Genomic DNA, 54,394 nt, shown 5'->3' on the forward strand with positions numbered 1-54,394 from the left:
CGCCGAACAGGGCGACATCGACGAAGCCGCCATCCGCGCGGTTCTGGGGGCCTGAGATGCACGTCGTCTTCCGCGAGAGTCACGGGCTGGAGGAGACGGCCACGCCGTTCGATCCGGGTCAGGACCCTGCGGATCTGATCGTGCTGTCCTTCTCGGACAGTGATCTGGGCGCCTTTGCCGCCGGCTGGGGCCGTGCGATGGGCAAATTGCCCCAACTGCGCCTGTGCAATCTGGTGGCTTTGCGGCATCCGGTCTCGGTCGACACCTATATCGAGCGGACGGCTGCGGGCGCCAAGGCCATTCTGGTGCGGCTGATCGGGGGCGAGGCCTATTGGGCCTATGGCCTGGCCTCTTTGGGGGATCTCGCGCGGCGCAAGGGGATTGCCCTGGCCGTCCTGCCCGCCGATGGCCGCGAGGATGCACGGCTGGACGAGATTTCGACCCTGCCAGTCTCGACCCTGCGGCGGTTGCAGGCGCTCTGCGATGCGGGCGGCGCCGTGGCGGCCCAGGCGGCGCTGGCGCAGCTGTCGCTGGCAGCGGGGCTTTATGCCGGGCCGGTCCTGGGTGACAAGCGGGTGCCGGATTGCGGATTTTACGAGCCGGGGCAGGGGGTTAGCGCGCAATCCTCACCCGGTGGCGTGGCCGTGGTCTTCTACCGGTCTTACCTGACCGCCGCCGATACCGCGCCGATCGACGCGCTGATCCTCGCCTTGCGCGCGGCGGGTCTGCCGGCCTTCGGCGTTTTTGCGCCCTCGCTGAAAGGCGAAGCGGCACATTGGGTGCGGCAGGCCTTGCAGGCGGCGGCGCCGGTTGCGGTGATCAATGCCACCGCCTTTTCGGCCAAGGGGCCGGATGGCACCTCGCCGCTCGACCTTGGCTGCCCGGTGTTCCAGGTGGCGCTTTCGACGGCACGGCGGCGCGACTGGGCGGGTTCGGCGCGCGGGCTTTCGCCCTCGGACCTTGCGATGCATGTGGTTCTGCCCGAGGTCGATGGCCGCCTGCTCGCCGGGGTGATCAGCTTCAAAAGCCCTGGCAAGCGCGACCCCGACCTGCAATTCTCGCGCTTCGCCCATCGCGCCGATGCCGAGCGGATCGCCGCCGTGGTCGCCCGGGTCAAGGCCTGGGTCACCCTCGCCCGGACCGCGAAGGCGGAGGTGAAGCTGGCCCTCATCCTCTCCACCTATCCCGGCCGCGCCCATCAGATGGCCCACGCCGTGGGCCTCGATGCCCTGGCCTCGGCCGAGGCGCTGCTCGCCGACCTGGGCGAAGCGGGCTATGACATCCCGCAGGGCACCCTCGCAGCCGAGGGGATTGCGCACGAGGCCGCCTTCTGGCCCCTTGCAGATTATCGGAACGCTCTCCGTGCCTTGCCCGAGGATCTTCAACAAGCGTTGAGCCTCTGGGGCAGCCCCGAAGCCGACCCGCTGTTCCAGGATGGCGGCTTCCGCTTCCCCTGTCTGCAGCGCGGCAAGGCTCTGATCGCCCTGCAGCCCGAACGCGGTCGCAGCACCCTGCGCGATGCCGAATATCACGACCTTTCCGCCACGCCGCGGCATTCCTACGTCGCCTTTTACCTCTGGCTGCGGGCGCAGGGCATCGACGCGCTGATCCATATGGGCGCGCATGGCACGCTGGAATGGCTGCCCGGCAAATCGGTCGCCCTCTCCGCCACCTGTTGGCCCGAGGCGTTGATCGGTGCGACCCCGGTGATCTATCCTTTCATCGTCAACGATCCCGGCGAGGCCGCCCAGGCCAAGCGCCGCATCGGCGCCGTCACCATCGGCCATATGCCGCCGCCCCTGGCCGAGGCGGGCGTGCCGCAGAATCTGCAATCTTTGGAACGGCTTCTGGACGAATATTCCACCGCCGACGGCATCGACCCCTCGCGCCGCGACCGCCTGATCCAGGCGATCCGCGACGAGGCGCAGGTTCAGGGCGTCGAGGCCGACCTCGACCTGCCCGCCGATGCCTCGCCTGCCGAGGCGATCACCCGGATCGACCGTTTCGTCTGCGACATCAAGGAAAGCCAGTACGGCGACGGGCTGCACATCTTTGGCCGCGGCCCGCAGGGCAACGCCGAGCGTGACGGCGTGCTGGCCGCCCTGGCCGGCCAAAGGGTCGAGGCCGGTCCCGCAGGCTCGCCCAACCGGGGCAGGCTGGATGTGCTGCCGACCGGGCGCAACCTTTATGCCGTCGATCCCCGCGCCGTGCCCTCGCGCGCCGCCCATGCCCAGGGCATCAAACTGGCCGAGGAGCTGATCCGCCGCCACCTGCAGGACCATGGCGATTATCCGCGCGGGCTGGTCGTCGACCTCTGGGGCTCGGCCACGATGCGGACCGCGGGCGAGGATTTCGCCATGGCGCTGCATCTGGCGGGTCTGGCGCCGCTCTGGGACGAAAACGCCGCACGGGTCTCCGGGGTAGAGGTGATCCCGTTGGCCTTGCTGGGCCGGCCGCGGATTGATGTGACACTCAGGGTCTCGGGCCTGTTCCGCGATATTTTCCCGGGCCTTGCGCAGCTTTTCGAAACCGGCGCCGCAGCTTTGGCCGCACGGGACGAAGCACCCGAAGACAACCCTTATCTTATGCCAACCCCCCGCGTCTTTGCGCCCGAGCCAGGGCGTTATGGCCTTGGCATGGGGCAGGACGATTTCTCGCCCGAGGCGCGGGCGGCGGCGGGTGAGGCCTGGCTTGCGGCCTCTTCCTGGGCGATCGGGGCTGACGGCGAATCGCGCCCCGAACGTGCGGCACTGGAGGCGCAGCTGCGCCGGGCCGACAGTTTCATCCATGCCCAGGACCTGCCTGAAACCGATGTGCTTCTGGCCCAGGACTATGCCGCCCACGAGGCCGGCTTTGCCGCCGCGATGGCGCGGCTCGGGGCGGCCAAGCCGACGCTTTACCACCTTGACGCCACAAGGCCCGACGCCCCGCAAGCCCGCACCCTGCCTGAAGAAATCGCCCGCGTCGTGCGCGCCCGTGCCACCAACCCGGCCTGGGCCGAGGGGATGATGCGCCACGGCTTCCGCGGCGCCGCCGAGATTGCCGCCACGCTGGACCATATGGCCGCCTTCGCCCATCTCGCCCAGGTCGTGCCCGCCCATCTTTTCGACCTCTACCACCGCGCCACGCTTGGCCGCGACGATCTGCGCGCTTTCCTTGCGGCGGAGAATCCGGCAGCACTGGCCGCGATGCAGGATTGCTTCCTGCGCCTGCGCGAGGCCGGTCTCTGGCAGACGCGCCACAACTCCATCGCGATGGAAGTGGAGCGGGTAAATGGTTGATTTCACGGTCAAAGGCTGGTGCCCGGGCGCGCTGCAGCCGATGGAATCCGGCGATGGTCTGGTGGTGCGGATCAGGCCGCGTATGGCCGAGCTGTCGCAGGACCAGATGCGCGGCATCGCGGTGGCGGCGCTGCGGCATGGCAATGGCGTGATCGAGCTGACCGCGCGCGCCAATCTGCAGCTGCGCGGCGTGACCCAGAGCAGCCACAAGGGCCTGATCGCCGACCTCGACGCGCTGGGTCTGATCGACCCCGATGCCGACAGCGAACGCCACCGCAACGTGGTGATCTCGCCCTTCTGGCAGGGCGAGGAGGTGCGGCAACTGGCGCAAGACCTCTACAAGGCCCTGCAACAAGCCCCTGATCTGCCAAACAAATTCGGCTTTGCGCTGGATCTGGGCGCGGAGCGCGTCCTGGCCGGCACCTCGGCCGATATCCGCATCGAACGCGGTGCCTCGGGCGGGCTGATCCTGCGCGCGGATGGTGCTTTGGGCGGTCAGGCGGTCGGTTATGACACCGCCGTGCCTGAGGCCATGCGCCTGGCTGAGTGGTTTGTGGCCTCGGGCGGTGTGCGGGATGGCCGGGGCCGGATGGCCGCGCATCTGGGCGATTTGCCGTTCGACACGAGCGCCCTTCCGGCCCCCAAGGCTGCGGCCGCCACGCCGGGCGAGACTGCCATGGGTGCGATGATCGGCTTTGAATTCGGGATCTTGCGGGCCGAAGTTCTTACTGATCTGGCCGAACGGTGCCGGGCCATGCGCGTGACGCCCTGGCGGATGGCCCTGCTGCTGGATGGCTCTGCCACTGGGCCGGGGCTGATCACCGAGGCCCATGATCCCCGCTTGCGCGTTCTGGCCTGCACCGGCGCGCCGGGCTGCCCGCAAGCCCTGCAACCGACGCGGAGCCTCGCGCGGCGCCTCGCCGCGGCGGTGCCCGAGGGCAAGATCCTGCATGTGTCGGGCTGCGGCAAGGGCTGCGCCCATCCGGGGCCCGCCGATCTGACGCTGTCGGCGACCCGGCAGGGCTTTGCCGTGCTGCCACAGGCCAGGGCGGGCGGGATTGCGTCCTCGCTTCCCGCCGAGGAGATCACTTTGGAAACCATCCGCAAGGCACTGTCATGAAACACATTTACGAAACCGACGGCGCTGCGATCTACCTGCAAAGCTTTGCGATGATCCGGGCCGAGGCCGACCTTGCGCGCTTTACCCCCGAGGAGGAGGTGGTGGCCGTCCGGATGATCCATGCCGCCGGGATGGTCGGGCTGGAGGCGCATGTCCGTTTCACCCCCGGCATGGCGATTGCGGCGCGGGCGGCGCTCGAGGCGGGGGCGCCGATCCTTTGCGATGTGCGGATGGTGTCGGAAGGCATCACCCGGACGCGGCTGCCGGCGAAGAACGAGGTGATCTGCACCCTGCAGGACCCGCGTGTTCCCGAACTGGCGCGCGCCATGTCCAACACCCGCAGCGCCGCGGCGCTGGAGCTGTGGCGGCCGCATCTGGCGGGCGCGGTGGTGGCTATCGGCAATGCGCCGACGGCTTTGTTTCACCTTCTCAACATGTTGCAAGACGAATCTTGCCCGCGTCCGGCGGCGATCATCGGCTGTCCGGTGGGCTTTGTGGGGGCTGCGGAATCGAAAGAGGCGCTGATGCAGGCGCCGCCGTGCCCCGCGATGGTGGTGGCCGGACGGCTCGGCGGCTCGGCGATCACGGTGGCAGCGGTCAACGCTTTGGCCAGCCGGAAGGAATAGAATGGGCAAGATCATCTGCACGGGCCTCGGCCCCGGCGACCCGGATCTGATGAGCCTGCGGGCGCATCGGGCGGTGGCTCAGGCGCGCCAGGTCGCCTATTTCCGCAAGGCCGGGCGGGCGGGCCAGGCGCGGCGCATCGTGAACGGATTGCTGCCGGAAGATGCCGTCGAACATGCGATGGAATACCCCGTGACAACCGAACTGCCCTTTGACAGCCCGGAGTATAACGAGGCCCTGGCGCGGTTTTATGACGACTGGGCGGCGCGGCTGAAAGGCTTGTCAGAGGCCTCGGATGTCGTGGTGCTTTGCGAGGGCGACCCGTTCTTCTACGGTTCTTTCATGCATCTTTACAGCCGCTTGTCCGGCGTTGTTGAGATGGAGATCATCCCCGGAATCACCGGCATGTCGGGCTGCTGGACGGCGACCGGCATGCCGATCACCTGGGGCGATGATGTGATGACGGTGCTGATGGGCACCTTGCCCGAGCCGGATCTGACCCGGCTGATGGGCCAGGCCGATGCGCTGGTGGTGATGAAGACCGGACGCAACCTGCCAAAGATCCGCCGGGCCTTGGAGGCTTCGGGCCGGCTCGACTCCGCCTGGCTGGTCGAGGCCGGGACCATGCCCAACCAGCGCATCCAGCGCCTGGTCGAGGCCGATGCCAGCCAATGCCCCTATTTCGCGATCGTCCTCGTCCACGGCCAAGGCCGCCGGCCGGAGATGGCGGAATGAGCGGTCGGCTGGACATCGTGGGCCTTGGCCCGGGCGCCAAGACGATGGTGACGCCCGAGGTCTCTGCCGCTTTGGCGCAGGCCACGGATATCGTCGGCTACATCCCCTATGTCGCGCGGATTGCGCCAAGGCCCGGGCTGACGCTGCACCCGTCCGACAACCGGGTGGAGCTGGATCGCGCGCGCCATGCTTTGGAAATGGCGCTGCAGGGTCAAAGGGTTGTGGTGGTTTCTTCAGGCGATCCGGGGGTCTTTGCCATGGCCTCGGCGGTCTTCGAGGCGCTGGAACTGATGCCCGAGGCGCAGGCTCTGCCCATCGCGGTTCTGCCTGGCATCACGGCGATGCTGGCGGCGGCGGCGGCGCTTGGCGCGCCTCTGGGGCATGATTTCTGCTGCATCAACCTTTCGGACAACCTCAAGCCCTGGGCCTTGATCGAGCGACGTCTGCGGCTGGCGGCAGAGGCGGATCTGGCGATGGCCTTTTATAACCCGCGCTCGGCCAGTCGGCCGGAGGGCTTTTCCAAGGCGCTGGAGGTTTTGCGTGCAAGTTGCGGGCCAGACAGGCTTATTTCCTTTGCGCGCGCCGTCTCTACGCCCGAGCAGAGCCTGCGCACCGTGGCCCTCGGCGCGGCCTTGCCCGAGATGGCGGATATGCGGACCGTGGTCATCCTCGGCAATTCGGCCACCCGAAGGGTCGGCGATTTCGTCTATACCCCAAGGTTCGCCGGATGAGACAGCCAGCGCAGCACCTCGGCCACCGTCTCGACCCGGGGTCGGTCCGGCACGGGCGGGCGGTCGATCATGATCACCGGCAGGCCAAGCGCGCGCGCGGCGTCGAGTTTCGCGCGGGCGCCGATGCCGCCGGCGTTCTTGGCGACGACATGGCTGACCCGATGCTCGCGCATCAGCGCCAGATCACCCTCAAGGGTAAAGGGCCCGCGCGCAATGATCGGGGTGCAGATCGGCAAAGGCAAAAGGCCGAGGGGTGGGTCGACCAGGCGCAAAATGTAATGATGCTGGGGACTTGCGGCGAAATCCTCAAGGTGTTGCCGTCCAATCGCGAGAAACACCCGGGCGAGGTCCTGTGGCAGGGCATCGACCGCGGCGGCGATGTCGGGAACCAGGGTCCAGCGATCCTCGGCCGTGGCGCGCCAGGGATCACGCCCCAGCGCGAGGAGGGGCAGGCCGGTTTCGGCTGCGGCCTCCACCGCGTGGCGGCTCATCTGGGCGGCGAAGGGATGGGTCGCATCGACGATATGGGTGATCGCCTCGGTCCGCAGGTACTCCACCAGCCCGCTGACGCCGCCAAAGCCGCCGATGCGGGCCGGCAGGGGCTGCACCTTGGGCGCATCGGTGCGCCCGGCGTAAGAGAAGATGGCCGGAACCCCTTGATCGGCCAAGGCTTTCGCCAAGTCAGAGGCTTCGGTGGTGCCGCCAAGCAAGAGGACACGGGTCATGGCTGAGCCTTGGGTTTCGATCATCGGTGTCAACGAGGATGGACCTTCTGGCCTGACCTCTGCAAGCCGTCAGGCGCTGGAACATGCGGAAATCGTCTTCGGCGCGCCGCGGCATCTGGCGCTTCTGGGGATCGAGGGGCAGGTCTGGCCGGTGCCCTTTTCGGTCGCGCCGGTTCTGGCGGCGCGGGGCAAGCGGGTGGCTGTGCTCGCTTCGGGCGATCCGTTCTGGTACGGGGCGGGCGGCTCGCTGGTCGGGCATCTGCGGGCCGATGAATGGGTCAGCTATCCTGCCTCTTCCACCTTTCAACTGGCCGCCAATGCGCTTGGCTGGCGGATGGAGGAGGTGCTTTGCCTTGGCCTTCACGCCGCACCGCTGACCCGGCTGCGCCCGGTCCTGGCGCGGGGGCAGCGGGTGATCTGCCTGTTGCGCGATGGGGCTGCGGTGGCGGAACTGGGGGCCTATCTTGGCGCGCAGGGTTTTGGCGCCTCGACACTTTGGGTCCTGGAATCCTTGGGCGGCGCGCGGCAGCGCATCGTCAAGATCGCGGCGCAAGAGGCGGGCGCGCAAGAGTTTTTCGCGCCGGTTGCCGTGGCGATCGACTGTGTGGGGCAGGGGCTGCCCCGCGCCTCCGGCCTGCCGGATACGCTCTTTGCCCATGACGGGCAGATCACCAAAAGGCCGGTGCGGGCGCTGACCCTTTCGGCCCTGGCCCCGCGTGGGGGTGAGGTTCTGTGGGATCTGGGCACGGGCTCGGGCAGTGTTTCGATCGAGTTTCTGCTGGCGGCGCCGGGCAGCACCGCCCATGCGGTCGAGGTTGACCCGACCCGTGGTGCGCGTGCGGAGGAAAACGCCGCCGCCTTCGGTCTGGCGCATCGCTGGACGCTGTACCTCGGCTCCGCGCCCGAGGTTTTGTCTGGTCTGCCGACGCCGGATGTGGTCTTCGTGGGGGGCGGCGCCTCTGCGGCGCTGGTCAAGGCGCTCTGGGCCTTGCTGCCCGCGGGCGCCCGGCTGGTGATGAACGCGGTGACGCTGGAGACCGAGGCGCTGCTTTACGCCTGGCATGGCGAAAAGGGCGGCGATCTGATGCGGATCGATGTGGCCGAGGCCGGCGCCTTGGGGTCAAAGCGGGGCTGGGAGCTGTCGCGCCCGGTGGTGCAATGGAGTGTGGTCAGATGAGGGTGGCAGGCTTGGGCTTTCGGCGCGGCGCTTCGGCGGAAAGCTTGCGGGCGGCGCTGGCCCTGGTGGGCAAGTTCGACGTTCTGGCGACGGCCGAGGACAAGCTGCGCGAACCGGGATTGGTGAGGCTGGCGCAGGAGTTGGGCGTGAAAGTTCACGGGGTTTCGCGGGCTGATCTGGCCGCGCAGGGCATCGAGGGTTCCGCCAAGGTGATGGCGGAATATGGCACGGGCTCGGTTTCCGAGGCCTCGGCCCTGGCGGTGGCGGGGCCGGGGGCGCAGCTCGTCTCGACCCGGCGGACCGGGCCGGACGGGATGGCGGTGGCCGCAGTGGCAGAGGGTCGGGCATGACGGTGCATTTCATCGGCGCGGGGCCGGGGGCGGCCGATCTGCTGACCCTGCGCGGGCGCGATCTGATCGCCTCCTCGCCGGTCTGCCTTTATGCCGGGTCCTTGGTGCCCGAGGGGGTTCTGGCGCATTGTCCGGCGGGCTGCCGGATCGTCAACACGGCGGCGATGTCGCTGGATGCGATCGTGGCCGAGATTGCCGCGGCCGATGCGGCGGGTCTGGATGTGGCGCGGCTGCATTCGGGCGATCTGTCGGTCTGGTCGGCGATGGGCGAGCAGTTGCGCCGGCTGCGCGCTTTGGGGATCGCTTATGATGTGACGCCGGGGGTGCCTTCCTTTGCGGCCTCGGCTGCGGCTTTGGGGGTGGAGCTGACGCTGCCGGGCCTCGCACAGAGCGTGATCCTGACCCGCACCTCGGGCCGGGCTTCGGCGATGCCGGAGGGTGAGACCTTGGCCGCCTTTGCCGCGACGGGGGCGACGCTGGCCATTCACCTTTCGGTCCATGCCCTGGGGCAGGTTGTGGCGGAGCTTACACCGTACTATGGCGGCGATTGCCCGGTGGCGGTGGTCTGGCGCGCGACCTGGCCGGACCAGCGGATCGTGCGGGGGAACTTGTCGAGCATCGAGGCCGATGTCGGGCCGGAGATCGACCGCACCGCCCTCATTCTGGTCGGCAAGGCCTTGGCGGCAGAGGGTTTTGACGAAAGTCGCCTCTATGCCGACGACTACGACCGCCGCTATCGCCCGCGCGGCACTGCGCCCCGGTTTCCGGAATGACCGGCGGGGTGATCATCTCGGCCCCGGCTTCGGGCAGCGGCAAGACCTTGCTGACGCTGGGCCTCGCGCGGGCCTTCACGGCGCGTGGGCTGAAGGTGCAATGTTTCAAATCCGGGCCGGATTACATCGACCCGGCCTTTCACCGGGCGGCGACGGGGCGCGAGTCCTTCAACCTTGATTCCTGGGCCATGACGGCGCCGATGGTGGCGGGGCTGCTCGGCAAGGGCGCGGGTGCCGATCTGGTGATTGCCGAAGGCTCGATGGGGCTGCATGACGGCGTGGCCTTGCCGGGCGAATGGGGGCGGGGGGCGAGTGCCGATCTGGCCTTGCACCTCGATTGGCCGGTGGTTCTGGTGATCGACGCTTCCGGTCAGGCGCAGACGGCGGGGGCGGTGGCGCTGGGGCTTTTGGCCTATCGGCCGGGCTTGCGGCTGGCAGGGGTGGTGCTGAACAAGGTCGCCTCGCCACGGCATGAGAAACTGCTCCGCGCCGGGATCGAGGCGGCGGGCATTCGCGTTCTGGGGGCCTTGCCGCGTCTGGCCTCGGTCGAACTGCCGGAGCGGCATCTGGGGCTGGTCCAGGCCGAGGAGCTGCCGGAGCTGGATCATCTGCTGGACGAGGCGGCCAAACTGGTGGCGGCGCATGTCGATCTGGCGGCGGTTCTGGCGGCGGCAGGCGTGATGCCGGAGGCTTCCGCCCCCCTGCGCCTGACGCCGCCGGGGCAGCGGATTGCCTTGGCGCGGGATGAGGCGTTTTCCTTTATCTATCCGCATCTTGTCGATGGTTGGCGCCGAGCCGGGGCCGAGGTTCTGCCCTTCTCCCCCCTCGCTGACGAGGCCCCGCCTGAGGCCGATGTCTGCTGGCTGCCGGGGGGCTATCCCGAACTGCATGGCGCGACCTTGGCCCAAGCGGAGCGGTTTCGCGCCGGGTTGCTGGGCTTTGCGGGCCGCATCCATGGCGAATGCGGCGGCTATATGGTGCTGGGCGAGGCGCTGATCGACAAAGCGGGTCAGCGGCACCGGATGGCCGGGTTGCTCGGCCTTGTCACCAGTTTTGAAAAGCGGCGAATGCATCTGGGTTATCGCCTGGCGACTTTGCTCGCGCCGATGCCGGGGCAGGGTGCCGGGGCACGGCTGCGCGGGCATGAATTCCACTACTCCACCATCCTCGCCCAGCCCGACGCGCCTTTGGCCAAGGTTCAGGACGCCGAAGGGGCGGAGGTGGCCGAGGCCGGGTCTTGGCGCGGCCGGGTGTCGGGGTCCTATTTCCATCTGATTGCCGGGGCATCATGAGCGGTTTCGTGTCTTTCGTCTCTTCCGGCCCGGGCGACCCCGAGCTTCTGACCGTCAGGGCGCTGAAGCGGATCGAGGGCGCGGATGCGGTGCTGTTCGATGACCTTTCGTCGGGCCCGATCCTCGCCCATGCCAAGGCCGGGGTCGATCTGGTGGCGGTCGGAAAACGGGCAGGGCGGGTGTCGCCGAAACAGGATCAGGTCAGCCGCCTGCTGGTCGATTACGCGCTGTCGGGGCAAAAGGTGGTGCGGCTGAAATCGGGCGATAGCGGGCTGTTTGGCCGGCTGGAGGAGGAGATCGAGGCCTGCCGCGCGGCGGGCGTCGGATTCGAGATCGTGCCGGGCGTCACCTCCGCCTCGGCGGCGGCGGCGGCGGCGGGAATACCGCTGACGCGCAGGCTGACGGCGCGGCGGGTGCAGTTCGTGACCGGGCACGATGTCTCGGGCGGGCTGCCGGCGGATCTGAACATCGCAGCCTTGGCCGACCCGCAGGCGACGACGGTGATTTTCATGGGAAAACGGACCTTTGCGGCGCTCTCTTCAAAGCTGATCGCAGCCGGCCTGCCGGGAGAGACGCCGGCACTTCTGGCCGAAAGCGTCTCGACCCCGGAACAAAGGCTCAGCCGGGCGACGGTGGCGACGCTGGGCGCCGCCCTGGCCGAGGCGAGCGATGGCCCGGCGCTGATCCTGATCGGCCCCTTGATGGAGGGGATCTGACCCCTACCGAAGTTGGGCGCGGCCCTACCCGAAGATGTCGCGCAAGCGCCGGATCTGCCGCTTTCGGCGCTTGACCCCGAGGCAGATTCCCTGCCAAATGAAGGGGCAAGGTGTCCCATGCACAAAGTGTGGGGACTGAAACGGGAATGCGGACGGATGGACCCGAAGGGGCATCCCAAACCGCAACCGCCCCCGCGACTGTATGCGGCGAGCGGCCTCCAGATGCCACTGACGGGCAACCGTTGGGAAGGCGGAAGGCTGCTGTGACCCGCGAGTCAGGAGACCGGCCCTGCGTGGTTGAAACAAGGCCGTCGGGTGTGACGGCACAGGAGATGAAGATGATGTTGACCCAAACCACCACCGCCGCACGTTCCTCGACCCTGCTGCAGTCGGTTTTCGTGGCGCTGATCGGTGCGACGCTGGTGTTCGCGGCGGGCTTTGCCCATAGCCAGACCCTGCACGACGCCGCCCATGACGCGCGCCACTCGACCGGGTTCCCCTGCCACTGAGGCAGGCCAACTTCCCAAGATGAAACATATGCTGTCCAGCGCGTTGTTCGCTGGCTTTGCGGCGGGGTTGCTGTGCGCCCTGCTGCAATTTCTTTTGGTCGAGCCGAAAATCCTTTTGGCCGAGCGGTATGAATCTGGCGAACTCGTTCATTTTCAAGGCGCTGCGGCCGAAGCTTCACATGACCACGCGATGCCGGGCATGGAAATGCCCGCCACCGATGCCACCGCAGAACCGGCTGACCATGACCATGGCCACGCGCATGGGGCAGGGGAAGAGACCTCTCCGACCCAGCGGCACCTGTTGACGGTGCTGTTCACCGTGCTGACCTATTGCGGCTATGGGCTGCTTCTGATCGCCGGCATCCAGATTGCCGAGGGTCTGGGCCTGACGATCGGCCCGGTTCAGGGCCTGCTTTGGGGTCTTGCGGGCTTTCTGGCCTTCCAGCTGATGCCCGCGCTCGGGCTGGAACCGGAGCTGCCTGGCACGCCCGCCGCCGATCTGGACGCGCGCCAGATCTGGTGGGCCGCAACCGCGGTCTGCACCATCATCGGCCTCTGGTTCATGGCCTATGGCGCGGCGGTCTGGCAAAAGGCCCTTGGACTCGTGGTGCTGGTCGCCCCGCATGTCTGGGGCGCACCGGAGCTGGAAGGCTTCGGCGGCGTCGTGCCGCCCGAGCTTGCCTCGTCCTTCGCCGCGCGCTCGCTGGCGGTGGGTCTGGTGACCTGGGCGGTGCTCGGCAGCCTGACCGTGAAGTTCTGGCATCAGGAGCCGGCCAAGTGAAACATCTGACCCTGATCGGCATCGGCACCGGCAACCCTGACCATCTGACGCTTCAGGCGGTCAAGGCGCTGAACGCGGTCGATCTGGTGATGATCCCGAGAAAAGGCGACAGCAAGGCCGATCTGGCCGAGCTGCGCCGCGCGATCTGCGCCGAGGTGGTGACCAACCCCGCGGTGCAGATCGTCGAGTTCGACCTGCCGGTGCGTGACGCCGAAAACCCGAGCTATCAGACCGGCGTCAACGACTGGCACGACGCGATCGCTGCCGTCTGGCAAGCCACGATGGCGGCGCATCCGGCTTCATCGGTTGCCTTGCTGGTCTGGGGCGATCCGTCGCTTTACGACAGCACCTTGCGGATCGCAGCACGGCTCAGCGATGTGAGCGTCACCGTGGTGCCCGGCATCACCTCGATCCAGGCGCTGACCGCGTCCCATGCGATGCCGCTGAACGAGATCGGCGCCGCCGTCACCATCACCACCGGCCGCCAGCTTCTGGACGGCTGGCCTGAGGGCGCCGATACGCTGGTTATCATGCTGGATGGCAAGTGTTCCTTCCAGGCGCTTGATCCGGCAGGCATTTCCATCTGGTGGGGCGCCTATGTCGGCATGAAGGAAGAGATCATCCTTGCCGGCGATCTGGCCGAGATCGGCCCGAAGATCATCGAAACCCGCGCCGCAGCCCGGGCTGCGCATGGCTGGATCATGGATATCTACATCCTCCGCCGCAGCCGGGCATAACTGCACTTTTTACATAATATAGATTATCGGATAATCCTGTCCGAAAAACCCCCGCTGCCCCCGCTTCGGGTTTTCCCCTGCCTTCAGGGGTTTTTCACGCCATCCTCGACCAGCGCCGCGGCCTCGCGAAGAAGACGCTGGATATGTTCGCCCGAGGGTCGATCCGTCTGGGCCTCGGTCAGGATGCGCAAGGCGGCGCTGGGTTCGCCGGCGACGAGCAGCATCTGGCCAATGTCGCGCAACAGATCGGCGCGTCGGTCGGCGGCGTAGTCGCGGTCCGGCGGGAACAACTGTGCGACCAGCGGCTTGGCCCTCGGCGGCGCACCTTGGGTCTTGCCCAGACGCTCGGCCAGAAGCTTTTCGGCGCTGCTCAGCCGGACCGGCGGCATCGGCTGCAGGCTGGGCGGGATCGTGATGGCAGAAACCGCCAGACAATCGCGCAGGATCAGGCCCTCGATCTCGATCTCGGCGGCGTTGAGCGTGCTGTTCTTGGCATGGGCCAGCAGGATCGGCGCCGTGGGAGCCTCGTCCTTGCGGCAGACCCGCAAGGTGATCCGGCGGGCGGTGAAAGGCTGCGGGTTGGGCGCCAGCGAGTGGAAGAAGGACAGGATCTGGTTTTCCGGGATACCGGCAAAGCGGAAGTCGAAATGCCGGGTCTCGCCGCCGTCGATGGTGACCTCGACCAGGGCCGAACAGGCGGTGACATTGACGGCAAAGCCGATCAGCTCTTGCGGGGTCTTGAAATCGAAGCTGATCGCCTGATCGGCGGTGAGCCGGACATAGCGTTTCGAGAAGAGCGAGTTCTGCCGCGCCACCGGCTGCCCGCCCTCTGCGGCGAGAAAGCTGTAGGGATATTTCCGCACCCGCTTGGGGCTGCGCGTCTCGGGCGTGAGGGTCTCGAGCAGGCTTTGCAGCTGGCAGGCGATGATCTCGGCCAGATCGGCGGCGATGTGGCTGGCATCGGAAAACAGCGCCTCGGGCGGGCAGCGGGTCAGCGGGCGCAGCGCCTCGAGCACGGAGTAACCGTCGAGCAGCGGCAGCTTCTGGTCCGCGGCGATCTTGCGCAGCATCCGGCGCAGCAGCCCGATTTCGGGGACCTCGCTGTTGACCGGCAGGATCAGGATCACCGGCTGGATGCCCCGCTCTTTGAGATACGCCGCCGCGTCGATCAGGTGGCGCGCGACCCTGTCCTGCGAGATGGCGCCGGAGCGGATCAGCCAGACATCGTTCACGCTGGTTTCGAGGAGCGCCACGCCATAGGCCGAAAGGTCATGCTGGCTCAGCACATAGGGCAAGAGGATGTTGGGGCTGCCACCGACCGAGTAATTGTCGAAGCCGTCCAGATGCGAGATTTTGCGCAGGGTTTGCAGATAGTTCTGCTTCATCAGGCTGTTAGAGGTGCCGATCACCGCACATTTCATCGCGTCACTCCAGGGCGTTCCGGGTCTTGCAGGCGGATCGCATCGCGCGCCACCTTCTGGCAAGTCGCGGGCGGGGTCAATGCGACGGGCCCTGCCCCATTGCGGTTCGGGCGCAGAAGGCCTTTTATCTGGGCATGGAAAATCTGGATATCTTCATGCGCTTGGGCGTCAGCCTCGGCATCGGGCTTCTGACCGGGATCGAGCGGGGCTGGGATCTGCGCAGCGGCGGTCCGGGGCAGAATGCCTCGGGGGTGCGCAGCTATGCGCTGGCCGGGCTGATGGGCGGGGTCAGCGGGATATTGGGGCAGAGTCTCGGTTCTGGCACGGGTGTGGTGCTGGTCGCGGCGGTCTTCCTGGCCTTTGCCGCGGTCTTTGCCGCCTTCGAATGGCGCGAGAGTGCGGCGAGCGGCAGCACCAGCGTGACCTCGACCCTGGCCGGGCTTTTGACCTTTCTTCTGGGCCTTCTGTCGGCCCTGGGCGATATGCAGGTGGCGGTGGCGGTGGCGATCGTGGCGGCGGGGCTGATGGCGCTGCGCGAGGTCTTGCATGCCTGGGTCAAGGCGCTGACTGCGGCCGAGATCCGCGACGGGCTGATCCTCTTGGCGATGGCTTTCCTTCTGTTGCCGCTGCTGCCGGAAAAGCCGGTCGATCCCTGGGGCCTGTTGAACCTGCGCGAGGTCTGGGTGATGGCGACGATGATCGCCGGGGTCTCGTTCCTCGGCTATATCGCGGTGCGGGGCCTCGGGCCGCGCTGGGGGGTGCTGGTGACGGCGGCGGCGGGCGGGCTTGCGTCCTCGACCGCGACCACGGCGAGCCTGGCGCGGATGGCGGTCTCGTCCGGGACCCCTGCCCGGCTTCTGGTCGCCGGCATGCTGGTGGCGGGGATCGTCATGCAGATCCGGGTTCTGGTGCTGGCCCTGGTGCTGCAGGCCGGGCTTTTGCCGCTGCTGCTGCCGCCCTTGCTGGCGGGGGTCGTCTCCACGCTGGCGATGGCGGTCTGGATGGCGCGCAGTCCGGCTGATCGTGGCGCGGGGGCGCAGGTGACGCCGGCGCTTGGCATCCGCAGCCCGCTGGACCTGATGGGGGCCCTGCGGATGGCGGGTGTGATTGCACTGGTGATCCTGGTGGCGGGCCTCGTGCAGCGCCAGTTCGGCACGGCGGGGCTTTACATCGTGGCGGCGATTTCGGGGATTGCCGATGTCGACGCGATCACGATTTCCTCGGCGCGGATGGTGGGGGACCCGCAAGCCTCGGCCACGGCGATCCTGATCGCGGTGGCGGTCAATTCCTGTTCCAAGGCGCTGATCGCGGCCTGGATCGGGCGGCCGGTGATCGGGGTGCGCTTCCTGATCCCGACGCTGATCGGCATTGCGGTGGCCTTTGGCGTCTACCTCGTCCTGCCATGAAAAAGGGCCGGAGGAGACCTCCGACCCTTCTGTATCTTGAGGCGGGGGCGAGGCCCCTGCCCGGCTTGAGCCTTTGAAACTTAGGCCTGAACCATCTTCGCCACTTCGGCGGCGAAGTCTTCTTTTTCCTTCTCGACGCCTTCGCCAACCATCACGCGGGCATAGCCGGTGATTTCGACGCCAGCGTCCTTGGCAGCCTGTTCCACAGTCACGTCGGGGTTGATCACGAACTGCTGACCGAGCAGCGTGTTCTCCGACAGGAAGCGTTTCATGCGGCCCGGGATGATGTTGTTGTGGATCACGGCATCGGGCTTCGGCTTGGCGGAGGCGGCGTTTTCTTCCAGCGCCTTGGCGGTCTGCACGGCCAGTTCACGCTCGACCACGACCGGGTCCAGCGTGGCTTCCGACAAGGACAGCGGCGCGGTGGCGGCGATGTGCATGGCGAATTGCTTGCCGATTTCCTGGGCCTTGGCGGTATCACCCTTCAGGGCGACCAGAACGCCGATCTTGCCCATGCCGTCGGTGGCCGAGTTGTGGACGTAAGACACAACGGTGTCGCCTTCCAGAACGTGCATCCGGCGCAGGGTCATATTCTCGCCGATGCGGGCGATGGCGCCGTTGATCGCAGTCTCGACCGGCTCGCCGTTGAGATGCGAGGCGCGCAGGACTTCGATGTTCTCGCCGGTTTCCAGGGCGACGCGGGTCACTTCGCGGACCAGGGTCTGGAAGTCGGGGTTCTTGGCGACGAAGTCGGTTTCCGAGTTGATCTCGACAGCCACGCCGCGGCCATCGGAGACGGCCACGCCGACGAGGCCTTCGGCGGCGACGCGGTCGGCCTTCTTGGCGGCTTTGGCCAGGCCCTTGGTGCGCAGCCAGTCCACGGCGGCTTCCATGTTGCCTTCGGTTTCAACCAGCGCCTTCTTGGCGTCCATCATGCCTGCGCCGGTGGTTTCGCGCAGCTCTTTCACCATTTGTGCGGTGACGGTCATGTTAGTCTCCATGTTCCTGAAATGGCAGCGAGCGGGATCTACCCCCGCCCGATACCAGAATTATGAAGCTGGCCCCGCAATGGCTCGCGGAGCCAAGGAAGATCAGGCCTCAGCGACGGCGTCTTCGACCGGCGCTTCGTCCAGCGCGCCAAGGTCGACACCGGCAGCACCCATCTGGGCGGTCATGCCGTCCAGCGCCGCACGGGAGACGAGGTCGCAGTAGAGCGCGATGGCGCGGCTGGCGTCGTCGTTGCCGGGGATGATGAAGTCCACATCCTTGGGCGAGTTGTTGGTGTCAACGATGCCGACGACCGGGATGCCCAGCTTCTTGGCTTCGGTGATGGCCAGGGCCTCTTTGCCAACGTCGATGACGAAGAGCAGGTCCGGCGTGCCGCCCATTTCACGGATGCCGCCGAGCGAAGCCTGCAGTTTGCCCTGCTCGCGTTCCATGTTCAGACGCTCTTTCTTGGTCAGGCCTTCGGCCCCGCCAGCCAGGATCTCGTCCAGCGCCTTGAGGCGGGCGATCGAGTTCTGGATGGTTTTCCAGTTGGTCAGCGTGCCGCCGAGCCAGCGGTGGTTCATGTAGTACTGCGCGCACTTTTCAGCCGATTCCGCGATCGACTTCTGAGCTTGCCGCTTGGTGCCCACGAACAGGATCCGGCCGCCCTTGGCGACGGTGTCGCGCACGGCTTTCAGCGCCGCGTCGAGCATCGGCACGGTCTGGGTCAGATCGAGGATGTGAATGCCATTGCGATCGCCGTAGATGAACTCGCCCATGCGGGGGTTCCAACGGGCGGTCTGGTGACCATAGTGAACGCCAGCTTCCAAGAGCTGACGCATGGTGAATTCGGGAAGCGCCATGTCCATTTCCTTTTCCGGTTTGCGCCGCAGCAGATGTTTCAGGGTTTCCCCAACCGGTGGACCTTGAAGGATTTCTCCCCCCAAGGCCCGCATCTGCCTGTGAAGTGAGGGGCTGTTACTGCACCCTCCCCGCGGATGCAAGCATCTTCTTAGCCCGAATGCCGGGCAATCCACAGGGCAAAGGGCGCAAGATCCTCCAGCAGGGCGGAGAGCTTCGGCACGCATTCCGCGGTGAAAAGCCAGTCGGGATAGGGGCGATGGTCCAGCGTGCGCGCCACCAGATGCTTACGGCGCAGAAGGTGGTCCCAGTCCGCGCCCGCAGGCAGACCCGCTGGCACGCGGGCCAGATCGGGCGGGGTCAGCTGCGCGCCCTGCCCTTCGAGGCGCTCAAGGAGCGACAGGAATGTCGCGCGCTCCGCCGCGTCGCAGAAGGCGGCGCGCAGCTGCGCCAGACCGGCGGGCGCGATCCCGTAATGACCGGCACCAAAGCCGAAGCCGCGCTCCGAGACGACCAGATGCACGCCCGGCCCCTTGTTGAAGCCGGGGCCGGTCGACAGGATCAGGTGCAGCTCTGTGTGATAGGGCGCCTTGTCGGCCGAAAACCGCACATCGCGGTGGATGCGCCGGACCGAGGCGTTGAGCCTTGGCACCGCCATCAGCCCCAGCGCCGCCGCGGGCGCCGAAAGCGCCGCCACAAGGTCGAGCGCGGGGCGCAGCCAGAGCGCCTCGTAGGCGTCGCGGTGCGCCTCGAACCAGTCGCGGCTGTTGTGGGCGTGCAGATCGGCGAGATAGGCGGGCAAGGCCCGGGGCAGTGCAACGCCGGGCGGGACGGGTTCGGGCATCGCTTTGGCGGGCAGGATCGGCGCTCCCCTCTTCGGTCAATGGACGGAAAAACGCGGCGGGTGCAGGCAGGCCTCCCCGATCGCCGCGACATGGCGCAGGTCGGTGCCACAGCACCCGCCCAGCACATGCAGGCCCGGCATCAGGCCCAGAAGGCCGCGGTAATCCGCAGCCAAGGCGTCGGGATCGCCGGAATCCAGCGCCGTCATCACATCAAGCTCGGCATGGCTGAGCCGCGAGGCATTGGCGCGCAGGACGCCGATCCGCCCGACCCAGGGCCCGCTCAGCGTGGCGCGGAAATGGTCGGGATGGGCGCAGTTGATGCCGTACCAGAGCGGGAAGCCATCGGTGGCGGCATCGGTCTCGGCGATCGCATCGGCCAGCGACTTGCCCGAGATCAGGCGCCCGTCGGTCTCGACCGTGAAGGACAGGACCACGGGGCAGCCCTCCTCCTGGGCGGCGCGGGCGATGCCGATGGCCTCGCCGGTCGAGGAGATCGTCATGGCGCTGACCAGATCGACGCCCGCGTCGTCCAGCACGGCGATCTGACGGGCGTGGTAATCCTGCGCCTCGTCGGGCGACAGCACGCGGTCGGGGGCGTAGGCATCGCCATGCGGGCCGAGGACGCCGTTGATCAGGATCTCCTGATCGGGCCGGGCGCTGCGCAGATCGCGGGCGAAATCCACCGCCGCCCGGTTGGCGGCATCGATCTCTTCCGGGGCCAGACCCAGGGCCGAGGCCCAGCCCTGGCTGGCCCGCCAAGTGGCGGTGTCGAGGACAAAGCCGCTGCCCTGACGCTTGGCCTCATCCAGGAGGCCGTCGAAATAGCGCCGGATCGCGGCGCGCCCCTCCCCCTGCTGCAACAGCGGGAAAGAGGCGAACTGCGGCAGGTCGAGGCCTTCGCTGTAGACGAGCACCGTTTCGATCCCGGCGTCGGTCAGCCAGATGTCGGAGCCGAACCGGGATCTGAGAATATCACTGCGTTTGCGGGCCAAGGCATATCCTCCACTTCGGACCGCGCCTGCCCTGCCGGTGCTGCCAAGCGCCGGTGGCAAGGGATCGCGGCGGGTTCACGGGTTACGGGGCAATGCTGGCCCCAGTCTACCCGATTTCGCAGGCAAAGTCGCCTCCTCACGCATGCGGGGGCGGCGCTGTCGGGGCTTGCTTTCCAGAACGGAGCTTGGCACCACGCGGGGATGAACACTGAACCCGACATCCTCTGCATCGGCTCGGTCCTGTGGGACATCATCGGGCGCACGCCCGCCGCCCTGCGGCTGGGCGGCGATGTGCCCGGCCGCATCACCCGCCTGCCCGGCGGGGTGGCGATGAACATTGCGATGACGCTGGCCCGTTTTGGCCTGCGTCCCGCGCTGCTGACCGCGATCGGCCGCGATGCCGAGGGCGAGGAACTGCTCGCCGCCTGCGCGCGGCTGGGGTTGGAGACCGCGCATGCCTACCGCTCGGACGATCTGCCGACCGACCGCTACATGGCGATCGAGGGCGCCAATGGCCTGATCGCCGCCGTGGCCGATGCCCATTCGCTGGAGGCCGCCGGGGCCAAGATCCTGCGCCCCCTGGCCGATGGCAGCCTTGGCTCCGAGGCTTCGCCCTGGTCCGGGCTGATCGCGCTGGACGGCAATCTGACTGAGGCGCTTCTCTCCGACATCGCCGCATCGCCGCTGTTCGCCCGGGCCGATCTGCGGATTGCCCCCGCCTCGCCCGGCAAGGCCGAACGGCTGACCCCGCTGCTGCGCCATTCGGGGGCGACACTTTACGTCAACCTCGAAGAGGCGCGGCTTTTGTCGCATGCTGATGTGAAAAGCGCCGCCGAGGCCGCCGAGGCGCTTCTGGCGCGTGGGGCCAACCGGGTGCTGGTCACCGATGGCGGCAGGCCCTGCGCCGAGGGTCGCGCCGGGGCGGGCGTCATCGCCGCAAGTCCGCCGCAGGTCATGGTCTCTCGCGTGACCGGGGCGGGCGATACGTTCATGGCCGCGCATATCGTGGCCGAAGGGCGCGGGGCTGACCGCCGCGCCGCGCTGGAGGCGGCACTGAAGGCCGCCGCCGATTATGTCTCCAAGGAGGTCGGTTCATGACCCAACTCAACGCTTTGCTGTCCCTCTCCCCCGAAGTGGCCGAGGCCCGTGCGGCGGGCCGCCCCCTCGTGGCGCTGGAATCCACCATCATCACCCATGGCATGCCCTGGCCGCAGAACGTGGAAACCGCCCGCGCGGTCGAGGCCGAGGTCCGCCGCGCCGGCGCCGTCCCCGCCACCATCGCGGTGATGGCAGGCCGCATCCACATCGGCCTGACCGAGGCGGAGCTGGAGACGCTGGGCCAGGCGAAGGACGTGATGAAACTGTCGCGCGCCGATCTGGCCGCCTGCCTCGCCCTCGGCCGCACCGGCGCCACCACGGTGGCGGCCACGATGATCTGCGCCGAACTGGCCGGGATCGAGGTCTTTGCCACCGGCGGCATCGGCGGGGTGCATCGCGGCGCGGAGGAGAGCTTCGACGTCTCCGCCGACCTTCTGGAGTTTTCCCGCACCGCCGTGACGGTGGTGGCAGCGGGGGCCAAGGCGATCCTCGACCTGCCCAAGACGCTGGAAGTGCTGGAAACCCACGGCGTCCCGGTGATCGCCTATGGCCAGGACGATTTCCCGGCCTTCTGGTCGCGCTCCTCGGGGCTGAAGGCGCCCTTGCGGATGGATACGGCCGGCGAGATCGCCGCGGCACAAAGGATGCGCGGCAGGCTCGGGATTGCGGGCGGGCAACTGGTGACCAACCCGATCCCGGTCGAGGCCGAGATTCCCCGCGCCGAGATCGGCCCGGTGATCGAAGCGGCCCTGCGCGAGGCCACGGCCCAGGGGATTGCGGCCAAGGCCGTCACCCCCTTCCTGCTGCAGCGGATCTTCGAACTGACCGCGGGCAAATCCCTCGCCTCCAACATCGCTCTGGTCCTGAACAACGCGCGGCTGGCGGCGGCGATTGCCCGGGCGCTGGTCGAGATGCCTGCGAAATAGGCGCTGGCTGCGGCCGGGGCGCGCTCGGCGGACCCGGCTGGGAGGGCTGACTGCCCTCCCAGACCCTCCCGTGGATATTTGCATCGGGTGAAGTGAAAGCGGCGCTTCTACGGGCGGCAAAGATGCGCTAGCAATGCTGCGGATGCGAAGCGCTCGCGTTGGAGCCTGCCAGGGAATGCCATGTCCGAGAAGCTGACACTGCGTCGCAAGAGCCTCGTCGCGGGGCTGCGCTCGTCCTTCCTGACCGGGCTGGTGGTGGTGCTGCCGATCGCGCTGACGGTCTATCTGATCTGGGCGGTGATCGGCTATCTCGACGGCTGGATCCTGCCGCTGATCCCGGAGAACTACCAGCCCGAGGAGCTGATGCAGCGCTTCTTCGGGCCCGGCCATGCCTTTCCGATCCGCGGCGTGGGGGTGGTGGTCTTTCTGGCCTTCACCACCTTCATGGGCTGGGTCGCCAAGGGGCTGATCGGCCGCACCGTGCTCGGCCGGCTCGACCGGCTGGTCGACCGGATGCCGGTGGTGCGCTCGCTCTACTCGGCGCTGAAGCAGGTGGCCGAGACGGTTTTCAACAAATCGGAAGCCTCCTTCGACAAGACCTGCCTCGTCGAATTCCCGCGGCCGGGGGTCTGGACCCTGGGGCTGATCTCCTCGCGGCCCAAGGGCGAGATCGCGGAGAAGCTCGGCCCCGATGTCATCGCCGTCTTCATCGGCCTGACGCCCTTCACCTCGGGCTTCGTCGTCTTCGTCCGGCGCGAGGATGTCATCGCCCTCGACCTCCTCCCCGAAGACGCGGCCAAACTGGTCGCCTCCGGGGGCTTGGTCTACCCGGTGCCCAAGACCTGACCGCCCCGCGCTTTTGCTCTTTGCCCAAATACTCCCGCCGGAGGCCCTTCGCCTGAGCCGGTTGGCCGCAGGCCAGAGGCGAGGACCAGACCTGCGCCGCAGGCGCGCCTTTGGATCAGAGCGGCGGGATCAGAGCGCCGTCCAGCCGCCGTCGATGCTGATCGTGGTACCCGTCACCTGGTCGGCGGCGGCAGAGCAGAGGTAGACCGCGGTGCCGCCGATCTGCTCCACCGTGGCGAACTGGCGCGAGGGTTGGCGCAGGAGCATCACCTCACGGATCACCGTCTCGCGGTCCATGTGGTGCACGGCCATCTGGTCGGGGATCTGCGCCTCGACCAGGGGGGTCAGCACATAGCCCGGGCAGATCGCATTGGCGGTGATGCCCATGCCCGCCACTTCCAGCGCCGTGGTCTTGGACAGGCCCACCACGCCATGCTTGGCCGTCACATAGGCCGATTTGAAGGGCGAGGCGGTCAGCCCATGCGCCGAGGCCACGTTGATCACCCGGCCCCAGCCCCGCGCCTTCATCCCCGGCAGCGCCGCCGCCGTGGTGTGGAAGGCCGAGGACATGTTGATCGCGATGATCCGGTCCCACATCGCGGTCGGAAACTCCTCGATCGGGGCGACATGCTGGATGCCGGCGTTGTTGACCAGGATGTCCACCGCACCCGCCGCCGCCACCAGATCGCGGCAGGCCTGGCCGTTCGACATGTCCGCCGCGATGTAGCGCGCCTTCACGCCATGCCGCTGGCCCAGATCGGCGGCCAGGGCATGATCCTCGGGCCGGTCGGTGAAAGAGTTCAGGACCACATCCGCGCCCGCCGCCGCCAGCGCCTCGGCCACGCCAAGGCCGATGCCGGAATTGGAACCCGTGATGACGGCCAGTTTGCCTGCGAGGGTCATATGCGTCTCCTGTGCTGCGCCGCCTCAGGATGCTGCAAGTGCACAGGAATTGGCAAGGCCCGCAGAACGCCCGCAGAGGTGCTGCGCCGCAGACCGGCGCTTTCCCCCATCCCTCTGGCAAGCGGACATAAAAAAACGCCGGCGCGAAGCCGGCGTTAAGTCGTTGAGGCAGGTTTCATACAGGCAAGAAACCTATCGAGCAGTGAGTTTCTTATAGCCCCCTTGAGCGCGCGGTTCAAGCTAAAGGTTTGAAAAGGTGGCTGGCCCGGCTTAGGGTCGCGGCGATCCCCCGTCGTCTGACGGAATGTTGAAGGAATGTCGCCGATGCCCCTCGCCGTCTCTCAAGATTTCAAGGCCGCAACCGTGGCGCGCGGCTTTGCGGCCTGCCTTGGCCTCTGGGCCTTGACCTTGGGTTTTGCAGCCCAGGCAGAGCCGCGCCATGGCATAGCTATGTATGGCGACCCGGCCCTTCCACCCGATTTTGTGTCCTTGCCTCAGGCGAATCCCGATGCTCCCAAGGGCGGCAGCATGATTTTCGGCGAGGCCGGCAGCTTCGATTCGCTCAACCCCTTCATCACCAAGGGCACCGCCCCCGCCGCGGTTTCTACCCTTACGGTGGAGACACTTATGGGCCGTTCTTATGACGAGCCCTTCTCGCTTTACGGGCTTCTGGCCGAATCGATCGACACCGACGAGGCGCGCTCATACGCAGAATTTACCTTGCGTGAAGGGGCGCGATTCTCGGACGGCAAACCCGTCACGGTGGAGGACGTGCTCTGGTCGATGGAGACGCTGGGCACCATCGGCAACCCGCGCTATGCGGCGGCCTGGAAGAAGGTGGCTTCGGCGACCAAGACCGGCCCGCGCTCGGTCCGTTTCACCTTCACGCAAGCCGACCGCGAGATGCCGCTGCTCCTGGGCCTGCGCCCGATCCTCGAAAAGGCGCAATGGGAGGGCAAGGATTTCACCGCCTCCTCGCTCACCCCGGTCACCGGCTCCGGCCCCTATGTGGTCGACAAGGTCGAGGCGGGCAATTTCGTCACTTTCAGGAAGAACCCCGACTGGTGGGGCAAGGATCTGCCCTTCAACCGCGGCCAATGGAATTTCGACGGTTTCAAATACATCTATTTCACCGACCCGACCGTGATCATCGAGGCGCTGAAATCCGGCGACATCGACCTTTACCGCGAAACCAATGCGGCGAAATGGGCGACAGGCTATGACTTTCCCGCCGTCCAATCCGGCGAGGTCGTCAAGGAGGATATCCCCCACAAGCGCCCCTCGGGCATCGACGGGCTGGTCTTCAACACCCGCCGCCCGATCTTTGCCGATTGGCGGGTGCGCGAGGCGCTGATCGACGCTTTCAACTTCGAACTGGTGAACCAGACGCTGAGCGGCGGGGTCAATCCGCGCATCCAGAGCTATTTCGACAATTCCGACCTTTCGGGCCATGTCGCGGACCCGGCGAGCCCCGCCGTCGCAGCCCTGCTGGCACCCTACAAGGACAGCCTCTTGCCCGGCGCGCTGGAGGGCTATGCCCTGCCGGTCTCGGACGGATCGGAGGCCAACCGCGCCAACCTGCGCAAGGCCACCAAGCTGCTGGAGGCGGCGGGCTGGACCATCCAGGACGGCACGCTGAAGGACGCCGCGGGCAAGCCCTTCAGCTTCGAGATCCTGCTAGCCACCGGCGAAAGTGACACGATCGCCGCGGTGAACATCTATATCGAGGCGCTGAAGAAGCTTGGCATCGCGGCCACGGTGACGGTGGTCGATTCGACCCAGTACAAGCAGCGCACCAACAGCTACAACTTCGACATGACGCATTACATCCGCTCGCTCTCGCTGAGCCCCGGCAACGAGCAGACGCTCTACTGGGGTTCGCAAGGCGTCACCACCGAAGGCTCGCGCAACTGGATGGGCGTCGCCTCGCCGGCGGTGGACGGGCTGATCGCCACCATGGTCACATCAAAAGACCGCGAGGATTTCTCCACCGCGGTCCAGGCTCTTGACCGGGTGCTGACCACGGGCCGATATGTGATCCCGTTCTGGTATTCCGATGTGGCGCATCTGGCGCACAGACAGGATCTGCATCATCCCGCCTATCTGCCGCTCTATGGCGACTGGCTGGGTTTCCTGCCGGACCTGTGGTGGTATCAGAAGTAACAAACGCAAGAACACCAAACACCAAGAACAAGACCATGAGGCAGAGCATGAAGAAACTGATGATCCTCGCCCTTCTGACGGCGCTGGCCGGATGCAACACCGTCTCCGGCTTCGGTCAGGACATCTCCTCCGGTGCCAACCGCGTCGGAAGCTGGCTCGGCGGCTGAAGCGCCTTCCCCCTTCCCAGCCCCTTCACCTTTCATTGGTCCATAAATATCCCACGGGGGGTGCGGGGGGTGTGAAACCCCCCGCTTCCACGGCGGATGCAATGCGGCTCAGGTCAGCGAAGTGACCCAGAGGATGGTCGCATCCTCTTCCGACAGGCTGATCACATTATGCCCCATGGTCGCGTCGTAATAGGCGCTGTCGCCGCGGCGCAGGTCGACGGGTTCGTAGAACTCGGTGTAAAGCCGCACGACGCCGGTCAGGACATAGAGGAACTCCTCGCCCTCATGGCGGACCCAGCCTTCGAAATCCTCCATGCTGCGGGCGCGGATCGTGGCGCGGTAGGGCAGCATCTGCTTGCGCGACAGGCCGCCGGCCAGAAGCTCGTGTTCATAGGTCGCCGTCACATGGGCCTGGCCGGCGCCCAGCTTGGTCACCGCCATCCGGCCCGAGACCTGGGCCTTGGCGGCCGGGGTGAAGAGCTGCGGGACCGAGATCTTCAGCCCCTCGGCCAGTTTGCGCACCGCGTCATAGGTCGGCGACATCTGGCCGTTCTCGATCTTGGACAGGGTCGAGCGCGCCAGACCGGCCTGGGTCGCCGCCTGGTCCAGCGTCCAGCCGCGCGCCTTGCGCAGTTCCCGCACGCGGTGGCCGAGGTTCAAAGGCTCGGGCGGCGGCTCTCCCGAAGCATCGGGGCCACCGGCTTGCCGGGCAATGCGGATCAGGCGTTTGGGGTCTGCATTGGTCATGCCCTGACTTACCCTGAGCACCGTTTCGCCGCAACGGAAAGAAAGTCGCCCTGTTATGCGGGTGTTAGCGCAAAACCAATGTTGCCTCTCTCCGGCTCTGCCTTGATAAAGACCCCGATATTCATTGCGAGGGAGCCCCAGATGCGCACCACGAGGATCGTTCAGAAAATCTTGTCGAATTACGAAGGTGAAACCCCCGGCGTGAAGGCGAACCTTGCCCGCATCCTGATGGAAGGCAAGCTCGGCGGCACCGGCAAGATGATCATCCTTCCGGTCGACCAGGGATTCGAGCATGGCCCGGCGCGGTCCTTCTCGGTCAATGCCCCGGCCTATGACCCGCATTACCACTACCAGATGGCGATCGACGCCGGTCTGTCCGCCTATGCCGCGCCGATCGGCTCGCTCGAGGCCGGGGCCGATACCTTTGCCGGCCAGATCCCGACGATCCTGAAGGTGAACTCGTCGAACTCGCTGATGCCGGGCAAGGCGCCGAAGACGCAAGCGATCACCGCCTCGGTGGACGATGCGCTGCGGCTTGGCTGCTCGGCCATCGGCTTCACGATCTATCCGGCCTCTTCGGTCAGCCTTGATATGTTCTCCGACATCGCCGAGATGCGGCGCGAGGCGGCGGCCAAGGGCATCGCTTCGGTGATCTGGTCCTATCCGCGCGGTGAAGACCTCGACAAGGATGGCGAGACGGCCGCTGACGTCACCGCCTATGCCGCCCATATCGCGGCGCTATTGGGTGCGCATATCATCAAGGTGAAGCTGTCCACCGCACATCTGAGCCAGCCCGAGGCGAAGAAGGCCTTCGAAGCCGGCAAGATCCCGCTCGCCACCCAGGCCGACCGGGTGCGCGAATGCGTCCGCTCCTCGTTCGACGGGCGCCGGCTGATCGTCTTCTCGGGCGGCGCGGCCAAGGGCACGGATTCGGTGCTCGACGATGCCCGCGCGATCCGTGACGGCGGCGGCAACGGCTCGATCATCGGGCGCAACAGCTTCCAGCGTCCGCGTGCCGAGGCCCTGGCCCTGCTGCAAAGCCTGATCGACATCTACAAGGGCAAGGCCGAGTGACACCCGGCCGCCAAGGCCGCTTGACGTGAGGCTTCGGGTCCGGGGAGGATGCTCCCCGGACCCTTTTCATGCGAGAGATTGATGCGGTATCTTCTGACGGCGCTGTTGCCCCTGCTGGCTTTCCCCTGTCTGGCCGAAACCCCCAAACCCCCGGTCGTGCTGGAGGAGTCCGAGCAGCTGCCGCCCGGCTATCCGCCGAAGATGGGGACCGTCACCCTGACCGGACCGGAGGGGACGCAGACCTTCACCACCTATGACTTTTCGATCGGGGCCTTTGACGCCTCGGCCTGGTTCGACACCCAGGGTGAGGCGCCGCATTTCACCCTCACCGCCTATCCGGACGGCAACCCCGATGCCGAGGCGGGCAAGTTCTGGCTGACCACCGCGTTCGATGCCGCACCCGAGAGTGGATCGAAGGGCCGGTACACTTTGGTCGAGATCCCGGCGACGCAAGACCGCGAGGGGCCGCGCCTGAGCTCTGCCGCGCGCAAGGCTTCTGTCACCATCGACAGTTTCACCAAGGAAGACCCCGGCAACACCTCGGGATATGGCCATGTCACCGGGCATTTCGCCGCGCGGCTTTGTCAGGTCGATCATGCGCCTGCCGTCCGGATGTCGGGCGGCCCTTGCCAAGATGTGACCGGGACCTTTGACACCCAAGTGCAGTACCAGCCCTGAAGCCTTTGCAGAAATGCCTTGGATTTGTGGCCTCTGCATGGCATTCTGCCCTCAAGCCCCGGCAAAAGGGGCAAGAGGCAGCAGATGAACAGCACAGCTTTCCTTCCTTCGGGCCGCCCGCGTCTGGGCAGCATGATGTATTTCGCCCTTGCCGCGACGCTGGGCGCCTATTTCACCTTTGCCGCCGTGCAGGGCGATTACGGCGTGCTGCGGCAGGCGCAGACTGCCGACGAGATGCAGGATCTGACCGCCGAGCGCGACAAGCTTCTGGCAGACCTGAACGGTTACAAGAACCTGACGCTGCGGCTGTCGGATGATTACCTCGACATGGGCCTGCTGGATGAACAGGTCCGCTCGGTCCTGGGCTATGTCCGCGCCGACGAGATCGTGATCCGCTAGGTCTTCCCTCCCCCGATCCCCCTTCCCTTTCCGGCCCTTCGCGGGCTGCATGGCAGGCATGCGCCGGGTTTTCCCCCGGCGGCAAAATAGCATTTTGCGTTATTTCGCCGATGCTGTATAAGTGGTTTAACGCTAAACTATCTTTCGCCTGCGAGGGAGGACCGGCCTTGGCCACAAAGAAAGAACCAGCTAAATCAAATGTCTCGAAGGATGAGCTTCTGAAGTTCTACCGCGAGATGCTGTCGATCCGCCGATTCGAGGAAAAGGCGGGCCAGCTTTACGGCATGGGCCTGATCGGCGGCTTCTGCCACCTCTACATCGGGCAGGAAGCCGTCGTCGTGGGCCTTGAGGCCTGCGCCAAGGAAGGTGACAAGCGGATCACCTCCTACCGTGACCACGGCCACATGCTGGCCTGCGGCATGGATGCCAAGGGGGTCATGGCCGAACTGACCGGGCGCGAGGGGGGCTACTCCAAGGGCAAGGGCGGCTCGATGCACATGTTTAGCAAAGAGAAGCATTTCTACGGCGGCCATGGCATCGTCGGCGCGCAGGTGCCGCTGGGCGCCGGTCTGGCCTTTGCCGACAAGTACCTCGGCAATGACAACGTGACCTTCACCTATTTCGGCGACGGTGCTGCCAACCAGGGCCAGGTCTACGAGACCTACAACATGGCCGAGCTGTGGTCGCTGCCGGTGATCTTTGTCATCGAGAACAACCAGTATGCGATGGGCACCTCGGTGAAGCGTTCGACCAAGTCGGGCACCTTCTTTGGCCGTGGCACCGCCTACGGCATTCCGGGCGAACAGGTCGACGGCATGGATGTGCTGGCGGTCAAGGCCGCGGGCGAAAAGGCCGTGGCGCACTGCCGCGCCGGCAACGGGCCCTATATCCTGGAAATGATGACCTACCGCTACCGCGGCCACTCGATGTCGGACCCGGCCAAGTACCGGACCCGCGACGAGGTCGACAAGATCCGCTCGGAAAAGGACGCCATCGAACATGTGCGCGATCTTCTGATCAATGCGGGCCTGGCTTCGGACGAGGATCTGAAGGCGATCGACCGCGAGATCAAGGAAACCGTCAATGCGGCGGCAGAATTCTCGAAAGAAAGTCCCGAGCCGGCGCTGTCCGAGCTTTGGACCGACATCTACGCCTGAGGGGGGAACACAATGGCTACTGAAGTATTGATGCCGGCGCTGTCGCCCACGATGGAAGAGGGCACGCTGGCGAAATGGCTGGTGAAGGTGGGCGATCAGGTCAAATCCGGCCAGATCCTTGCCGAGATCGAGACCGACAAGGCGACGATGGAGTTCGAGGCCGTCGATGAGGGCCGGGTTGGCGCCTTGCTGGTTGCCGAAGGCACCGCCGGCGTGAAGGTCAACACGCCGATCCTCGTCATGTCCGAAGAGGGCGAGGCTGTGGCGGCGAAGGCTGCTCCGGCGGCGGCGCCCGCTGTGGCCGAGGCGCCGGTTGCTGCGGCTGCGCCAGCTCCGGCTGCGGCGCCGGTCGCTGTCGTCTCCAAGGCCTCGGCCGATTGGGCCGATGGCACGCCGATGAAGACGATGACCGTGCGGGAAGCCCTGCGCGAGGCGATGGCCGAAGAGATGCGCGCCAATCCGACTGTCATGCTGATGGGCGAAGAGGTCGGCGAATACCAGGGCGCCTACAAGATCTCCCAGGGTCTGCTGGACGAGTTCGGCCCGAAGCGCGTGGTCGATACGCCCATCACCGAGATGGGCTTTACCGGCATCGCCGTCGGCGCCTCCTGGGGCGGTCTGAACCCGATCGTGGAGTTCATGACCTGGAACTTCGCGATGCAGGCGATCGACCACATCCTCAACTCTGCCGCCAAGACCAACTACATGTCGGGCGGCCAGATGGGCGCGCCGATCGTCTTCCGCGGCACCAATGGCGCTGCGGCCCGCGTGGGGGCGCAGCACTCTCAGGACTACGCCGCCTGGTATGCCGCCATTCCGGGCCTGAAAGTCGTGATGCCCTATTCGGCCGCCGATGCGAAGGGTCTGCTGAAAACCGCGATCCGCGACCGCAACCCGGTGGTCTTCCTGGAGAATGAAATTCTCTACGGTCAAAGCTTCGAAGTGCCCGACCTGCCCGATTTCACCATCCCCTTCGGCAAGGCCCGGATCTGGCGCGAGGGCACGGATGTGACCATCGTCTCCTTCGGGATCGGCATGAAGTATGCGCTGGAAGCCGCTGATCTTCTTGCCAAAGACGGCATCTCGGCCGAGGTGATCGACCTGCGCACCCTGCGCCCGATCGACTATGACACGGTGCTGGCTTCGGTGATGAAGACCAACCGTTGCGTGACGGTGGAGGAAGGCTTCCCGGTCGGCTCGATCGGCGATCACATGGCCTCGACCATCATGCAGCGCGCCTTCGACTATCTCGATGCGCCGGTGGTGACCTGCACGGGGAAAGACGTGCCGATGCCCTATGCGGCGAACCTTGAAAAGCATGCCCTGGTGACGACCGCCGAAGTGGTCGCCGCTGTCAAATCCGTCTGCTATCGCTGAGGTGCATTATGGCTGTTGAAATCCTGATGCCCGCGCTGTCCCCGACGATGGAGGAAGGCACGCTGGCGAAATGGCTGGTCAAGGAGGGGGATGTGGTCAAATCGGGCCAGATCCTCGCCGAGATCGAGACCGACAAGGCGACGATGGAGTTTGAAGCCGTCGATGAAGGCGTCGTGGGCAAGATCCTTGTGGCCGAAGGTACCGCGGGCGTGAAGGTGAACACCGCGATTGCCGTGCTGCTGGACGACGGCGAAAGCCTGTCCGACGCGCCGAAAGCCGCCCCCGCCGCAGCTGCAGCGCCGGTTGCGGCGGCTGCGCCCGTGGCGGCGGCTCCGGCTGCTGCGGTTGCGGCTCCAGCGGCGGCCCCTGCGGCGGCCAAGGTCGAGGGCGCCCGCGTCTTCGCCTCGCCCCTCGCGCGGCGTCTGGCGGCGGAAAAGGGTCTGGATCTGACCAAGGTCACAGGCACCGGCCCGCATGGCCGCATCGTCAAGGCGGATGTCGAGGGGGCGAAACCCGCCCCGGCGGCAGCCCCTGCCCCGGCAGCGGCGCCTGCGGCGGCCGCGGCTGCGGCTCCGGCCAAGGCGGGCATGCCCACCGGCATGTCGGCGGAAACCGTGATGAAGATGTACGCCGACCGCGACTATACCGAGGTTCCGCTGGACGGCATGCGCCGCACCATCGCCGCCCGGTTGACCGAGGCCAAGCAGACCATCCCGCATTTCTACCTGCGCCGCGAGGTGCGTCTGGATGCGCTGATGGCCTTCCGCGAGCAGCTGAACAAGGGCCTCGAAAGCCGTGGCGTGAAGCTGAGCGTCAACGACTTCATCATCAAGGCTTGCGCGATTGCGCTGCAAGCCGTGCCCAATGCCAATGCGGTCTGGGCCGGCGACCGGATCCTGAAGCTGAAACCCTCCGACGTGGCGGTGGCCGTGGCGATCGAGGGTGGCCTCTTCACCCCGGTGCTGCGCGATGCCGACAAGAAGACCCTGTCGGTGCTTTCGGCCGAGATGAAGGATCTGGCGACGCGCGCCAAGACCAAGAAGCTGGCCCCGCATGAATATCAGGGCGGCAGCTTTGCGATTTCGAACCTCGGGATGATGGGGGTCGAGAATTTCGACGCCGTGATCAACCCGCCGCATGGCGCCATTCTGGCGGTGGGCGCGGGGATCAAGAAGCCGGTCGTGCTGAAGGATGGCAGCTTGGGCGTGGCCACGGTGATGTCGATGACCCTGTCGGTGGATCACCGGGTGATCGACGGCGCTTTGGGGGCAGAGTTCCTCAAGGTCGTGGTCGAGGCGCTGGAAAACCCGATCACCATGCTGGCCTGATGTGGCGAGGGGCGGGGGAAACCCGCCCTTCGGCAGACATGAAAAAACGGCCGGAGCTTGCGCTCCGGCCGTTGGTCATTTGGGGGATGTCAGATCCCGGCTGATTCAGATCTCATCCGCGATCAGCTGGTCCATGGTGATCGAGGGCTGCGAACAGCCCGCCTCGCCGATCACTTTGGCCGGAACGCCCGCCACGGTCTTGTTGTGCGGCACATCGTGCAGCACCACGGACCCGGCGGCGATTCGGCTGCAGTAGCCGACGTTGATATTGCCCAGAACCTTGGCCCCGGCCCCGATCAGCACGCCATTGCCGATCTTCGGGTGGCGGTCGCCGTCCTCTTTCCCGGTGCCGCCCAGCGTCACCGAATGCAGCATCGAGACATTGTCGCCGACCACCGCCGTCTCGCCGATGACGATGGCATGGGCGTGGTCGATCATGATGCCCTTGCCGATCCGCGCCGCCGGATGGATGTCGACCGAAAACACCTCGGACACCCGCATCTGGACGAAATAGGCCATATCCTCGCGCCCGTGGCTCCAGAGCCAATGGCCGATACGATAGGCTTGAATCGCATGGAAACCCTTGAAGAACAGGATCGGCTGGAGGAAGCGGTGGCAGGCCGGGTCGCGGTCAAAGACGGCCATGATGTCGGCGCGGGCCGCCTGACCCAGTTCCGGTTCATCCTCATAGGCCTGATCGGCGATCTCGCGCAGGATCTGCTCGCTCATCTCGGAGGAGGCGAGCTTTTGCGAGAAGCGGTAGGCAAGCGCACGTTCGAGGCTCGAATGGTGCAGAAGGCTGGCGTGGATCAGACCGCCGAGCAAAGGCTCACATCGGATCGCCTCGGCGGCCTCTTCGCGGACGCGCTGCCAGACCGGGTCGATGGACGTAAATTTCGCTTTGACTTCGGGCATGATCTCACCTCATCGGGCGGCCAGATTAGCACAGGAGTTCGCGGCAAGACAGCCCCGAGAAATGCCCGGTCGCCAGGGCGTTTCCGGCGACCGGATCTCGGTTTCAGGTGAGGGTCACCTTGGCAAAGGGCCCGGGACCGAACCTTGTGGAGACCTGGGCCACGGCCAGCGTCACCCCTGCCGTCGCCCCATCCTCTGCCTGCATCGCGGGCGTATAGGCCCAAGTCTGGGGGGTGACATATTCCTGGCGCAACTGGGTGGCGCCTTGCCAAACCTCGATCTGGTAGATCTCGCTGTCCTCGCCCAGGGGCACGTCCAGACCCAGCCAGCTGTCGCCATCAATCCGGGTGCGCCGGATCCAGGACAGGACCACCGTGCCGCCCAGGGCCCCGGACGCGTCGAGATGCGAGACGGAATAGGGCCGCAAGCCGATGCCGTTGAAGGCAAGCGTCTCGGCCACGACGCGCGGATCGGCATAGCCGCGATCCGTCTGCCCGACCCGGTAATTCCGGCTCAACCCGCGGGCCGAGGCGGAGAGGTCGATCTGCGGCACGGCGCGGTCGAGGAGGACGAAATAGCTGCCCACCGGCCAGGTGGCGGGCATCACCCCGTCGCTGCCGGCCTGGCCGCGCAGCCTCAGCCGCAGCTCATAGGTGCGCGGGCCGACCAGATCGGCCTGCATGAACTGGAAAACCTCCCAGCTTTCGGTCGAGCCATCGCCAATCACCGCGACATTGGCCCCGTTGAGCACATCGCTTTCGCTGGCCGAGGACAGCTGCCCGCTCGACAGACGCACCCGCAGCGCCGGGCCCATGTCCCACAGGCCCGAGGGATAGGCCGTCATCGCGGTCTGCGTCACGCCCAGCACCGCGGGGATCTCGATCTCGCGGTTCAGGGTGAAACCGGCATCGCTGCTGGAGCTCCAGACCCCGACACGACCCGGCCAGGGGTTGGCGGTCGTGGCGATATGCGGCGATTGCGGGTCTTCGCTGCCGGTGAGGAGCGGCAGATCCATGAACAGCGGAAAGACCGGCATCGTCACGGCGGGAGAGGCGCGCAGCGTCCGCAGGTCGATGTCATCGGCGGGCAGATAGGCGCCCGGTTCGACCCGGATCGCATCGACCAGCAGGGCATCGCCGTTTTCCAGACGGTCGATGCGGTAGCTGACCCCGTCCAGATCGAGAACATCACCCGCCCCCAGCGCCAGCGCTGATTTCGGCAGGGCAAAGCGCACCGCATCCCGCGCCACCCGCGCCTCGACCAGCCAGCGTTCGGCCACGGCGCGCGCCTCGGCATTGGTCAGCTGCAGCGACACCTCGCTTTGCGCGACGGCGGGCGAGGTTTCATCCGGAAAGACCGCTTCGGCGGTGTGGATCTCGAAATCGCTCTCGGCCTCGACATAGGTAAGCCGGATGCGGCCGGAGGTCTCGGCCTCCGCCCCGCGCGAGGTTTCGACGCCGCCGGCAATCTCGGGGACAAGGGCGAAACGCTCCGCAGGCCAGGAGGCATCGGCCACCCCATCTCGGATGGTAAAGCGCAAGACCCCCTCCCGCTCGGCCACGTCCAGCGCGTAAGAGGTCATCAGGGGTTGCAAGGCGCTGCGGGCCGAGCCGGTCTCGCTCACCACATAACCGCGCACCACGCCATAGGCCAAATCGGTGTCGGTCCCATCGGCCAGCCCCGCATCGGTGCAAATATCTGCGATGACGGCGGCGAGCGGCTGGCTGGAGCTGCGCCCGTTCAGCCAATGGCCGCGGAAGTAATTGTCACCATCGCTCCAGGCCTGCTGGTTTCCGGGAAACTCGGGGAAGGGGCGCGCATCCCAGGCCCAGACATGGCTGCGGGCAAGGTCGATCATCGATCCGGCATAAAGTGTCGCCGCCGGGTTATGCGCCGGATCGGACCAGTAGCCATACATGGCGCGCAGATACTGCATCTGGATGAAGTCATCGCGCCGCCCGTTCGAGGCCCGCGGCAGCCCCGATTCCGATGAGCGCACGTCGAGAAACCGGTTCGGCTCGTTGCTGCCCTTGTCGAGCGCGGCACAGCCGTATTCGGTGAAGCGGATCGGCTTGGAACCGGGCACCCAGGCCGAGGCCGCCGCCTGCCTTACGCCTGCGATGCGGTTGTGATGCGTATGGCTCCACCAGCCGGCCAGATCCTTGCTGCGATAGACCCAGGGCTCGCCATAGGTCGGGTCCTGGATCGGGCGGCGCAGCTGGCTTTGCACGCCGACCGGCGAGTCGTAGTACCAGTCATAGCCCTCGCCACCCGCGACATTGGCCTTGAGATAGTCCAGATTGTAGATCGACCCCCAGGAGGCATCGGCATGGGTCGTGCCATCACGCCAATCCGACAGCGGCATGTAATTGTCGACGCCGACGAAGTCGATATTGGCATCCGCCCAGAGCGGATCGAGGTGGAAATAGAGGTTGCCGTCCGCCTGATAGCCGAAATACTCCGACCAGTCCGCCGCATAGCTGATCTTGGTCGAAGCCCCCAGAATGCCGCGCACATCCGCCGCCAGCGCCTTCAAGGCGGAGACCATCGGAAAGCTGTCGCCAGCCCCGCGGATCTGGGTCAGGCCGCGCAGCTCTGACCCGATGCAGAAGGCATCGACGCCGCCGGCCAGGGCGCAAAGCTTGGCATAATGCAGGATGAAGCGGCGAAAGCTCCATTCCTCCGGTCCGGAATAGACCACCTCGCCCGAGGTGATCGCGAAGTGCGAAGGCAGCGCCGTGCCCATGAAGCTTGCGACCTCGGTGGCAGCCGGGGCGCTGCGATCCGGGCTGCCCGAACGGCCGGGCGCCTCGGAGAGGGTGATCCTGCCGCGCCAGGGCAAGGCCGGTTGGCTCGTGGCGTCAGACCAGGGATCGGCCAGCGTGTTTCCCGCCATCTGATCCATCAGGATGAAGGGATAGAACATCACCTCCTTACCCGCGGCGCGGATCGCGGTGATCGCCTCGATCACCGATCGGTCGGTCGGCGTGCCGCCATAGATGGCGCTGCCATCCACCGCCGGCACGACCTGCGCCAGGCCCCGCGTCAGACCGGAGACCTTCCAGGGCATCTCCTCGGCTTCCGTCAGGTTCTGATCCACCTTGGGCCGGATCGCGCAAAGCCCGCAGCGCAGGTCGCTGCCGAACCAGCTGGTGACCAGCGAGACCGAACCGACCCTGGGCAATTCCTCGCCCAGCTGGGTCAAAGACATGGCGAAATCGGCCTTGCCTTCCACCGTATGGACATTGGCGGAGCGGCTGACACCGGGACCGTCGTTGAAGGTGACCGGAGTCGTTGCCAGCGCATATTCCCCGGTGCCCGGGATCAGAGCCACGGCCTGCACCACATGCGCGATGTCGCCACCGCTTACAGCGTCGGGCACCCGGCGCAGCACCTCGAAGGTGAACTGCGGCACCCGGTTGCCAAAGCGCGAAAGGTCCAGATCCTCGATCACCACATAGGCGATGCCGCGATAGCTGGGCGCAAGGCCCGCGCCTTCGACCGCCTCGATCTTGGGGTCGGGCAGCTGGGTCTCGCTGCCGGGATAGAAGCGCAGGTCCATGCTGGAGACGGCAAGCTCGATCCCATCCGCCCAGACCCGGCCCAGGCGTTGCGCCTCGCCCTGGCAGAGCGCAATGGCCAGGCTGATCGAATAGCTGAAACTGGTGACCGATGGCTGGGGGGCGCCCTTGCCCCCGCCGCTGCGATTGGCGTTTTCCAGGAATCGCGTGGCCCAGATCACCTGCCCCGCCACCCGCATCCGCCCCCAGACCCGCGCCACCGGGGCGCCGTCACTGGCGCCGGTCAGTTGAAAGCGTTCGACCCTGCCCGTCTCGATCGGCTCGGAACCCGCGCCCAGGATGCGCTGGTCGATCGAGCGGCCGATCGTGGCGCCCACCGCCCGGCCGATCACCGCGCCGGACAGGCCCAGAATGGTGCCGCCAAAGCCGGAGCCGATCGCAGCCCCCGCCGCCGACAGAAGGATGGTGGCCATGCGTCATGCTCCTTTGGGAAACTCGAAACGGCCGGCGATCCGCCGGGCCCAGGGCGCCGAAAGGGCGTTTTCGACCACACCATGCCCGGTATAGGCGTGGATGAAGGTGGGATGCGCGCCGGTTGCGGCGACGATGCCCACATGTTTGGCCACGAAGCCCTGCCGCATCCGAAAGACGATGACATCGCCCGGATCGACCGCCCCTTGCGGCTTTTCGATCAGCCAGAGCCGGGCCGCGGCCAGCATCGTCTCGCAGGCCGTGGGTTCGGACCAGTCCTGCGTATAGGCCGGCACGGCCTGCGGCTCGGCGCCATAAAGCGCCCGCCAGACGCCGCGCAACAGGCCCAGACAATCGGTGCCCGCGCCACAGAGCGAGGCCTGATGCAGATAGGGCGTGCCGATCCAGCGCCGGGCTTCGGCGACAGCCTCCAAAGCTTTGCTCATTTGAACAGGCTTCCCCCGTCGTTGGCCTGGCCCGACACCGGATAGGAGGTCACCCAATCCTCGCCCGGAATATGAGGGAATCCGCGGAAGTTGGCGAAATTGCTGAACTTCGTCTGACAGGTGGCGGACACCTTGTCGCAACCGGCCTCCAGCCGGATCATGTCTCCGACGACGGGGGCATCCGGGAAATCCACCCAAAGCTCGACCCTGCGCGAGAGGCCGTTCTGCCGGTCGAACTTGACCAGACCGATCAGCCCCGCCGCTGCCCCGGTCTGCACCCGGGCACGGCCACGCTGAAACCAGGCATCGGCAATCCCGCTCTGGGTCGCGATCCGGTAGACTCCCGGCGCATCGATGGCGAGGATCGCGGTCGTCACGGAAAACCCGGTCCGGTTCAGATCGAAGCCGCAGCGCCCGTCCCCCAGCACCGCCGAACAGGTCTTCTGATAGGCCAGCCCCTGCACTTGGTTCAGCGTTTCGGACAACCCGCGCAGCTCGGCCCGGAAGGACCCTGCAGAGCGGGTCACCTCGCCGAAAAAGCCGCGAAACTGCAGGATGCGCTGGCTGATATCCTGCCAGTTCACCAGCCAGTTCTGCACCTCGGCCCCGTCAAAGCGGCCCGCCAGCAGATCGGCCTCGCTGACCGAGGCGTCGCTGAGCGCCCCCAGCGCCTCGGTATTGTCCACCGAGAGCCCGGTGCTTTGCTGCAGGGCGCGGGCCGTCATGCCGCTGGCCGCCTTGAAGGTGATGCCGTCGAAGGCCAGGTCGCGGTCATGATCGGTAAAGCCGAGCAGGGTGCCATCCTTGCGGGAGACCGACCAGCATTGGCAGACCGTGGTCGCACCGGTGGCAAGGTGGCTCAGAAGAGCGTCGCGTCCCGTGGTCACAGCCGCACCTCGATCACCGGTACGGCGGGAATTTCGCCGGCATGGAAGGTCGCGACCGAGGTGTTGATCCGGTCGGTGTCAAAACGCACCGGCACGTCGAACTCGCAGCCCGCGGTGACCGAAAGCCCGTTGCCCGGCGGCAGGTTGAAGGTGATCAGCCCGGTGGTCGTATCGACGTTGAAATCGGTCCCCAGAACCCGCGCCACGCCATTGACCGCGACCTGGACCGAGCCCGCCACCGGTTTCACGAGGGTACGGGTGTAAGTCTGGCTGCCCGAACTATAGGCCTTGATCAGCTGGAAACTGGTCCTGACCCCATTGCCAAGACCCAGCATCTGATCCGTCGCACTGACCGAGGCCGAGGGGCGGCAGGTCTTGTAATCGCTCCAGTCCTTCCAGCGAAAGCCGTGCAGTTGGCCGGACCGCGCCTCGAAAAAGGCGATCAGCACCTCCAGATCGTCGAGCGAGCGCATGCCCGCCCCCGCGTCATAGCGGCGGCGCGAATCCTGCCAGGGCGAATTGCGCTCTTCAAAGCCGTTGACCAGCGTGACGATCTCGGTCCGCCGCTCCGGCCCGCCGGAGGAGCCGAAGCTTTGTTTGATCGGGTATCTTACCTCGTGAAAGCTCATGTCCTGTCCTCAGCGGTTGCGCTGGCCACGGGCAAGCGCCCGCATGGCCTGGGCTGCGATCTGGCTTTGGCTGCGTTGAAAGCCTGCGACATCGGGGGTGGAGATGTTCATCACCACCGTCACGCCCTGCCCGCCCCCGGCGGCGCGCACCCCAAGCTTGCCATCCGGGCCGCGGGTCAAGGGCATGATCGCCTCCGGCCCCGCCTCGCCCATCAGCCCGCTGCCGCCCCGCATCGGAAAGGCGGTGGGCGAGGCGACCACGCCGCCCTGGGCAAAGGGCATCACCCTGCCCTGCACGAAGGCCCCGCCATTGGCAAAGCCCAACCCTTTGCCCAGGACCGAGTTGAGCCCTCCGGCCAAAAGCCCGCCCACGGCATTGGTCACCGGCTTCAGCGCAGTGTTGAACACGGTATCCGCCATGCTCTTGGCAATGCCGCGCAGGGCATCGCTCAGCTTCATCCCGTCGAAGACCACGCCGTCAAAGGCCCGCCGCAAGCCGCCGCTGAACCCCAAAGCCAAGGAGTTCACCTCGCGCCCGGTGAAGACGAGGCTGTCCTGCATCCTGCTCAGTTCCGTTTCAAAGCTGGAAACCAGGCCGACCGTGCCACCCAGCGTGGCTTCAAGGGCGGCGATCTGGTCCGTCAGATCCGCGATATCCGTCATCGGCTTTTGCCTTTCTGCCATCGGGGAAAGCGGCCGCCAGCTCTTCCAGCCGCGCCCGCGTCAGCGCCGGGGCGGTGTTTTCCGCCCCCAGCATGATTTTGAGCTCGATGGGCGTCAGGCGCCAAAAGGCCTCGGGCGTCAGGCGCAGCTCGTAAAGCCCCGCCCGCAGAAGGCCCGACCAGTCGATCCGGCTCATGTCTCGCCCGGCACCGCGAAGGCCCGCGCCAGCAGAAGGGCCGCCGCCTGCGCCGCCATCAAGGGGCCGCCGCCGATCTCGACCCGCAGAAGGTCTGCCGCCGTACCCTGCCAGCCGCCGCCGCGCAGCCCCGCCACCACCAGCGCCAGCACATCGCGGGTGGAAAAGCGCTGCGCCTCGAACCGGCTGATCAGATCGACCAGCGAGCCGGTTTCCAGCGCCGCTTCCAGCTCGGCCAGGGCGCCGAGCGTCAGCTTGGCCACATGCGGCACCCCGTCGAGGCTCAGCGTGACTTCGCCCGCATAAGGGTTGCCCATCAGATCGCCGTGAAGGTCAGGGACCCGGCCGAGGCCAGCGACATGTCATAGGTCGCCTCGCCGTTGTAAGTGCCGGCATATTCGATCGAGGTGATCTGGAAGGCGCCCTGCACGATGCCGAAACTGGGGATCACCACCTGAAACTGCGGCATCTCGGCGTCAAAGAAGATCTGCCGCGCCCGCGCATCGGTGTTGGCGTCACGAAAGACGCCCGAGCCGGAAATCGCCGCCGACTTCACCCCGGCCCCGGCGAGCAGCTCACGCCAGCCGCCCGCGCTTTCCAGCGTCGTCACATCCACCGTCTCGGCGTTGAAGTTCAGCCGGGTTGCGCGCAGGCCCGCCACGGTGACAAAGCTTCCGGTGCCGGTCTGGTCGACCTTGATCAGCAGGTCCTTGCCGTTCTGCACAGCCATCTTCACTCTCCATCTGGAAAAGGTTGCCCGGGGCCCGACAGCGGGCCCTCAAAAGTCGATCCGTGCCCGGAAGGTCAGATCAATCCGCCGATTGTCGCCGACGTTCAGCCGCTTGGCGGACGCCCGCACGAAGGTCAGGTCCACCAGACTGCCGGTGGTCAGCGTCAAGCTCGCGCCCACCAGCGCCTCCGAGACGCGCGCCGCCGCCGTCTTGGCCGGCATGAAGCCCTGGGCGTCGCTGATGACCGAGATCTGGAACAGATGCTCCGCCCCCGCGGCCGTTTTGTCGCTCTGGTCGTTCACGGTTTCCGGGCCAAGCAGGATGAAGGTCCCCCGCCCGGTCTGCGCGGGCAAGGCATCCACCACCGAAACGCCGGTCAGGGCCGACCATCCGGTCAGGCGCTGATAGACCGCCGCCTGCAAGGCGGCCGCTGCGGCATAGCTCATTGCGGCACCTCTTCCTGGGCAAAGCAGGTCAGATACAGGCCCGAGGCATCGCGTTCGGTCACCGCCTTGATCAGGAAGACCCGCGTGCCATCGGTCAGCCTTTGGTCAGGGCGCGGCCGGGCGGGAGAGCCGATCGGCGCCCCATGCACCGTGATCCGGTAGGGCACGCGCGAGAGGCTGACCTCGACCCCCGCCGTATCGCTGCCGGCGCCCGGCACGACCTCGGCCCAGAGGATGCCCTGCTGGACCCAGGCGAGGGTGAAGCCCCCGGCGCCATCGGCCACCTGGCTCGGGCTTTCCAGCGCCAGCCGGCGGTTGAGTTTCACCGTCATGCCGCCCCCCCGCCCAGCACGCGCACCGTGCGCCAGCGCTCGATCAGCGCCTGCACCGGGGCGGGAAGTCCGGCGGGCACGCCGCTGAAATCATTGCGCTGTTCGTAATACTGACCCGCTAGCAGAAAGACCGCCTGTTGCAGATCCTGCGGCACAGCCGTCCAGGCCGCGCCGAACCCGGCATCGAACAGCACCTCGATCCGGCCATCGCTCGGCACATTGGGGAAGAGATAGCCGACCGCGGCGAGCTTCGGGCGCTGCAGATCCACCACCAGCCGATAGGTCGAGGCGGCCAGCACCGTCGCCACATTGGCCGCATTGTACAGAGTCACCGAGACGATCGCGGCCACCGGCGCCAGCGGCAGCGCCTGTTCGGACTTGTCGCGCCAATCCTCCAAGACCAGCTTGAAGCGTCGCTGCATCAGCGCCTTGCCGGTCCGCCCCTCGATGGCGGCCAGCGCGGCGCGCAGGTAACTTTCGATCAGGCTGTCCTGCATGTTGCCATCCGAAAAGCCGGTGCCCAGCCGCAGGTGATCCTTCAGCGCCTGCACCGGCAGCGCGGCGCTCGAGACACTGGTTTCTTCGGTCAACATCATGGTTCTCTCCAAACTTGCGCCGTAAGGGACGCGCGCCGGGCCCTCTTCTGCCCGGCGCACGCTCAAAGCCCCGGCCCTTAGGCCGGGCGGTGCGCCTTACGACACCGCAACCTTCAGAAGCTTGATCGCGGCATAGTCGGTGATGTCGCCGCCGACGCGCTTGGAGGCGTAGAACAGCACGTTGGGCTTGGCCGAGAAGGGATCGCGCAAGATGCGCAGATCCGGGCGCTCGGCGATCGTGTAGCCGGCGTTGAAATCGCCGAAGGCGATCGGATAGGCGTTGGCGGCGATATCCGGCATGTCCTCCAGGATCACGACGCGGTACCCCATCAGGGTCGAGGGCTGACCGGCCTGCAAGCCGTCCATCCACATGAAGCGCCCGGTCGAGTCCTTGATCTTGCGGACCGCCCCGGCGGTCTTGGAGTTCATGATGAAGGTCGCATTGGCACGGTAATCCGCCGGCAGCGAATAGATCAGCGTCACGATGCAGTCGATCGGGTTGGTGGTGGCAAAGTCCGCCGTGGCCCCGGTCGGGATATAGCCGAGGCTGCCCCAGGTCCAGGAGGCATTGGCCACCTTGGACGGCAGCATGATGCCTTTGGGCTGGTCGGTGCCGGTGCCGTTCACGAAGGCCGAGGCCTCGGCGCGGATGAAGCGGGTGGCGATCTTCTGGCTCAGCCAGGCTTCCACGTCGAAAGCCGCATCGTCCAGCAGTCGCTGGCTGGCCTTGGGCATGGCCGACAGGTCGTTCAGCTTGATCGAGATCCGGTTGATGTTCGGCGTGGTGCTTTCCGCAACCGCCGAGGCTTCTGCCTGCCAGGCCGAGCCCACGTCGGAATTGTCGACGATCACGTCATAGGACGTCGCATCGATCTGCACCACATTGGCCAAGGCCCGCAGCGAGGTGGTCGAGGCCAGCATCGACTGGATCATCTCGGACATCTGCGGGTTCAGAAGGTAACCACCGTCCGAGTTCACCGCCGTCGACATGGCCTTGCCTTCCAGCGTCAGGCCGCGCAACCCGTCATCGTCGCCGGTGCGCAGATAGGCGGCCATCGCCTTCTTGTGGGGCAGGTCCATCTCGGCGGCAGCCGAAAGCGTGGGGCGGGCATAGGTCATGGTCTTGCGGTCCAACATGGTCAGTCGCTCTTCCTGTTTTTGAAAGGAGGTTTTCACTTCGTCCTGAAAGCCCTTGAAGGCATTCAGAAATCCGGCCATCGCGGATTTCACTTCCGCACTGGGGTGGGCAGAGGACACATCTTCCCCGGCCCGAGCCTTGGTCTCGGTCATATCGTCTTCCTCAGGTTGGTCGTGAAAGGCCGCGCTACCTGCGCCCGGCCAGGGAGAGGCGGGCGTCGTCGAAAGCCGCCGCCAGTTCGGCCCAGATATCCGCACCAAGGGACTCGCCCTTGGCCGCCACCCGGGCTTCGGGAAGCATCGGGAAGGTCACCAGAGAGACCTCCCAAAGCTCCAGCTCGGACAAGAGGCGCTGCCCCTTGCCGTCGCGTTCCGCCTTGACGGTGCGGTAGCCGATCGACAGCCCGTCGATCGCCCCCGCCGTCAGCAGGGCCGCCGCCTCGCGGCCCTTTTCGATCTCGGTCAGGATGCGGCCCTTGACGTAAAGGCCGGTGGCATCCTCGCGCACCTCGTCCCAGACGCCGATCGGCTGGGTCGGGTCATGTTGCCACAGCATCTTGATGCCGCGCCCTGCCGCGGCCATGGCGCGCAGGCTTACAGCGTAAGCCCCCTTCTGCACGGTATCGCCGCCCTGATCCTTGCGGCCAAACAGGCTCGCATAGCCCGAGATCACCGTGCCATCGGTCACCTGCAGGGCAGGCCCCTCCGGCTGGTGAAATTTGCGCTCGGGCGCGCCCGGTATCATCCACATCCGATCCCTCATTTTGTTGCCGCCGCGATGAGAGCCTCGGCCATCTGGCTCAGCAGAAAGGCCGCGACACCGTAAACCCCGATCCAGATCCGCTTCTCCAGCCGCTCCAGAACGGAATCGATCTGCATGAGCCGGAAGTCGAGCGCCGCCCAACGCTCCTCGGCCACGCGTTCATTGGCTTCCAGCCGGGCCGAAGTCGGATCGAAGCTGTCGTAGAGAAACCTCGACCCCTCAGGCGCGCGCCGGCTGGTCATGCCCCGCCACCAGCCTCCAGGGGCGGCAGGCCCAGAAGCACGCGCTTCTCGTCCGCCGTCAGGAAGTCCGCCGCCCCCACCCGCGCCCAAAGCTGGTCGCGTTCGGCCGAAAGCGCCGGCACCTGTTCGAGGTCAGGCCGCAGTTCGATCTGCTCGCCGGTGAAGGTCGAAAGCCACTGGCTCAGCGCCGCCGTGACCCGCGTGGCGAGCGGCAGCACCGTCAGCCGGAAGAACGCCCGGTTCGCCTCCTGGTAATTGGCGTAAGTCGCATCCCCCGGAATCCCGATCAGCATCGGCGGCACGCCATAGGCAATCGCGATCTCCCGCGCCGCCGCCTGCTTGGTCTCGTGAAACTCCATGTCCGAGGGCGAGAACCCCATCGGCTTCCAGTCCAGCCCGCCTTCCAGAAGCATCGGCCGCCCGGCATTGCGCGCGCCCTGATGATGCGCCTCGATCTCGCCCACCAGCCGGTCATATTGATCGGCCGAGAGCGTCCCGGCCCCATCCGCACCCTTGTAGACCATCGCCCCCGAGGGCCGCGCCGCATTGTCGAGCAAGGCTTTCGACCAGGCCGAGGCAGAGCCATGCACATCCACTGCCACCGCCGCCGCCTGCATCGGCGACAGGCCGTAATGGTCGTCCTGCGGGTTGAAATTCTTGATGTGGCAGATCGGCGAGAAGGCCTCGCCAACGCTGAAACGGTGGGTGCGCCCGCCCACGACATAGTCATAGGCCACGGGCCAGCCATCCGCCCCCGGCACCACGTTCATCCGGTCCGAGCGCAGGACATGCAGCTCCCCCGGCAGGCTCCCCGCCCCCGGCACCGCCTCGACATAGGCGTTCCCGGTCAACAGCAGAAAGCCATAGATCGCCTCGAACAGCTCGGCCCGCCCTTGCGCGCCATTGGGCTGGCGGATCAGGTCCAACAAGGGATGCAGGTCATAGCGCCGCCCGGAATCCTGCAGGATCAGCGGCAAGGCCGCCGCCGCCTCGGCAATCACCTTGACGGCGCGAAAGCCGATCGGGTTGCCAAGGAAGCCGGTCTTGATCAGGCTCACCGCATCGCGCGGGCTCCAGGCCACCCGCCCCGAAGAGCCCCAGGCCACCACCCGCCCGACGGCAGAGGCCTTTTTCTCCGCCGCCAGACCCGCCGCCATTTCCGGCACCGCCCCCGGCGTGCGCCGCAGGAAATCGAAGACCATTCTGCCTCTCCTTTGTTCCGTTCGGGCAAGAGCCTGCCCGCCGCAAAGGCCAAGGCCTGCGGCATCACCGTCCACCGCGCCAGGGCACGGTCTTCCATTTCATTGGTCCATAAATATCCCGGGGGTGCGGGGGCTGGCCCCCGCTCTACGCCCGGTGCGGGGGCTCGCCCCCGCCGCCAGCCCTTCTAAAGCGACCGCATCTGCGGGCGCCGCACCATCTGCGCCGCATCAAGGATCAGGTCGGTCAGGGCCCAGACCAGGGCATCCATCCGGTCGGGCGAGCCCTTGCCCTGAAAGCCCATCCTCGTCATCTGGCACATTTGCTCTTCCAGCTGGCCCAGACCCCGCACATGCGACACCCGCCCCTGTTCGTACAAGGCCGCCACCGGCTCGGCCCGCACCAGCTTGCCCTTGGTCGCCGTCACCCGACGGAAAGGCACCAGCGGATCGACCGAGCGGACCACCTGTTCGACCATGTCGCCGCCCTGGTTGACCTCGACCACCATCCGGTCAGCCTTGTGGCGGTCCATCGCCGCCACCGCCGCGCGGGCCCACTGGTCGGGCGAGGCGCCCTTGACCGAGGCATCCTCCAGCACCACCGCGCGCCAATCCTGCGGCGGGCCCTCGGTGAAGGCCCCCACCACCACGATGCCGCACTCGTCCGAGCCCTTGTTGCCCGTCACCGGCGGATCGACCGCCACGACGATCCGGCTCAGCGGCGGGATCTTGTCGACCCGGTGATCATCCAGCGCCATCCGGCTCCAGAGCGCGCCATCGAGGTCCTCGACCAGCTGCCCATCCAGTTCCTGCAACCCGATGCTCTGCCCGGCATAGCGCGCCGTGACCTCCTCGAGGAAGGATTTCGCGAGGTAGGCCTTGTTGGCCGCGGTCGGCGCATGGGTCGTCACCGTCGACGGGTTCTTCAGAATCGCCTTCAGCACCTCGACATTCTGCGGCGTGGTCGTGACCACCTGCTGGGGATGATCGCCAAGCCGCAAGGCGAATTGCAGCATGTCCCAGGTGTCCTGACCCTTCTTCCACTTGGCCAGTTCGTCCACCCAGGCCGCATCGAACTGCGGCCCGCGAAGCGAGTCCGGGTCATGCGCCGAAAAGACCTGCGCCACCGCGCCATTCGGCCAGGTCAGTTGCCGCCGCGTGCCGTTCCACTCCGGTTTGCGGTCGGGGGGCGAGCAGGCGAGGATGCCGCTGTCGCCAAAGACCATGACCTCGCGGACCTGGTCCACCGTCTCGCCAACCAGCGCCACACGGCGGGCGCGGCCCGGATCACCCGGCAGCGCGCCCTCGACCTGCGACCTGACCCATTCCGCCCCGGCCCTTGTCTTGCCCGCCCCGCGGCCGCCCATGATGACCCAGGTCTTCCAGACCCCATCGGGCGGGAGTTGATGCGGCAGGGCCCAGAATTCGAACATCCAGGGCAGCGCCAGAAAGGCATTCTCGCTCAGGCCGCCCAGAAAGGCATCAACCTGGTCCTGCGTCGCGGAGGCGAGCCAGCCTGCGCCCGATCTCATCCCTTGCGGCGTGAAAGTCGAGCGCTCGGGTTCCGACAGTCCCGGCAACCTGTTTGCGGAGTTTATCAAAACGGCTCCTCTCTTCCTGAACCAGTTCGAAAGCGTCTTTGACGGTGCGGGTCAAAGCCGGCGTGGCCTTGGCCTCTTCCAGTTTGCCAGCCCTGATCTTCTGCACGGCGCGGGCCAGTTCCTCGGCCGCCTCGCGCAGCAGGCTTTCCGTGAATTCCGTCAGATCGACGGGTGCCTCATCCCCAGCGGAGAAATGTATGGTCATGCCTGCTCAACCCTGCCCCTCCGGTTGGCCGGGAAATGAAAAAGCGGCCACCGGGTCGCCCCTGTGCCGCTTGCTCACCTCTTCCAGCATGTAAAATGTATAGCTTGGACCGTTCGCAAAGTCAAACGAAAAATACAATGGTATCAATGGCTTGCCGTACGGTGGCTTAACCTTTTGTTAAGGGTCAGTTGCCGCTGGCCGGAGGAACCGGCGCCGGCGTGGCAGAGCCGTCCACCGCACCGGACTCGGGCCCCGTGCCGGTGCCGGTGGCATCCTGCACGCCCGCCGCCTCCAGCGCCCGCCATTTCGCCACGTTCTTGTTGTGCTCGGCCAGCGTCGCAGCAAAGGCATGGCCGCCCGTGCCATCGGCCACGAAGTAAAGGAAATCCGTGCTCTCGGGCTTCAGCGCCGCCTCGATCGCGGCCCGGCCAGGGTTGCAGATCGGGGTCGAGGGCATGCCGGGAATAACATAGGTATTCCAAGGGGTTTCCTTGCGCAGCTCGCTCTGCCGCAGCCCGCGCCCCAGCACGCCCTGGCCCTTGGTCACGCCATAGATCACCGTCGGGTCGGTCTGCAGTTTCATCCCCTGCGCCAGGCGGTTCAGGAAGACCGAAGCCACCCGCGCCCTTTCGGTATCCACCCCGGTTTCCTTCTCGACGATCGAGGCCATGATCAGGGCCTCCTGCGGCGTCTTGTAGGGCAGCCCTTCCGAGCGTGCGGCCCAGACCTCGGCCAGGACGGCGCTTTGCTTGGCCGTCATCTCGGCCAGAAGCGCCAGCCGATCGCCGCCCTTGTCGATCTCGTAGGACTGCGGGGCCAGCGTGCCTTCCGGCGGCACGGTCTTGATCTCGCCGGTCATGAAATCGGCGGCCTTCAGCGACTCGATCACCTGCCAGGAGGTCACGCCCTCCGACAGGGTGACGCGATAGCGCAGGTCGGCATCCGCCAGGGCATCGACATAGGCCTTGGGCGCGGGACCGGCCGAGGGGTCGAACTTCGCCACCTCGCCATAGCCCCCCGTCGCCGGATCATAGGCGCGCAGCACCACTTCCGGCCCGTTCACGCCGATCCGGAAGTTGACATCCTGCCCGCAGCTCGACTGGCCCGAGGTGGTCAGCGTCGCCACGATGCTCTCCATCGAGGCGCCCGGCGGCAGAAGGTAGGAGCCGAACTTCAGCTTGGTGCTCTTGCCCGAATATTCCGAGCCGACCCGAAAGATCATCGCATCGCTGACCGCGCCCTGCTGCTGCAGGGCGGCGCTGACAGCGCTGATCGTGGCCCCCTTGCCGACCTTGAAGCAGATCGTCTGCGTCAGGGGACCGGGGTTGACGTATTTCTGCTGCCCCCAGGTGATGATCCCGGCGATCATCACAAAGGCCACGATGAACAGCGTCAGCGCATTGGAGGCCAGCGAGCGCCACATCTCAGGCCGGGACCTTTCCGAGGATCAGGCTGGCATTGGTGCCGCCAAAGCCGAAGGAGTTCGACAGCGCCACGTCGATCTTGCGCTTGACCGCGCCATTGGCGGCAAGGTCCAGCGTCGGGGTGACATCGGGATTGTCGAGGTTGATCGTCGGCGGTGCCACCTGGTCGCGGATCGCCAGCGCACAGAAGATCGCCTCCACCGCCCCGGCCGCCCCCAGAAGGTGCCCGATCGAGGATTTGGTCGAGGACATGGTCACCCCCGGCGCCGAATTGCCCAAAAGCCGCTCTACCGCGCCAAGCTCGATCGTGTCGGCCATGGTCGAGGTGCCATGGGCGTTGATATAGTCGATGTCGCCCGGGGCGAGGCCCGCCCGCTTCAGCGCCATCTGCATCGCGCGGAAGCCACCATCACCATCTTCCGCCGGGGCGGTGATGTGGTGGGCATCGCCCGACAGGCCATAGCCGAGCACCTCGGCATAGATCTTGGCGCCGCGCGCCACGGCATGTTCGTATTCCTCCAGCACGACGACGCCGGCGCCCTCGCCCATCACGAAGCCGTCGCGGTCCGCGTCATAGGGGCGCGAGGCCTTGGTCGGGTCGTCCGCCCGCTTGGTCGACAGGGCGCGGCAGGCGTTGAACCCGGCGATCCCGATTTCCGAGATCGGGCTTTCCGCCCCGCCCGCCACCATCACATCGGCATCGCCCCACTGGATCAGCCGCGCCGCATCGCCGATGGCATGGGCGCCGGTCGAACAGGCGGTGACGACGGCATGGTTCGGCCCCTTGAAGCCAAAGCGGATCGAGACCTGGCCCGAGATCAGGTTGATCAGGCTGCCGGTGATGAAGAAGGGCGAGACCCGCTTGGTGCCGCGCTCCTTGATCAGCACCGCCGTCTCGGCGATCGAGGTCAGCCCGCCGATGCCCGAGCCGATCATCACGCCGGTCCGGCAGCGGTCCTCTTCCGTGGCAGGCTCCCAGCCGGAGTCTTTCACGGCCTGCACCGCGGCGGTCATGCCGTAGATGATGAAGTCATCGACCTTGCGCTGATCCTTCGGCTCCATCCAGTCGTCGGGGTTGAAGGTGCCGTCGCTGCCGTCGCCGCGCGGGATTTCGCAGGCATATTGAGTGATCACATTGACCGGATCGAAGCGGGTGATCGCCCCCGCCCCGGATTGTCCCGCCAGAAGACGGCTCCACGTTGCTTCGACGCCGCAGGCCAGCGGAGTGACCATGCCCATTCCCGTGATGACAACCCGACGCACCCAAGCCTCCATGCCCGTTACAAAAGAGCCGCCCCGGCTCTTTGCCCAGGTCAACCGGCCCCGGTGATACACGCCCCGCCCCGCACCTGCAACTGCCCTGGCCGCGATGGTGTCTGCCTCGGCCATCGCGCGCAGGCAGAAAACCTTGGGCTTGCCTCAATGTAAAAAGTCGTTACATTGCGATTTCGGGACTTGACCAATTCTGCGCCCGCGCTATGTGTGTGAATGAACGTTCATTCTCGCCGGAATTTCCTGATGCAGCTTGCCGCACCTCCTGCCCCGTCCAGCCATGCCGACATCCGCTCGGGCGAGATTCTTGCCGCGGTCCGGCAGGCCTTCGTCGACAAGGGCTTCGACGGCGCCTCGATGCAGGATCTGGCGCGGGCGGCGGGGATGAGTGTCGGGAATTTCTACCGCTATTTCCCCTCCAAGGTCGCGATCATCCAGGCGATGATCCTGCGCGACGCCAAGGATATCGAGCACAGCTTTGCCGAGGTTCTGGCCAGCCCCGACCCCTTGGCGGCGCTGCGTGCCGGGATCTCCGAAAGGATCACCAACAAAAACTGCGACAAGGACACCGAGCTTTGGGCCGAGATCGAGGCCGCCTCGCGCCGCTCGCCCGAGATTGCCGAGGCCGGGCACCAGCTGGAACGCCATATCATCACCAACCTGACCACGGTCTTCGGCGCCGCCACCGGCCTTGACGCTGTCGAGGCCGAGCGGCGGTTCTCTGCCGGGGCCGCCTATATCTTCGTGCTGATCAAGGCGGGGTCCTGCCTGTCCTGCGCCTCGCCGATGGATCAGGCGCAGGTGCGCGCGATGTTGCTGCGCACCGTCCACCAGGCCATCGACGACATCCTGGCCGCAGGGCCCGCTTCTGCCGAAACACCCGCACCCGCCCCGCTTGCCGCCGAATAGACCGCCTTTTCCTGCGCCTTTACCGTTCTACGCCCTCCCCCGTCCTGCCCAAACGCCTTTTCCGAAAGACACCAGATGCGCCCCTCTTCCTTTCGCCTGACCGCCCCGTGCCGTGCCCTGATCCTTGCCGCAGCCCTTTCGGCCACGGCACCCGGCGCCCTGTGGGCGGAGGATAAGGCGGCGGCGCCCGCCCCGGCCGAAGCGGCGGCGGGAACGGAGGCCGGGACGGAGAAAAACACCGACATCGTCCTGCCCGCGATCAGCGTCACGACGGTGGCCGCGCGGCGGATCGAGGATCACGTCCTCGGCTCGGGCCTGATCACGGCGGTGCAGATGGTCATGGTGCCGCCGCTGATCGAGGGTCAGCCGATCGAGGCCCTTCTGGCCGATGTCGGCGATAGGGTGAAGGAGGGTCAGGTTCTGGCCACGCTTTCGACCGCCACCCTGACCCTGCAGCAAAGCCAGCTGCAGGCCACGCTGGCCTCGGCCAAGGCCAGCCTTGCCGAGGCGCAGCGCACCGCCGACCGGACGGCCACGCTTTTGGCGCAGGGCACGGCCTCCAATGCCAGCAATGACACGGCCCAGGCGACGCTGACCTCGGCCAAGGCGCAGGTCGCCTCGGTCCAGGCGCAGCTCGACACGGTGGCCCTGCAGATCAGCCGGGCCAAGGTGGTGGCGCCGGTCTCGGGCGTGATCACGGCGCGCAATGCCCAGGTCGGGGCCATGGCCACCGCCGCAGGCCAACCCCTGTTCGAGATCATGCGCGACGGCGCGCTCGAACTGCGCATCGACCTCGCCGAGGCCGACCTGCCCCGCGTCAAGCCCGGCCAGACCGCGACGGTCAGCCTCGCCAGCGGCGAAGCCCCGCTGACCGGCACCATCACCCTGGTCGAGCCGACGATCGACGTGACCACCCGCCTTGGCCGCGCCCGCCTGACGCTCGATGCGCCGGACCGGGTCCGCGCCGGCATGTATGCCGAGGCCGATATCCTGATCACCGGCCATGACGCGCTGGTGGTGCCGGTGACCTCGGTCAATGCCGAGGGGGCGACCTCGCATGTCATGCTGGTCAGCGACGGCGTCGTGCATCTGCGCGAGGTCACCACCGGCATCCGCCAGGCCGGCTGGGTCGAGATCCTGAGCGGCCTTGCCGCCGGCGATCAGATCGTGGCCCGGGCCGGGGCCTTCGTCTCGGATGGCGACAAGATCAACCCGATTGCCGCGCCCGCCGCGTCTTCGACCAGCTCCGACACGAATTGAGGGCGCCCCGATGAACTTCTCCGCATGGTCGATCCGAAACCCCGTGGCGCCGATCCTCGCCTTTGTGATGCTCATGTTCCTGGGCTATCAAAGCTTCAACGCCCTGCCGATCACCCGCTTTCCCAACATCGACGTGCCCTTGGTCGCCATCTCGGCCAGCCAGCCGGGCGCGGCGCCCGCCGAATTGGAGACCCAGGTCACCAAGGTGATCGAAGATGCCGTGGCCGGCATCACCGGGGTCAAGAACGTGACCTCGACCATCCTCGACGGCAGTTCCGTCACCGGGGTCGAGTTCCGCATGGAAGTGCCGACCGACAAGGCCCTGCAGGATGTCAAGGACGCGGTGGACCGGATCAAGGCCGACCTGCCGCCGGATGTCGAGACGCCGACCGTGACCAAGATCGATGTCGAGGGTCAGGCGATCATGACCTTCGCGGTCTCTTCGCCCAACATGACCTTCGAAGAGCTGTCCTTCTTCGTCGATGACGTGGTCAAGCGCAACCTGCAGGGCAAGCCCGGCGTCGGCAAGGTCGACCGCTTCGGCGGCGCCGACCGCGAGATCCGGATCACGCTGGACCCGGTGAAGCTTGGCAGTTTCGGCGTCACCGCGCAGGCGGTCAGCCAGCAGCTGAAGATCACCAACACCAACCAGGGCGGCGGCCGCGCCGATCTGGGCGCCGGTGAACAGGCGATCCGCACCATGGGCGACGCCGCCAGCGTGGACAGGCTCGCCGCCACGCCGATTGCCCTGCCTTCGGGGCGTCATGTCGTGCTCTCCGACCTCGGCACGGTGACCGACACCAGCGAGGAGCTCCGCAGCTTCTCGCGCGTCGGTGACGATCAGGTCGTGGCCTTCGCCGTCTTCCGCGCCAAGGGCGCCTCCGAGGTCTCGGTCGCCAATACCGTCAATGCCGAGCTCGACAAGATCCGCAAAGACCATCCCGAGGCCACGATCAAGATGATCGACGACTCGGTCTTCTATACCGAGGGCAATTACGAGGCGGCGCTGCACACGCTTCTGGAAGGCGCGCTGCTCGCCGTCATCGTGGTCATGGTCTTCCTGCGCAACTGGCGCGCCACGCTGATCTCGGCCATCGCCCTGCCACTTTCGGCGGTCCCGACCTTCTGGGTCATGGACCTGCTGGGATTTTCGCTCAACCTCGTCAGCTTCCTGTCGCTGACGCTGGCGACCGGCATCCTGGTCGATGACGCCATCGTGGAAATCGAGAACATCGCCCGCCATATCCGCATGGGCAAGACCCCGTTCCGCGCCGCCATCGAGGCCGCGGACGAGATCGGCCTCGCCGTCATCGCCACCACCTCGACCATCATCGCGGTCTTCGTGCCGGTCTCCTTCATGCCCGGCATCCCCGGCCAGTATTTCCGCCAGTTCGGCATCACGGTAGCCGTCGCCGTGGCCTTCTCGCTTCTGGTCGCCCGATTGATCACACCGATGATGGCGGCCTATTTCATGACCACCGCCGATGCCGGCACCGAACATGGCAACCGCGACGGCTGGATCATGCGCGGCTATATCCGCTTCGTCACCGCCACCACCGGCACCTGGCATATCGGGCGCCTGCCGATCGGGCGCTATTACCTGACGCTGGTCGTGGCGATCAT

Annotated in this window: 57 protein-coding genes and 1 riboswitch (2 of these 58 cut by a window edge); of the genes, 29 read left to right on the forward strand and 28 right to left on the reverse strand. The window is 66.6% G+C overall.

Annotated elements, in window-relative coordinates:
- The 6 genes in view from cobW to cobJ are tightly spaced (at most 1 nt apart) and all read left to right on the forward strand, a layout consistent with a single transcriptional unit that may run on beyond the window.
- A protein-coding gene (gene cobW, locus AC1DZT_RS21185; RefSeq protein WP_478008639.1) for a cobalamin biosynthesis protein CobW crosses the window boundary here: on the forward strand, positions 1-55 show its end. 974 nt of this gene lie to the left of the window's left edge; only the last 55 of its 1,029 coding nucleotides appear in the window; its start codon lies beyond the left edge, outside the window; it ends in the stop codon at positions 53-55.
- 1 nt (position 56) lies between these two features.
- Positions 57-3,281 carry a cobaltochelatase subunit CobN gene (cobN, locus tag AC1DZT_RS21190; RefSeq protein WP_478008640.1) on the forward strand — a complete coding sequence of 1,075 codons (3,225 nt, stop codon included), beginning with the start codon at positions 57-59 and terminating at the stop codon, positions 3,279-3,281.
- Positions 3,274-4,401, forward strand: a complete 1,128-nt coding sequence (gene cobG, locus AC1DZT_RS21195; RefSeq protein ID WP_478008641.1) for a precorrin-3B synthase — start codon at positions 3,274-3,276, stop codon at positions 4,399-4,401. Before cobN ends, cobG begins: the two co-directional genes overlap by 8 nt.
- The gene (locus tag AC1DZT_RS21200) at positions 4,398-5,027 is read left to right on the forward strand and encodes a precorrin-8X methylmutase (RefSeq protein WP_478008642.1); all 630 of its coding nucleotides are present in this window, start codon (positions 4,398-4,400) and stop codon (positions 5,025-5,027) included. Before cobG ends, AC1DZT_RS21200 begins: the two co-directional genes overlap by 4 nt.
- A gap of 1 nt (position 5,028) precedes the next feature.
- Complete coding sequence (locus tag AC1DZT_RS21205; RefSeq protein ID WP_478008643.1) at positions 5,029-5,760, forward strand: precorrin-2 C(20)-methyltransferase; 732 nt, start codon at positions 5,029-5,031, stop codon at positions 5,758-5,760.
- On the forward strand, positions 5,757-6,491 hold the full coding sequence (gene cobJ, locus AC1DZT_RS21210) for a precorrin-3B C(17)-methyltransferase (RefSeq protein WP_478008644.1): 735 nt from the start codon (positions 5,757-5,759) through the stop codon (positions 6,489-6,491). Before AC1DZT_RS21205 ends, cobJ begins: the two co-directional genes overlap by 4 nt.
- On the opposite strand, the gene AC1DZT_RS21215 is transcribed toward cobJ, so the two are convergent.
- Positions 6,467-7,216: a cobalt-precorrin-6A reductase gene (locus AC1DZT_RS21215; protein ID WP_478008645.1), complete on the reverse strand. Its 750-nt coding sequence runs from the start codon at positions 7,214-7,216 to the stop codon at positions 6,467-6,469. The genes cobJ and AC1DZT_RS21215 overlap by 25 nt on opposite strands.
- Here AC1DZT_RS21215 and cbiE point away from each other — a divergent pair.
- From cbiE to cobF, 8 genes are all read left to right on the forward strand, one after another.
- Positions 7,215-8,393: a precorrin-6y C5,15-methyltransferase (decarboxylating) subunit CbiE gene (gene cbiE, locus AC1DZT_RS21220; protein WP_478008646.1), complete on the forward strand. Its 1,179-nt coding sequence runs from the start codon at positions 7,215-7,217 to the stop codon at positions 8,391-8,393. The two genes, AC1DZT_RS21215 and cbiE, sit on opposite strands and share 2 nt — an antisense overlap.
- Positions 8,390-8,743, forward strand: a complete 354-nt coding sequence (locus AC1DZT_RS21225) for a cobalamin biosynthesis protein (RefSeq protein WP_478008647.1) — start codon at positions 8,390-8,392, stop codon at positions 8,741-8,743. Before cbiE ends, AC1DZT_RS21225 begins: the two co-directional genes overlap by 4 nt.
- A complete protein-coding gene (cobM, locus tag AC1DZT_RS21230) occupies positions 8,740-9,516 on the forward strand; it encodes a precorrin-4 C(11)-methyltransferase (RefSeq protein ID WP_478008648.1) in 777 nt (258 codons plus the stop codon). Before AC1DZT_RS21225 ends, cobM begins: the two co-directional genes overlap by 4 nt.
- The gene (locus AC1DZT_RS21235) at positions 9,513-10,808 is read left to right on the forward strand and encodes a cobyrinate a,c-diamide synthase (protein WP_478008649.1); all 1,296 of its coding nucleotides are present in this window, start codon (positions 9,513-9,515) and stop codon (positions 10,806-10,808) included. The genes cobM and AC1DZT_RS21235 overlap by 4 nt, the downstream gene beginning before the upstream one ends.
- Complete coding sequence (gene cobA, locus AC1DZT_RS21240; RefSeq protein WP_478008650.1) at positions 10,805-11,524, forward strand: uroporphyrinogen-III C-methyltransferase; 720 nt, start codon at positions 10,805-10,807, stop codon at positions 11,522-11,524. Before AC1DZT_RS21235 ends, cobA begins: the two co-directional genes overlap by 4 nt.
- 91 nt (positions 11,525-11,615) lie before the next feature.
- Positions 11,616-11,830: riboswitch (cobalamin riboswitch) on the forward strand.
- Positions 11,831-11,862: 32 nt separating this feature from the next.
- A complete protein-coding gene (locus AC1DZT_RS21245) occupies positions 11,863-12,033 on the forward strand; it encodes a CbtB domain-containing protein (RefSeq protein WP_478008651.1) in 171 nt (56 codons plus the stop codon).
- A gap of 28 nt (positions 12,034-12,061) precedes the next feature.
- On the forward strand, positions 12,062-12,814 hold the full coding sequence (locus tag AC1DZT_RS21250) for a CbtA family protein (protein ID WP_478008652.1): 753 nt from the start codon (positions 12,062-12,064) through the stop codon (positions 12,812-12,814).
- Complete coding sequence (gene cobF / locus AC1DZT_RS21255; RefSeq protein ID WP_478008653.1) at positions 12,811-13,551, forward strand: precorrin-6A synthase (deacetylating); 741 nt, start codon at positions 12,811-12,813, stop codon at positions 13,549-13,551. The genes AC1DZT_RS21250 and cobF overlap by 4 nt, the downstream gene beginning before the upstream one ends.
- Before the next feature lie 83 nt (positions 13,552-13,634).
- Here cobF and AC1DZT_RS21260 read toward each other — a convergent pair whose 3' ends face one another.
- Entirely contained in the window at positions 13,635-14,972 is a 1,338-nt protein-coding gene (locus AC1DZT_RS21260; protein WP_478008654.1) for a hypothetical protein, read from the reverse strand.
- A gap of 155 nt (positions 14,973-15,127) precedes the next feature.
- Between AC1DZT_RS21260 and AC1DZT_RS21265 the strand changes: the two genes are divergently transcribed.
- Complete coding sequence (locus AC1DZT_RS21265; protein WP_478008655.1) at positions 15,128-16,378, forward strand: MgtC/SapB family protein; 1,251 nt, start codon at positions 15,128-15,130, stop codon at positions 16,376-16,378.
- An 80-nt stretch (positions 16,379-16,458) separates the two neighbouring features.
- Here the strand turns inward: AC1DZT_RS21265 and tsf are convergent, their stop codons facing one another.
- The 4 genes from tsf to AC1DZT_RS21285 all read right to left on the reverse strand — a co-directional run bounded on the left by tsf (position 16,459) and on the right by AC1DZT_RS21285 (position 20,063).
- On the reverse strand, positions 16,459-17,367 hold the full coding sequence (gene tsf / locus AC1DZT_RS21270) for a translation elongation factor Ts (protein ID WP_478008656.1): 909 nt from the start codon (positions 17,365-17,367) through the stop codon (positions 16,459-16,461).
- A 102-nt stretch (positions 17,368-17,469) separates the two neighbouring features.
- On the reverse strand, positions 17,470-18,234 hold the full coding sequence (rpsB, locus tag AC1DZT_RS21275; protein ID WP_478008657.1) for a 30S ribosomal protein S2: 765 nt from the start codon (positions 18,232-18,234) through the stop codon (positions 17,470-17,472).
- 143 nt (positions 18,235-18,377) lie between these two features.
- A complete protein-coding gene (locus AC1DZT_RS21280; RefSeq protein WP_478008658.1) occupies positions 18,378-19,070 on the reverse strand; it encodes a DUF2461 family protein in 693 nt (230 codons plus the stop codon).
- Between the two features lie 36 nt (positions 19,071-19,106).
- A complete protein-coding gene (locus AC1DZT_RS21285) occupies positions 19,107-20,063 on the reverse strand; it encodes a homocysteine S-methyltransferase family protein (protein WP_478008659.1) in 957 nt (318 codons plus the stop codon).
- 201 nt (positions 20,064-20,264) lie between these two features.
- On the opposite strand from AC1DZT_RS21285, the gene AC1DZT_RS21290 reads away from it, so the two are divergent.
- The 3 genes from AC1DZT_RS21290 to AC1DZT_RS21300 all read left to right on the forward strand — a co-directional run bounded on the left by AC1DZT_RS21290 (position 20,265) and on the right by AC1DZT_RS21300 (position 22,933).
- Positions 20,265-21,161: a PfkB family carbohydrate kinase gene (locus tag AC1DZT_RS21290; protein WP_478008660.1), complete on the forward strand. Its 897-nt coding sequence runs from the start codon at positions 20,265-20,267 to the stop codon at positions 21,159-21,161.
- Positions 21,158-22,087, forward strand: coding sequence for a pseudouridine-5'-phosphate glycosidase (locus AC1DZT_RS21295; protein WP_478008661.1), 930 nt, complete (start codon positions 21,158-21,160; stop codon positions 22,085-22,087). The genes AC1DZT_RS21290 and AC1DZT_RS21295 overlap by 4 nt, the downstream gene beginning before the upstream one ends.
- A 180-nt stretch (positions 22,088-22,267) precedes the next feature.
- A complete protein-coding gene (locus AC1DZT_RS21300; RefSeq protein WP_478008662.1) occupies positions 22,268-22,933 on the forward strand; it encodes a DUF502 domain-containing protein in 666 nt (221 codons plus the stop codon).
- Between the two features lie 129 nt (positions 22,934-23,062).
- On the opposite strand, the gene AC1DZT_RS21305 is transcribed toward AC1DZT_RS21300, so the two are convergent.
- Positions 23,063-23,836 (reverse strand): 3-hydroxybutyrate dehydrogenase, encoded by a 774-nt coding sequence (locus AC1DZT_RS21305; RefSeq protein WP_478008663.1) that lies wholly within the window; start codon positions 23,834-23,836, stop codon positions 23,063-23,065.
- A gap of 324 nt (positions 23,837-24,160) precedes the next feature.
- Here AC1DZT_RS21305 and AC1DZT_RS21310 point away from each other — a divergent pair, with 324 nt between their 5' ends.
- Together AC1DZT_RS21310 and AC1DZT_RS21315 are read left to right on the forward strand one after the other, a co-directional pair.
- A complete protein-coding gene (locus AC1DZT_RS21310) occupies positions 24,161-25,999 on the forward strand; it encodes an extracellular solute-binding protein (protein WP_478008664.1) in 1,839 nt (612 codons plus the stop codon).
- A 47-nt stretch (positions 26,000-26,046) separates the two neighbouring features.
- Positions 26,047-26,166: an entericidin gene (locus AC1DZT_RS21315; RefSeq protein ID WP_478008665.1), complete on the forward strand. Its 120-nt coding sequence runs from the start codon at positions 26,047-26,049 to the stop codon at positions 26,164-26,166.
- A gap of 108 nt (positions 26,167-26,274) precedes the next feature.
- Here AC1DZT_RS21315 and AC1DZT_RS21320 read toward each other — a convergent pair whose 3' ends face one another.
- A complete protein-coding gene (locus AC1DZT_RS21320) occupies positions 26,275-26,913 on the reverse strand; it encodes a helix-turn-helix domain-containing protein (protein ID WP_478008666.1) in 639 nt (212 codons plus the stop codon).
- Positions 26,914-27,054: 141 nt separating this feature from the next.
- On the opposite strand from AC1DZT_RS21320, the gene AC1DZT_RS21325 reads away from it, so the two are divergent.
- From AC1DZT_RS21325 to AC1DZT_RS21350, 6 genes are all read left to right on the forward strand, one after another.
- A complete protein-coding gene (locus AC1DZT_RS21325) occupies positions 27,055-27,987 on the forward strand; it encodes a class I fructose-bisphosphate aldolase (RefSeq protein WP_478008667.1) in 933 nt (310 codons plus the stop codon).
- 81 nt (positions 27,988-28,068) lie between these two features.
- Positions 28,069-28,665 (forward strand): hypothetical protein, encoded by a 597-nt coding sequence (locus AC1DZT_RS21330; protein ID WP_478008668.1) that lies wholly within the window; start codon positions 28,069-28,071, stop codon positions 28,663-28,665.
- Between the two features lie 84 nt (positions 28,666-28,749).
- A complete protein-coding gene (locus AC1DZT_RS21335) occupies positions 28,750-29,064 on the forward strand; it encodes an FtsB family cell division protein (protein ID WP_478008669.1) in 315 nt (104 codons plus the stop codon).
- A 167-nt stretch (positions 29,065-29,231) separates the two neighbouring features.
- Positions 29,232-30,221 carry a pyruvate dehydrogenase (acetyl-transferring) E1 component subunit alpha gene (gene pdhA, locus AC1DZT_RS21340; protein ID WP_478008670.1) on the forward strand — a complete coding sequence of 330 codons (990 nt, stop codon included), beginning with the start codon at positions 29,232-29,234 and terminating at the stop codon, positions 30,219-30,221.
- A gap of 12 nt (positions 30,222-30,233) precedes the next feature.
- Complete coding sequence (locus AC1DZT_RS21345; protein ID WP_478008671.1) at positions 30,234-31,598, forward strand: pyruvate dehydrogenase complex E1 component subunit beta; 1,365 nt, start codon at positions 30,234-30,236, stop codon at positions 31,596-31,598.
- An 8-nt stretch (positions 31,599-31,606) separates the two neighbouring features.
- Positions 31,607-32,926 (forward strand): pyruvate dehydrogenase complex dihydrolipoamide acetyltransferase, encoded by a 1,320-nt coding sequence (locus AC1DZT_RS21350; RefSeq protein WP_478008672.1) that lies wholly within the window; start codon positions 31,607-31,609, stop codon positions 32,924-32,926.
- A gap of 105 nt (positions 32,927-33,031) precedes the next feature.
- On the opposite strand, the gene cysE is transcribed toward AC1DZT_RS21350, so the two are convergent.
- The 20 genes from cysE to fabF all read right to left on the reverse strand — a co-directional run bounded on the left by cysE (position 33,032) and on the right by fabF (position 50,593).
- The gene (cysE, locus tag AC1DZT_RS21355) at positions 33,032-33,841 is read right to left on the reverse strand and encodes a serine O-acetyltransferase (protein WP_478008673.1); all 810 of its coding nucleotides are present in this window, start codon (positions 33,839-33,841) and stop codon (positions 33,032-33,034) included.
- A 103-nt stretch (positions 33,842-33,944) separates the two neighbouring features.
- A complete protein-coding gene (locus AC1DZT_RS21360) occupies positions 33,945-37,835 on the reverse strand; it encodes a baseplate multidomain protein megatron (RefSeq protein ID WP_478008674.1) in 3,891 nt (1,296 codons plus the stop codon).
- Positions 37,836-37,838: 3 nt separating this feature from the next.
- Positions 37,839-38,279, reverse strand: a complete 441-nt coding sequence (locus AC1DZT_RS21365; RefSeq protein WP_478008675.1) for an NlpC/P60 family protein — start codon at positions 38,277-38,279, stop codon at positions 37,839-37,841.
- Positions 38,276-39,166, reverse strand: a complete 891-nt coding sequence (locus AC1DZT_RS21370) for a DUF2163 domain-containing protein (protein ID WP_478008676.1) — start codon at positions 39,164-39,166, stop codon at positions 38,276-38,278. The genes AC1DZT_RS21365 and AC1DZT_RS21370 overlap by 4 nt, the downstream gene beginning before the upstream one ends.
- Positions 39,163-39,795 (reverse strand): phage distal tail protein, Rcc01695 family, encoded by a 633-nt coding sequence (locus AC1DZT_RS21375; protein WP_478008677.1) that lies wholly within the window; start codon positions 39,793-39,795, stop codon positions 39,163-39,165. The genes AC1DZT_RS21370 and AC1DZT_RS21375 overlap by 4 nt, the downstream gene beginning before the upstream one ends.
- A gap of 9 nt (positions 39,796-39,804) precedes the next feature.
- A complete protein-coding gene (locus tag AC1DZT_RS21380; RefSeq protein WP_478008678.1) occupies positions 39,805-40,458 on the reverse strand; it encodes a phage tail tape measure protein in 654 nt (217 codons plus the stop codon).
- On the reverse strand, positions 40,415-40,654 hold the full coding sequence (locus tag AC1DZT_RS21385) for a rcc01693 family protein (protein WP_478008679.1): 240 nt from the start codon (positions 40,652-40,654) through the stop codon (positions 40,415-40,417). Before AC1DZT_RS21385 ends, AC1DZT_RS21380 begins: the two co-directional genes overlap by 44 nt.
- Positions 40,651-40,971, reverse strand: a complete 321-nt coding sequence (locus AC1DZT_RS21390; RefSeq protein ID WP_478008680.1) for a gene transfer agent family protein — start codon at positions 40,969-40,971, stop codon at positions 40,651-40,653. Before AC1DZT_RS21390 ends, AC1DZT_RS21385 begins: the two co-directional genes overlap by 4 nt.
- Positions 40,971-41,384 (reverse strand): phage major tail protein, TP901-1 family, encoded by a 414-nt coding sequence (locus AC1DZT_RS21395; RefSeq protein ID WP_478008681.1) that lies wholly within the window; start codon positions 41,382-41,384, stop codon positions 40,971-40,973. Before AC1DZT_RS21395 ends, AC1DZT_RS21390 begins: the two co-directional genes overlap by 1 nt.
- Positions 41,385-41,432: 48 nt before the next feature.
- Positions 41,433-41,831, reverse strand: a complete 399-nt coding sequence (locus AC1DZT_RS21400; protein WP_478008682.1) for a DUF3168 domain-containing protein — start codon at positions 41,829-41,831, stop codon at positions 41,433-41,435.
- The gene (locus AC1DZT_RS21405) at positions 41,828-42,163 is read right to left on the reverse strand and encodes a head-tail adaptor protein (RefSeq protein ID WP_478008683.1); all 336 of its coding nucleotides are present in this window, start codon (positions 42,161-42,163) and stop codon (positions 41,828-41,830) included. Before AC1DZT_RS21405 ends, AC1DZT_RS21400 begins: the two co-directional genes overlap by 4 nt.
- Entirely contained in the window at positions 42,160-42,759 is a 600-nt protein-coding gene (locus AC1DZT_RS21410) for a head-tail connector protein (RefSeq protein ID WP_478008684.1), read from the reverse strand. Before AC1DZT_RS21410 ends, AC1DZT_RS21405 begins: the two co-directional genes overlap by 4 nt.
- A gap of 96 nt (positions 42,760-42,855) precedes the next feature.
- A complete protein-coding gene (locus AC1DZT_RS21415; protein WP_478008685.1) occupies positions 42,856-44,049 on the reverse strand; it encodes a phage major capsid protein in 1,194 nt (397 codons plus the stop codon).
- A 34-nt stretch (positions 44,050-44,083) separates the two neighbouring features.
- A complete protein-coding gene (locus tag AC1DZT_RS21420; RefSeq protein WP_478008732.1) occupies positions 44,084-44,641 on the reverse strand; it encodes an HK97 family phage prohead protease in 558 nt (185 codons plus the stop codon).
- 14 nt (positions 44,642-44,655) lie between these two features.
- The gene (locus AC1DZT_RS21425; protein WP_478008686.1) at positions 44,656-44,901 is read right to left on the reverse strand and encodes a GTA head formation protein, RCAP_rcc01685 family; all 246 of its coding nucleotides are present in this window, start codon (positions 44,899-44,901) and stop codon (positions 44,656-44,658) included.
- Positions 44,898-46,103 (reverse strand): phage portal protein, encoded by a 1,206-nt coding sequence (locus tag AC1DZT_RS21430; protein ID WP_478008687.1) that lies wholly within the window; start codon positions 46,101-46,103, stop codon positions 44,898-44,900. Before AC1DZT_RS21430 ends, AC1DZT_RS21425 begins: the two co-directional genes overlap by 4 nt.
- A 185-nt stretch (positions 46,104-46,288) precedes the next feature.
- On the reverse strand, positions 46,289-47,632 hold the full coding sequence (locus AC1DZT_RS21435) for a DNA-packaging protein (protein ID WP_478008688.1): 1,344 nt from the start codon (positions 47,630-47,632) through the stop codon (positions 46,289-46,291).
- Positions 47,583-47,906 carry a hypothetical protein gene (locus AC1DZT_RS21440; protein WP_478008689.1) on the reverse strand — a complete coding sequence of 108 codons (324 nt, stop codon included), beginning with the start codon at positions 47,904-47,906 and terminating at the stop codon, positions 47,583-47,585. The genes AC1DZT_RS21435 and AC1DZT_RS21440 overlap by 50 nt, the downstream gene beginning before the upstream one ends.
- 184 nt (positions 47,907-48,090) lie before the next feature.
- Positions 48,091-49,329, reverse strand: a complete 1,239-nt coding sequence (mltG, locus tag AC1DZT_RS21445; RefSeq protein WP_478008690.1) for an endolytic transglycosylase MltG — start codon at positions 49,327-49,329, stop codon at positions 48,091-48,093.
- Between the two features lies 1 nt (position 49,330).
- The gene (fabF, locus tag AC1DZT_RS21450) at positions 49,331-50,593 is read right to left on the reverse strand and encodes a beta-ketoacyl-ACP synthase II (RefSeq protein WP_478008691.1); all 1,263 of its coding nucleotides are present in this window, start codon (positions 50,591-50,593) and stop codon (positions 49,331-49,333) included.
- 225 nt (positions 50,594-50,818) lie between these two features.
- Here fabF and AC1DZT_RS21455 point away from each other — a divergent pair, with 225 nt between their 5' ends.
- From AC1DZT_RS21455 to AC1DZT_RS21465, 3 genes are all read left to right on the forward strand, one after another.
- The gene (locus AC1DZT_RS21455; protein WP_478008692.1) at positions 50,819-51,511 is read left to right on the forward strand and encodes a TetR/AcrR family transcriptional regulator; all 693 of its coding nucleotides are present in this window, start codon (positions 50,819-50,821) and stop codon (positions 51,509-51,511) included.
- A gap of 75 nt (positions 51,512-51,586) precedes the next feature.
- Positions 51,587-52,771, forward strand: a complete 1,185-nt coding sequence (locus tag AC1DZT_RS21460) for an efflux RND transporter periplasmic adaptor subunit (protein WP_478008693.1) — start codon at positions 51,587-51,589, stop codon at positions 52,769-52,771.
- A 10-nt stretch (positions 52,772-52,781) separates the two neighbouring features.
- Positions 52,782-54,394, forward strand: the start of a protein-coding gene (locus AC1DZT_RS21465; protein ID WP_478008694.1) for an efflux RND transporter permease subunit. It continues 1,699 nt past the right edge of the window; only the first 1,613 of its 3,312 coding nucleotides appear in the window; the start codon lies at positions 52,782-52,784; its stop codon lies off the right edge, out of view.

It is taken from the genome of Rhodobacter sp. P1_C2, assembly GCF_056406375.1.

Excerpts from the sequence above, each read along its gene's own strand:
- cobN (WP_478008640.1), top strand. The coding sequence starts at position 57 with ATGCACGTCGTCTTCCGCGAGAGTCACGGGCTGGAGGAGACGGCCACG.
- cobG (WP_478008641.1), top strand. The coding sequence starts at position 3,274 with ATGGTTGATTTCACGGTCAAAGGCTGGTGCCCGGGCGCGCTGCAGCCG.
- AC1DZT_RS21200 (WP_478008642.1), top strand. The coding sequence starts at position 4,398 with ATGAAACACATTTACGAAACCGACGGCGCTGCGATCTACCTGCAAAGC.
- AC1DZT_RS21205 (WP_478008643.1), top strand. The coding sequence starts at position 5,029 with ATGGGCAAGATCATCTGCACGGGCCTCGGCCCCGGCGACCCGGATCTG.
- cobJ (WP_478008644.1), top strand. The coding sequence starts at position 5,757 with ATGAGCGGTCGGCTGGACATCGTGGGCCTTGGCCCGGGCGCCAAGACG.
- cbiE (WP_478008646.1), top strand. The coding sequence starts at position 7,215 with ATGGCTGAGCCTTGGGTTTCGATCATCGGTGTCAACGAGGATGGACCT.
- AC1DZT_RS21215 (WP_478008645.1), bottom strand. The coding sequence starts at position 7,216 with ATGACCCGTGTCCTCTTGCTTGGCGGCACCACCGAAGCCTCTGACTTG.
- AC1DZT_RS21225 (WP_478008647.1), top strand. The coding sequence starts at position 8,390 with ATGAGGGTGGCAGGCTTGGGCTTTCGGCGCGGCGCTTCGGCGGAAAGC.
- cobM (WP_478008648.1), top strand. The coding sequence starts at position 8,740 with ATGACGGTGCATTTCATCGGCGCGGGGCCGGGGGCGGCCGATCTGCTG.
- AC1DZT_RS21235 (WP_478008649.1), top strand. The coding sequence starts at position 9,513 with ATGACCGGCGGGGTGATCATCTCGGCCCCGGCTTCGGGCAGCGGCAAG.
- cobA (WP_478008650.1), top strand. The coding sequence starts at position 10,805 with ATGAGCGGTTTCGTGTCTTTCGTCTCTTCCGGCCCGGGCGACCCCGAG.
- AC1DZT_RS21245 (WP_478008651.1), top strand. The coding sequence starts at position 11,863 with ATGATGTTGACCCAAACCACCACCGCCGCACGTTCCTCGACCCTGCTG.
- AC1DZT_RS21250 (WP_478008652.1), top strand. The coding sequence starts at position 12,062 with ATGCTGTCCAGCGCGTTGTTCGCTGGCTTTGCGGCGGGGTTGCTGTGC.
- AC1DZT_RS21260 (WP_478008654.1), bottom strand. The coding sequence starts at position 14,972 with ATGAAATGTGCGGTGATCGGCACCTCTAACAGCCTGATGAAGCAGAAC.
- AC1DZT_RS21265 (WP_478008655.1), top strand. The coding sequence starts at position 15,128 with ATGCGCTTGGGCGTCAGCCTCGGCATCGGGCTTCTGACCGGGATCGAG.
- tsf (WP_478008656.1), bottom strand. The coding sequence starts at position 17,367 with ATGACCGTCACCGCACAAATGGTGAAAGAGCTGCGCGAAACCACCGGC.
- rpsB (WP_478008657.1), bottom strand. The coding sequence starts at position 18,234 with ATGGACATGGCGCTTCCCGAATTCACCATGCGTCAGCTCTTGGAAGCT.
- AC1DZT_RS21280 (WP_478008658.1), bottom strand. The coding sequence starts at position 19,070 with ATGCCCGAACCCGTCCCGCCCGGCGTTGCACTGCCCCGGGCCTTGCCC.
- AC1DZT_RS21290 (WP_478008660.1), top strand. The coding sequence starts at position 20,265 with ATGAACACTGAACCCGACATCCTCTGCATCGGCTCGGTCCTGTGGGAC.
- AC1DZT_RS21295 (WP_478008661.1), top strand. The coding sequence starts at position 21,158 with ATGACCCAACTCAACGCTTTGCTGTCCCTCTCCCCCGAAGTGGCCGAG.
- AC1DZT_RS21300 (WP_478008662.1), top strand. The coding sequence starts at position 22,268 with ATGTCCGAGAAGCTGACACTGCGTCGCAAGAGCCTCGTCGCGGGGCTG.
- AC1DZT_RS21305 (WP_478008663.1), bottom strand. The coding sequence starts at position 23,836 with ATGACCCTCGCAGGCAAACTGGCCGTCATCACGGGTTCCAATTCCGGC.
- AC1DZT_RS21310 (WP_478008664.1), top strand. The coding sequence starts at position 24,161 with ATGCCCCTCGCCGTCTCTCAAGATTTCAAGGCCGCAACCGTGGCGCGC.
- AC1DZT_RS21315 (WP_478008665.1), top strand. The coding sequence starts at position 26,047 with ATGAAGAAACTGATGATCCTCGCCCTTCTGACGGCGCTGGCCGGATGC.
- AC1DZT_RS21320 (WP_478008666.1), bottom strand. The coding sequence starts at position 26,913 with ATGACCAATGCAGACCCCAAACGCCTGATCCGCATTGCCCGGCAAGCC.
- AC1DZT_RS21325 (WP_478008667.1), top strand. The coding sequence starts at position 27,055 with ATGCGCACCACGAGGATCGTTCAGAAAATCTTGTCGAATTACGAAGGT.
- AC1DZT_RS21330 (WP_478008668.1), top strand. The coding sequence starts at position 28,069 with ATGCGGTATCTTCTGACGGCGCTGTTGCCCCTGCTGGCTTTCCCCTGT.
- AC1DZT_RS21335 (WP_478008669.1), top strand. The coding sequence starts at position 28,750 with ATGAACAGCACAGCTTTCCTTCCTTCGGGCCGCCCGCGTCTGGGCAGC.
- AC1DZT_RS21345 (WP_478008671.1), top strand. The coding sequence starts at position 30,234 with ATGGCTACTGAAGTATTGATGCCGGCGCTGTCGCCCACGATGGAAGAG.
- AC1DZT_RS21350 (WP_478008672.1), top strand. The coding sequence starts at position 31,607 with ATGGCTGTTGAAATCCTGATGCCCGCGCTGTCCCCGACGATGGAGGAA.
- cysE (WP_478008673.1), bottom strand. The coding sequence starts at position 33,841 with ATGCCCGAAGTCAAAGCGAAATTTACGTCCATCGACCCGGTCTGGCAG.
- AC1DZT_RS21360 (WP_478008674.1), bottom strand. The coding sequence starts at position 37,835 with ATGGCCACCATCCTTCTGTCGGCGGCGGGGGCTGCGATCGGCTCCGGC.
- AC1DZT_RS21365 (WP_478008675.1), bottom strand. The coding sequence starts at position 38,279 with ATGAGCAAAGCTTTGGAGGCTGTCGCCGAAGCCCGGCGCTGGATCGGC.
- AC1DZT_RS21375 (WP_478008677.1), bottom strand. The coding sequence starts at position 39,795 with ATGAGCTTTCACGAGGTAAGATACCCGATCAAACAAAGCTTCGGCTCC.
- AC1DZT_RS21380 (WP_478008678.1), bottom strand. The coding sequence starts at position 40,458 with ATGACGGATATCGCGGATCTGACGGACCAGATCGCCGCCCTTGAAGCC.
- AC1DZT_RS21385 (WP_478008679.1), bottom strand. The coding sequence starts at position 40,654 with ATGAGCCGGATCGACTGGTCGGGCCTTCTGCGGGCGGGGCTTTACGAG.
- AC1DZT_RS21390 (WP_478008680.1), bottom strand. The coding sequence starts at position 40,971 with ATGGGCAACCCTTATGCGGGCGAAGTCACGCTGAGCCTCGACGGGGTG.
- AC1DZT_RS21395 (WP_478008681.1), bottom strand. The coding sequence starts at position 41,384 with ATGGCTGTGCAGAACGGCAAGGACCTGCTGATCAAGGTCGACCAGACC.
- AC1DZT_RS21400 (WP_478008682.1), bottom strand. The coding sequence starts at position 41,831 with ATGAGCTATGCCGCAGCGGCCGCCTTGCAGGCGGCGGTCTATCAGCGC.
- AC1DZT_RS21405 (WP_478008683.1), bottom strand. The coding sequence starts at position 42,163 with ATGACGGTGAAACTCAACCGCCGGCTGGCGCTGGAAAGCCCGAGCCAG.
- AC1DZT_RS21410 (WP_478008684.1), bottom strand. The coding sequence starts at position 42,759 with ATGATGTTGACCGAAGAAACCAGTGTCTCGAGCGCCGCGCTGCCGGTG.
- AC1DZT_RS21415 (WP_478008685.1), bottom strand. The coding sequence starts at position 44,049 with ATGACCGAGACCAAGGCTCGGGCCGGGGAAGATGTGTCCTCTGCCCAC.
- AC1DZT_RS21420 (WP_478008732.1), bottom strand. The coding sequence starts at position 44,641 with ATGATACCGGGCGCGCCCGAGCGCAAATTTCACCAGCCGGAGGGGCCT.
- AC1DZT_RS21425 (WP_478008686.1), bottom strand. The coding sequence starts at position 44,901 with ATGACCAGCCGGCGCGCGCCTGAGGGGTCGAGGTTTCTCTACGACAGC.
- AC1DZT_RS21430 (WP_478008687.1), bottom strand. The coding sequence starts at position 46,103 with ATGGTCTTCGATTTCCTGCGGCGCACGCCGGGGGCGGTGCCGGAAATG.
- AC1DZT_RS21435 (WP_478008688.1), bottom strand. The coding sequence starts at position 47,632 with ATGAGATCGGGCGCAGGCTGGCTCGCCTCCGCGACGCAGGACCAGGTT.
- AC1DZT_RS21440 (WP_478008689.1), bottom strand. The coding sequence starts at position 47,906 with ATGACCATACATTTCTCCGCTGGGGATGAGGCACCCGTCGATCTGACG.
- mltG (WP_478008690.1), bottom strand. The coding sequence starts at position 49,329 with ATGTGGCGCTCGCTGGCCTCCAATGCGCTGACGCTGTTCATCGTGGCC.
- AC1DZT_RS21455 (WP_478008692.1), top strand. The coding sequence starts at position 50,819 with ATGAACGTTCATTCTCGCCGGAATTTCCTGATGCAGCTTGCCGCACCT.
- AC1DZT_RS21460 (WP_478008693.1), top strand. The coding sequence starts at position 51,587 with ATGCGCCCCTCTTCCTTTCGCCTGACCGCCCCGTGCCGTGCCCTGATC.